Origin of the sequence: Sphingobacterium sp. MYb388, assembly GCF_037479535.1 — a bacterium.
GTDB classification, from domain to species: domain Bacteria; phylum Bacteroidota; class Bacteroidia; order Sphingobacteriales; family Sphingobacteriaceae; genus Sphingobacterium; species Sphingobacterium anhuiense.
Genome location: NZ_JBBGYV010000009.1, coordinates 230,686 through 285,859, shown reverse-complemented (window position 1 = coordinate 285,859; position 55,174 = coordinate 230,686). Strand labels below are relative to the sequence as shown.

The window sequence follows — 55,174 nt, the reverse complement described above, 5'->3', positions numbered from 1 at the left end:
TCGAAACGGTAAACAGCTTATAACCTGACCGATAAATTTACCTATGATCTGTTCTCGGGGCTGAGAAACGGACAATCCTGGCTTTAAACTATAAAAAGGGGTAGCGGGGGAACTGTTCGTCCTGAACCGTCTTTCATGGATGCAGTATGCTTTTAGGGAATAGCCAAATGGAAATTATATCTTTTTCAGTACAGCGGCATCATCGACACTATTACTATTACTATTACTATTACTGATAAGGTGATCCATGTCTCCTCATGCTTTCCGCAGGGCCGACATCTTTACTTTATACTATATAGTATATAGTATATACTACAAAAGGGATCCTGAGAAGTGCTGCTGTTTTGCAATAGCCAGCTATCCCCGTAAAGATACTCCGGAATAAGGCATATTATAACCTGCTCGGGAACTGAAAGGGAACTGATTATTACTTAAACTGGGATTTATAGAGAGATTACTGAGATTTTATAGGGGGTTAATAGAGCTTTACCTCTACTAACCCCCTATAAACCCCCTCTTATCCCTCTGTTATACCTCTATTATATTCGAACCAGGTACCCAGTTGCTTATAACATGGTATCACCCTGCTAACAACAATAATAGTAGGTTTCTCCAGATTCAATTGGTTTAAAGAGCTGCTTTATAATCACGCTCAAACAGCTAATCGAAAATCAATTTGCATCAAATACGTAATTTTTTCTTTCATAGATTTTAAAAATAAAATCTATGAACTATATTATAAAAGTCAGATTATGTAATAGTCGGTATCTCCAAACTTCCAAAAAAGAAGATATTGATTCTTACCATGCTGTAGACAAATTGATCAGAACTAGCGCTAAGCATTATCGTGATGTAAAATAAAAAACTATATTTACTGCTGGAATAGACGAAACATTAGATTAAGTGATCGGAAAATCATTTTTTAAATCAGGATCATAAAACGATAAAAAAGTATATTAAATACGAATCAACCTATACAACTAAGCGCCAAACCAATAGAATAAGCATAAATGACAGGACCTGATTATATATACTATACTGATTTAATGGGCACAATGCTTTTTGCCATTTCAGGAGCCATGGCAGCTAATCGGAGAAAAATTGATATTTTTGGTGCAACTTTTACAGGATTTGTTACAGCAATAGGGGGCGGTTCACTCCGGGATGTTTTTCTAAACCTTCGTCCCATTTGGGTTGACGATGGGAATTATTTAATTGCTATACTAATCGGGGCTTTTCTATCAGCAGTCCTTAACGACAAATTAGATAGATTCTCCCGAACTTTAACACTTTTTGATGCCATGGGGATCGCTTTCTTTACTATTGTTGGCTTACAGAAATCCATTACCTATGAAAGCTCTACAATTGCGGCTGTAATTCTAGGCATGTTTTCGGCTGTAATGGGAGGGGTCATCCGGGACACCCTTATGAATGAAACGCCACTAATTTTCAGAAAAGAAATTTACGCAACAGCTTGTTTATCAGGAGCTATACTTTACGTAACCTTACCTTATTTTGGACTTTCCGAGGGCATAAATGCTTTTTTAAGTGCATTGTTGATCTTTACAGTTCGGATCTTAGCCGTAAAATATAAATTCTCCCTTCCGATAGTGGGTGGATAAGGTGGAGAAATAATTAGAAAAGCGTTAATTATAACTAACGCTTTTTCTTTTGAAATGGAAATTTCATTTTATATCCAACACGGATCATCCCTTTAGAAATTGTATCCAGTTTTCCTTTCAACATTGTTTTTTTCAGTGTAGACAATTTATCAGTAAACAATTTCCCTTCGATATGATCATATTCATGTTGTACAACACGCGCTGCTAAACCGGATAAATCAATTTCGTGCTCCTCAAAGTTTTCATCCAGATAATTAATCTTAATATTCGGGTTCCTCAAAACATCCTCATTAATATCAGGAATACTTAAGCATCCTTCATTAAAGGCCCATTTCTCACCAGACTCTTCAACCATGATCGGATTAATGAAAACTTTCTTGAAAGCTGTCAACACTTCTTTTTCTTCTTCAATATCTTCAGCAAAAGGAGTTGCGTCGATTACAAAAAGACGAATTGGCAAACCAACTTGGGGGGCTGCTAACCCAACACCACTTGCTGCATACATCGTTTCAAACATATCTGCAATAAGTTGTTTCAAGTTTGGATAATCCTCATCTATTTCATCTGCTACCTTACGCAAAACTGGGTCTCCGTAAGCCACAATTGGAAGTTTCATACTTTATTTTTTTTTGAAGGACAAAGATACGTATTAAAATTCAATCGAAAACCACAGTTTGTTTCTAATAAATCATATTTTTGTTATTCGAAAATGACAGATTCATACCATCAAATAGTAGAACGCTTTTGTAATGCATTACGAAAGAGCTTCAATTCAGAGATTTTAGTCTCCGAAAAATCCCCCGTATTTACAGTAATAACGGGGGAGGAGCTTCCTTTTAAAATTCACCTTTACGGATCTAATATCACGAAGCGGGTTTCAGAAGAAAATCAAAAAATCGTACATATTGATGAAGATATATTATTTAGCAAATATGCTATCATTCTAAAAAGAATACTGGCAATCGCCTTACATCAGAAAAAAGCTTACGCTAGAAATACCGTTGTAGCTCGTGTCGATAAAAAAAATACAATCGCATTCTTGGAAGAAAACCACTTGCAGGGGGCAATGCCAGGAAAATATCGGTATGGTCTATTTTTAGAGGGTGAACTAGTTTCTCTTGCCGTATTTAGCGGAGGAAGAAAAATGCCTGAATTAAATATTGAAAACTATCGGTCATTTGAACTAATTAGATTTTGCAATAAACTTGGTTATAATGTAGTAGGGGGAATCAGCAAATTGCTTAAAGCATTTATCAACGATTTCAACCCCCAGGATATTATGACCTATACGGATAAGGATTGGAATCAAGATTCTTCATTAGAAAAAATTGGTTTTGTCAAAAAATCAGAACTCGAACCCCTTAAATTTTGGGTAAATGGAATATCAAGAGTGCTCATTAGAGATGAAGATCAATATAAGAACCTACAAAAAGAATTTCCTGATGGCTACTTAAAAGAAAACTTGGGCAGTCTTAAACTGATTCTATCTATAAAATAAAATCATTTTTTGTATCTTGTCGATTAATCTAAACAGTAAATAATAAAATATATCACATGAAGAGAAAACTACGAATGGGTATGGTCGGAGGGGGCAACGATGCTTTCATCGGAGCTGTACACCGTATCGCGGCAAATATGGATGGTAAAATCGAACTTGTATGTGGTTCATTCAGCATCAATCCTGAAATCAACAAACAGTCTGCTGAAGATCTATTCATTCCAGAAAATCGTTGCTATGCAAATTATGAGGAAATGATTTTAAAAGAAAGCCAGCTTCCCGAAGGAGAGCGCATGGATTTCTTAACGATTGTTACGCCCAATTTCATGCATTATCCTCCTGCAAAAATGGCTTTGGAAAATGGTTTCAATGTTGTCATTGAAAAACCGATGACCTTAACATTAGAAGAAGCAAAATCTTTAGAAGAAATAATAAAAAGCACGAATAAAACACTTTGCTTAACACATACTTACTCCGGTTATCCGATGGTAAAACAAGCGAAAGCAATGGTTAAAGCTGGTCACTTTGGTAAAATCCGTAAAGTTGTTGTCGAATATCCTCAGGGATGGTTGAGTAAATTGACTGAGCGTGAAGGAAATGCCGGTGCGGCGTGGCGTGCTGATCCTACTAAATCTGGAAAATCTTTAGCGATGGGCGATATCGGCGTACACGCAGCTCACCTAGCAGAATATATCACAGGATTAAAAATTACAGAATTATGTGCAGACTTAACGACTTTCGTTGAGGGAAGACATCTAGATGATGACGGTTCTGTTTTATTGCGTTTTGAAGAAGGAGCAAAAGGAATGCTTTGGGCTTCACAAGTAGCAGCCGGAGAAGAGAATGCTTTACGCATTCGTATTTATGGTGAAAATGGCGGGTTAGAATGGGCTAACGAAGATCCGAATAACTTAACAATCAAAATGTTAGGCGAACCTCGTCAAGTATTCCGTACCGGAAATGCGTACAATGCTCCAAATCAGTTAAGTTCATTTGCAACACACAATACGCGTATCCCATCTGGGCATCCAGAAGGTCTATTAGAGTCATTTGGTAATATTTACCGCAATTTTGCTCAAACTGTATCTGCGAAATTAGAAGGTAAGACACCAACGGCAGAAATGTTGGATTTCCCTCAAGTACACGAAGGTGTACGCGGCATGGCTTTTATAGAAAATGTTGTCAACAACAACAATGGTTCTGAAAAATGGACTAAATTTGTTGTGTGATAACTAAACAACAAACATTACTTTCTTCTTTGGCAATCTCATCTTTGCCAAGGGAGAAAGTCATCGTTATTTTAGGCCCTACAGCTTCTGGGAAAACAGCTCTAGCAGTCCAAATAGCAAAAGAAATCGGGGCCGAAATTATCAGTGCAGATTCCCGCCAGGTCTATCGTCAAATGGATATAGGTACTGGTAAAGATCTATCCGAATACGGCGATGTTCCTTATCATCTCATCAACATCTGTGATCCAGGAGAAAAATATCATCTAGGACAATTTATAGAAGATTTCCAACAAATCTATCAATCCCTATTGCTACAAAAAAAACGTATCATACTTTCCGGGGGCACTGGGCTCTACATTCAAAGTGTTATTCAAGGCAGTAAATATGTTAAAATTCCTAGCCAACCTGGTTTTAAAGAGGCTCTATATCAATTTGAAAAGGATGAACTTATCGATAGATTAGCCAAGTATAACAAACCCAATGATCTATTTATTGATTTATCCACTAAAAAGAGAATCATTCGCGGGATAGAAATTTTAGAATGGCTTAAGAATAATCCAGAAATGATACTTAGTAATGAAAGTTTAGATTCCTTTGTAATAGGCTTAAATCCTGATGTATCAACAAGAAGAAAAAAGATCTCCAAAAGACTGGATCAAAGAATAGAGGCAGGACTTATTTTGGAGGTACAGGCATTATTGGAATCTGGTGTTAGTCATACAGAACTGCAATATTATGGTCTGGAATATAAATATATATCTAAATACCTATTAGGCGAATTAAACTACGAAGAGTTCTATAAAAAATTGGAAACAGAAATTCATCGCTATGCAAAAAGGCAGATGACTTATTTCCGTAAGATGGAAAAAGATGGCATTGTCATCAATTGGTTGGATTAAAAGTATCAGAGTTTATAAACAGAAAAAGGGTTGACCAGATGGATCAACCCTTTTTAATTTCTTTCGATTATAACTTGATTTCCTCGTCTTTAGCATTAAAGAAATGGAATTCCGTTAAATAATATGAAGTAACCGGAACAACTTTGATCCATTTTTGAAACTTCAAAAACCATTTTATTCTTTTTGAAATAAAGCCAGATTTAATAAAAGCGGCTATATAAGGATGTACACATAGTGATATTCCTTTTTCATTTTGTTCTTGAAGAATAAAACTTAAATTATTTTCAATATCATCCATCAGGACAATACTTGACCGGATCTCACCAGTACCATCACAAGCGGGACATTTCTCATTTGTAACGATATTCATTTCTGGTCTAACACGTTGACGCGTAATCTGCACTAATCCAAATTTACTTGGAGGCAAGATTGTGTGTCTCGCACGATCCGTGGCCATACATTCTTTCAAGAAGCTGTACAGCTCTTTGCGATGAGTAGGTTTATGCATATCGATAAAATCGACAACAACGATCCCGCCCATATCTCTTAAGCGCAATTGACGCGCAATTTCTTTTGCTGCTTCCATATTAACCAGGAGCGCATTATCCTCTTGGTTCTCTTTATTAGCAGAACGATTACCACTATTAACATCAACGACGTGAAGTGCTTCAGTATGCTCGATTACGAGATAAGCACCACCTTGTAATGTAACAGTTTTTCCAAAAGCAGCTTTGATTTGTTTCTCAACCCCAAAATGGTCAAAAATTGGTTCTTTATGTTTATAAAGTTTTACAATTTTTTCTAGATCAGGAGAGATATCTTGGACATAAGATTTTGTCTCTTCATATATCACAGGATCATTTACATGAATATGTGTAAATTCATCTGTTAATAAATCGCGTAAGATGGTAGAAGCTCTATCCATTTCACCCAATACTTTTTGAGGAGGTTCTGCTGTCCGAAGTCGCTTGGTAAATATTTCCCACTTAGAGATTAGATCCAATAAATCCTTTTGTAGTTCGTCTACGCCTTTACCTTCAGACACCGTTCGGATAATAACTCCAAAATTAGGAGGTTTTATTCCTTCGACAATCTTCTTGAGACGTGTCCGCTCATTACTTCCTTTGATTCGTTTGGATATGGAAACCGCGCTTGAAAAAGGTACCAGTACGACAAATCTACCTGCAATAGATAGATCGGAGCTCAATCGAGGTCCTTTTGTTGATATTGGTTCTTTTGCGATTTGAACTGGTAAAAGCATATTTTTGCTTAAGATATCAGATATCTTACCGGCCTTATCGATGTCCTTTTCAAGTTTTAAACTATTTAGCAGTTTCTCTTGATAACTGCCATTCTTTACTATTCGAGTAAGTTTTAGCAAAGATTGAACCTGAGGACCTAAGTCCAAATAGTGGAGAAAAGCATCTTTTTCGTATCCCACGTCTACAAATGCTGCATTTAATCCCGGCATAATTTTTTTGATTCGCCCAAGATAAATATCTCCAACTGAAAAATTATTGTTAACCGTTTCCCTATTTAGTTCAACAAGCTGCTTATCCTGTAGCAAAGCAATAGTAACTCCTTTTTCAGGAGTAGAATCGATAATTAATTCCTTTACCAACAGCTACATATTTACGATACAAATTAGCATACCCTGCTAACTTTGTTGTATCTGATTAAACCTTAAAGAACGTTTTTTTATAAAAAAAAACAATCTACACGTAATAAATTACGTGTAGATCATCAAACTTCAATGCGATTATTGCGTTATTTTCATGTCTCAACAACCTATTGGAGTCTTATACAAGAAAGACTATTTTTTCTTGTGTCTATTTTTTCTTAAACGTTTTTTACGTTTGTGAGTAGCCATTTTGTGTCTTTTTCTTTTTTTTCCGCTTGGCATAGCTAATTTTTTTTAAATGATTATAAACTAAATTAATTACTTACTCAACTCAGCGATCTTGCGATCGATAAATTGTGAAAGGGAAGGGTCAGCAGCTAGTTGTTTACTTTGTTTAAAAGCAGCAACCGCCTCACTTTTCATCCCAATATTTTCATAGCCTGTGGCTAAATAAAAGTAAGATTCCGCATCTGGTTTCAATTCAATAACTGTTTTGAAACGATCAATCGCTTTATCAAACTGGCGAGATTGTAATGAAAACAATCCCAAAGTTTTGTTTGCTTCTACATTTTTTGGATCTGCTTGAACCACTTCACGAAGTAAAGCAATTCCTGCCATCGGGTTATTAGTACCCGAAACCATAGCAGCTCCTAATCCTGTTTTCGCTTCTAAACTAGCAGTATTTAATTTCAACGCAGCTTCGTAAGAACGAATTGCATTTTGTGTTAAAGCCTGAGCTAAAGTAGAGTCTTGTAAATTTGTGTAAGCAGTACGATAAGAGTTACCCGCTTTCAACCAGTATTCATATTTTGGAGAAATTTTAGCCATTTCTTCATAAATGAATCCTTGCGGAGCTGGCTTCGCCAAATCATCCCACTTTACAGCCAACTTTTGAAGTAAAGAAATCTTTTCTTCTCCAGATGCCTTTGCAATTTGGGTCTCAATATCGGAAATATCTTTGATTAAATTTGCATCTAATCCTTGTTTTGTCATTAACGATATGTTTTCCAAATTAATTTCGGAAGAAGATTGCTCCGTTTGAGCAGATTCTTCTTTCTCGTTCACCAAACCTTTGATAGGTTGTGCCAATAGTACCGCAACTAATGCTGCAACCACGCCTACTACTATAATTTGTTTGGTTTTTGCCATTTTTAATCTGTTTTTAAGATTATTTATTGCCGTTTTTTACTTTCTCAACAAATACTTTTGCCGGTTTGAAACTAGGAACGAAATGTTCAGGGATGATGATCGCTGTGTTTTTAGAAATGTTTCTAGCAGTTTTTTCAGCTCTTTTTTTAACAACAAAGCTACCAAAACCTCTTACGTATACATTTTCTCCACCCACCATTGCGTTTTTAACCACTTTGAAGAATGCCTCAACGGTCTCTTGAACATCTACCTTCTCTAAGCCTGTTTTGTTAGAGATTTCTGCAATAATTTCTGCTTTAGTCATATCAATTTTACTGTAATTATTTATTTCTCAACCTTTAACCAAATATACTTTGGGGTTGCAAAAGTATCTCTTTAAAATGACGTTTGGAAATAATTTAAACATTTTTTTTATTTTAAAATTATTCCAAAAGAGATCATTTACAACAGCTTAGCCATTTTGCATCGCTAAACTCATTTTTCAAAGAAGCACAAAAATACACTTTATTACTGAAAATCAAACCTTTAATTTTATTTTTATCATTTCACGTGAAACAAATGATAAGCCTATGACTTAAATTTTAATCACAAATTACCTGTGCTATTTTTTTTAAATCTTCGGCATTATGAAGACTGCTCAGCACAATTCTGTTTAATGGTGGATCTGTTTCCAAAGGATAAGGAAAACTTGAAATCAAAAATCCCTCTTTTACTAATTTTTGATAAAGTTCAGGGTTCGTGGAGCTGAAAACAGGAAAATTAGGAATATGACTTAGGTTATTGCCGATTAAATCGCTTAATAGCTTGATATTCTGTTGGAGTTTATTGAATTCATCCGAATATATTTCCTGTGAATTTGTAAAAGCGTACATGAAAGCGGGAGAAGCAGGGGAGGCTCCAGTAAAAAAAGATGACTTGCGAAACCTTTGAATCCACTTATTGGATGACAAGATGATACCCGCATCTGTTCCCATTCCTTTTGCCAAAGATGCAACCACTACGACATCAATTCCTGTATTATCAAACATAGACAATTCCGTAGAAACTTTATTTTTGCGAACCACCCCGATTCCGTGCGAGTCATCGACTAAAAGCACGATCCTTTTATTGGGATCTATTTTTAGTAATGGACTAAAATCGTAGTGCTGGGGTGTTAAATTATCCAGTGCATTACTCACAATTACGAAAGAATCTTCTTTAGAGGCATTGATATGCTTTACCACATCCTCCAGCCAAGAAGCCATAAGACCACTCACTCCTGGATTGACATCAAACCACAATGCTGGATGACTATTGGGAGCATATAGAAGTGTTCCTTGTAAAGCAAGTTCCCTCACAACCAATTGTGCCGCCAAATAACCACTTGAAACTATCATCGCATCTTCAAAGCCAAATCGTAAAGCTGCAGCCTCCTCAGCAATATCAAAAATACCAAGCTGAATATTATTATTACGGGAGGTTCCGTTATTCAGTCCATAAATAGAAATTCCTTGTTTATATACATCGATATAAGCCTCATTAACCAATAAGCCCAGATAGGAAGTTCCGCCAAAAAAGAGATACGTCCTTTCTTCATCACTGATCAGTCGACCTGTTGGCTGATGCAAATGGGTAAAATCTTTCATTATCAATATTACACTTTAAAATTACCGGGAAATAGACTCTGTTATAAATAATAGGTTGTTATCTCAAATAACAAAAACACTACATATTGAGTTTGTAGTTGAGCGGAATATTAAATCTGAGCGAAATCGTAAAACCCTTCAGTGGACGATAATCCTGCTTGTCAGCGATTGAAAATCCATATCCAAAATCCAAGTCCAAAAGAGTGGCCATTGTAACACCTACTTTTGGTGTAAAGGTATATGGAGTGAATTCTGTCCGTACAAAAGGAGCAACTACCCAGGATTCAGGATAGAAAGACAGCGCCAGCTCAGGAATTACTGCAAACTTTTTCTGTGTCCATGTAAAATTATGTGTCCATGTAAAATTAGCGGTAACATCTGTTTTTAAAATATTTTCACCGAGAAAAGCAAATGCAAAATACCCTCCTGTTTTTACAGCACTTCCTTTTTGATATTGATAACTAATTGTAGGACCATATAAGATCTCCTGAGCTTTTACCTGCATACTGAAGCTAAATAGCACAAGACAGATCAATTTAACAACAATACTTCTTCTCATAGAGTCTAATATAAATGAAAGTTTAAAGGAATATTGACTCCTAAGGATAAATTCACTCCTTTAATTTGTTTAAAATCTTTCTTGGTATTAATATCAAACCCATAACCTACTCCCAGATCAATGAGAGAGAAAAGACTGAGACCAACTTTTGGCGTTACCGTATAGGGGGTCAATTCGGCTTTGACAAAAGGTAATAGAACAAAATCATTGACATAATAAGTAAATCCCACCTCGGGAATTACGGTTGTTTTACCGCCCATCCAAGTGAAATTTGCACCAGCATCAATTTTCATATACTGCGACTCATTTGGTGCAAATAACCCCCAGGCAGATGCTTTCAAAAAACTTCCGCTCTGATATTGATAACCAATAGAAGGTCCAAATATCCAATTGTTATGTGCCGGTAATGGGTTCTTTTGCGCTGCCACACTTAGACAGGACAATACCCCAATAAGAATGAAAGCAAATCCTTTTATATTCATCTAGCTAAAATACAAAGTATAACCATTAATCAGTACCTCCAAAACAATTAATGTCTAAAATCGTTTGGTTTTATCATTAAAAAAGAATGGGAATCTGAGCTTAATTTTGCCTAGGTCCCCCTGATATTTCTTTTAAAAGCAATCTTCTAACAAACAACTCACCAATATATATGGTGCTGTTCAATGTCTTGTGTGTTTTTTACAATGCAATGAATGGTAAGATTTATCTCCAAATGTTTGCATCAATACTTTGTTTTTGCGTTGTATTTAAATCCGGGAACAAATTAAATCCTGTCACTTTCTCTAATTCGCTTACTGTCATTTGATACTTTTCAAACTTGTTAGAACTTGGTGTTTCATTGTCCATCTTATAGGCAATGGTATAATAATTCTTTCCCTTTTTCATTGCTAGCGCTTTAAAATAATACTTGGGTCTGGCGATTTCTATGTTTTTATTATCGATGATATATTCAATCGCTGTGTTAGATTTTGTATTTGGCATCGCTCCTGTTACCACATATAGCGTATCACATTGTGCCGTCCATGTCCGCACTTTATTTTCTAGGTTTGCCCAGACACCCTGATTCAGTTTAGATGCCTGTGCGGTCATATTTGAAAAGTAAAACGTAGTCTTATTCTGAGCATTATTAAAATTTCTGTCCGCACTTGGCAACTGATGCCCTCTATCGTAACCTGAAGTACCAAAACCTTTAAATAAAGTGGGCTGAAACTCCATTGCTATAGCCGGGTCGTATTGCCAGTCATCGGTACGTTTGGCATTACCGAGATAACTACTGTGCAACGGGTAGGCAACCCAATAGGCCATTTTTTTCACCTTATCGTACAGCATGGTGTAATTACGGCGTTTCGGATCATCAGGTAAAAAGTGCTGAATAAAAACCTCGTCCTTTTTCAACTTCGTTATTCCTGGAATTTCTAAGTAAGGTTGCGTTGCGACAATGCCTCCATCAGAAATACCGTTATCAATTTTTACATCAAAAGAATAATGATTCGCTCTTTTCAGTTTATTTACTTTTGGTAGCTTCCAAGTAAACTTCGTGTTGTCTGAAGTTAAAAACTGTATGGTTTTTCCAGTAATATTTTCTCCTGGAAAAAGGAAGAATTCGACAAAAGCAGTCCCATCATGGTTGTTTATGACTTTTCCCTCAATATCTTTCTGGCTGTCCTTTTTAACTGCTAACTTGCCTGTTACCAGATCAAAGGAGCCAAGCGTGTTTAGTTTCGGCATTACGACTTTCATCTCTTCATACCCGTGTTCATCTATATTGGCTACCGTTAATTTAATGGATATTTTTGATAATTGACGTTCAAATATAAGTGGAATATTATTGTTCCCTTTATTGATTGCCTTTGCATTTTTTGCGTACATGAGATCTATTTTCGCCTGATTAGACTGATCCGTTATATCAAGTACATATTGATAATCGCTAATTATTTTAAAAGGATAATAAGCAATAAAATCTACCGATTTTTCAGGTAAGAAAAGTTCATCTGTAGTTTGAAATATTGATCCGTTTATAAAAAAAATATGATTATTAGTACCGTTGACAATGGAACTAGTCGATAATGGCATTCCTGACTCGATCATAAATATACCGATCTCATCTCCTTTTTGCCATGTAGTACCTATTGCTCTATTTTGATTCTCTTCAACGATCGTTGCTGTAAAGTGTACAGCGTTCTGATCTATTCTGATCTGGTTTTTACGACATGCGTATACAACCAAAAATGTTATAATAAAATAAACTACCTTCTTTAAAAATTTGGTCTTTGTAGTTCTGGTTTTTTTAATCATCCTAAAATATAGTAAGTATTAATTTTAGGGCGAAAATGGCTAATAAATTTAGATTAATGAACATTTAGTAATGACTTTTAATCGATGAAACCACCAAAATTTTGTAGTTAATTGATTACTAGAGGTCTTAAATTAGCCGAAAAAACGATTTTAACAGGATGATTGATTCAATCACAAATGTCCAAGTTACATATGAATTGCAAAAAATGTAAAACAAATCATTTTGAGGATAAAAAAAACGAATCAATCTCAAGTATCAAAAGTCGCGAAGAATAAAAAAGCCACTTTTCATAAAGAAAAATGGCTTTTTTACAGGAGGTGACCTCGGAGGGGCTCGAACCCTCGACCCATTGATTAAGAGTCAATTGCTCTACCAGCTGAGCTACAAAGTCAAGTCTATACTCAAATGTAACTTAGATTTTTTTTATATCAAACATAAAAATGAAAAAACAAGATATATTAATATAATCTTTTTAAGACATTCATTATCAAATTGAAAATCCATAAATGAAGTATATGAATTCGATAACAAATATAGACATGAACTCAAACTGCCGTTTTTAATCGCGAGCCTCAATCAGCCAAATTACTCAGGAAGTATCAGCTTTGTGTGTTTTCTATATTTTATTCGTCTTTTTCTTATATAGCTTAAAATTTCCTTCTTTTCTATATTCTAACACATGCTCTTTACAATATCCCGTTAAATAAACGGAAAATTTATTGCTATCGTTTTTATCCAAATTCAATTCTGCCAATACCTCCGCCACACGTTTAGGTGTATTAAAAAAATCCGAGTGATAAACTAAATGATCCAACTTTTGTGTTGTTTCTATACGTCGTTTAGATTCAGGTTCGATTTTATATAGTGGCGTCAGATCCATGTTCTTCTCAAACAATGTTCTGGGCTGGATATTCAGTGCGCGGCAAATTAGCAAGAAGTTATACATAGTCGTACCTTTTCCCTTTTCTACCGCAGCAATGGTATTAATGGTAAGGTCAGTCATATGTGCAACGTCCCTTTGCGTAAAATCTAATTCATCTCGACGCTCTCGAAATTTTTGACCAATATTCAGGATAATATCTTCATTTATTCTTGACACGTAACAAATAGAGTAAATATTTGCGCAAAATAAATACAAATAAAAAGCTGATTTAATTTGCGCAATTCCTTTTATAATATTACTTTTGTGTATATAAGGGAGAAATTACCTTTCGTCCTATGGTATATGTAACCAATTATGATCGATATGAAATATTCATCAAAACCTAGGATTCTCAAAAATTAAATGTTCTAAGGTGATATCAGCACAGCGATATATTCACGTTTTTGTTCTTTGACTTATTGGTATTGATAAAAAAGAGGCTTCTTGTGAAGCCGTAAGGCAAGGGATAGTTCCACTCGCCAAATACACTGAAAACAACTTTGTATTTTTTCTTCATTAAAAAAAGATATTAATAATATGTTGCCAATTTCTGTTTTCCAAAGTCATACTTGGTTAATAGATGGTTAGGGATCTTCTCATATTTGGTCTTGTTTGTTGTCCCTAATTATTAAGTGATACACAACTATGTTTATGTTTATTTATCCTAAGGGTTCATTAAGATTAGAAATTAATTTTTCTTATTATTCCTTTTAAAGGGCACATTATAATTTAATAATAGATTTAGACAGATATCATAAGTTTACGTACCCATCATCTACCTTGGTAAACATTACGCTCACGACCTACACTCCTTTAGTAGCCCGAGAGAAGAGGTTCCTTGTGAAACCGCAAGATGAGAGCAAATGCTGCTCATTAAGTACATGGTCTACAAAAAACTTGCAATAACCTTTGTTCATCAACTTTGTAAACTGAATTGTACATACAGCAAAGGACTATAAAATTACATGCAAAAGCTCTTACTACAGTTGGATTACAATATGGAGAAAGCTGCTCTTTTTATTGCATACGAAGTATTTTAAAGATAAAAAATAAAAGTAGTACACAATTAGGTTCTTACTAAGATAAGGAGACTTAAAATCTATAGCTGTAAATAACCTTTATAAAAACAGCCCTATAGAAGCACTGCGAAATCACTTCCATAATAAAATAGATATTAAAGACAAAATGAGGCTTCTTGTAAAGCCGTAGGGTGAGGGTTTAAACTACTCACTAAATACTTTCCAATTTATTTTTTTCAAGCTTTACAATCTGTATCAACTGTAACTTGCTAGAACAATAATGGGTTAACAATCTTTATGGGTTACTCATCCGCTTTTTATAATGATTAACATCTTTTCTCTACCCACATATTGAGGTTAACTCAATCATTAGCTCCTGAACACAAGACTATTGGTTATGTATAAACAATAAGCTGGACTAACAAAATGAATAAATTACTACGTATATACAATCATGCACTATTTATAATTATGAGGTAAGAATATCAGCTTATAAGCAGGTTATATATACGAATCAGCTATTAAAATATTTATCGAGGCTGCTTGTACAGCCGTAGGGTGAGGACACTTGTCGCTCACTAAATACCTACCAAGAATTAAATTATTCAACGAAGATAAAGCTACATGTTGCTAGGGATATACAATTGAAGGTCTGCCATTACACTAAATTTGAACCGGTTTATTCATTAATATCTTCTTGGAGCGTTTATACAATATTGAATTTTGAGTTAAAACATCTTTTCACGAACGCTTTCAACATGATAAGGTCTTCACAAATTCTTTTAAGAAAATCGCAAAACGACTAAAACAAGATTACCGTCAATACCAATAAGTTCTATTCATAAATCTTTCAACTTAGGCAGCTTCATGGTTAAAATCGCCAGAAAAGAAACTGCACGAAGTTGTCTCAAAAGTTTACCCACTAAATAAAACGAAATATGAACAAACTTTACAGTCAAAAAAACACTAAAAAACAACTTATCCAACTCAACAAAGGGATTGAAGCAGGATTAAATTATTTCTATGAGAAGTTTTATCCGTATTTCTACCTCCGCTCTAACCGTGCGACACAAGACACCTGTATTGCAACTAGTATTACTCATGAAGCTTTCTTAAGGTTATGGCTATATCGGGAAAATATTCATTCTGAAGAAGATCTTTTGCATTTCCTAAAAATGCAAATTAAAAAGGCTATTCATATTTTTTATAGCAACCCCCGGAGCCGCTTTCACCGTAGCCTCCTTCAATTAGATTCTATAGAAAATTATCAGGAATTTCTTGCTGGATATGAAGAAGATGATGACGCTCATGAAGACTTAGTTTATCTTGATAAATTAGACAATGAAAAGCAGCATCAATTAGATAAACTCAACAAAGTACTGCCATTTTTAAACCTCGAACACCAACTATTCATCAGACTCAGTCTTCAGTACAGCTTCAATTATGAGCGTATTGCCTATTACTTAGGCGGAATATCGGACTATGAAGTGAGTTTAAAAGTAGAAAAGACGATTGAAGTTCTTCGTTCAATTTTAAATAGTTATGAAAAAATAAATAAGGCAATCTCAAATAAAAAGATTGTTGCACAAGTAGAACTTACAGACGAACAGGTAGAAATTTTCCGCATGCGCTATGAATTGCAATTCTCTTTTGAACAAATATCAAAGCAATTGCATTTAAACACTACAGCTGTCAAAAAAATATTTATCGAGGCACACAGTAAAATAAAACCCCGCAAGAAAACTGCTTAAAACCCCTTTGTTATGGAAAACAACACAACTATTTTAACCCGGAAAATACAGATTTATATCGATTGTGATGATAAAAAGAAAAGAGCCACATATTACGATAGGCTATTCGATTGGCAAAATATAATATTTAGAGCATCCAATATTGTACTCTCCCATCAATTTCTGCAGGATAGCTTAAAAGATCTCATTTATCTAACTACTGAAGTGAAAGTAAAATTAGCAGACCGTAATACCGATGAAGAAGGAATATTGAATACATCAAGAATGAATACTACCTATCGGCTTCTTTCAGCTTATTTTAAAGGCGAAATACCGACCGATATCTTATCTACGCTCAATACAACATTATACAAAAATTTTCAATCGGATCGTAAAGCTTACTGGAAGGGAGAGCGCTCGTTAAGAACTTACAAAAAAGATATTCCTATTCCTTTTTCTTCAAAATCTATGAAATTAAGTAATGATGAACAAGGGCGAGATTTTAAAATTTCTTTATTTAAACTTCCTTTTCGAACTTATCTTGGTAAAGATAGGTCTGATAAACGCATACTGTTACAAAGGGTACTGGTCGGGCAGATTAAGGCTTGTTCTAGCGCTATAAAGGTTATAAAAGGTAAAATATTTCTTCTATTATCATTAGAAATGCCCCAAAAAGACCATGTTCTGCAGGAGCATCTTATTGCAGAAGCATCGCTATCTATTGAACATCCTATTTCAGTGAGTATAGATAATGATTACTACCAAATCGGGACAAAAGAAGAGTTTTTATACCGTCGTATTGCTATTCAAGCGGCAAGACATAGACTACAAAGAGCCATAACTTATAATAGAGGTGGCAATGGCCGTAAAAGAAAACTCAAAAGTCTAGATCATTATAATCAGAAAGAAAAGAATTATGTTGATAGTAGACTACATCTCTATAGCAGAAGACTCATTGATATCTGTATCAAATCTCAGGCAGGAACACTTCTTCTAGTCAATCAATCCAACAAAGAGGAGATCGCCAAGGAGGATGAATTCTTACTCCGCAACTGGAGCTATTACGGCCTTATTGAAAAGATCAAATATAAAGCTAAAATGGCCGGTATTAATGTTATTATAGAATAGTTTACAGCCTACAGTACATTAAAAAAGAAAGAAAAATACAATCTAGAAATGTAAAAACTTACTGTGAAAACGCTACCGGACTAGGCAAAATATGAAAACTGGTACACGATGAGCTTCATGCGGGACAATACCTTTGTTTCAAAATTTAAAGCTATGGATATTCAAAATGTGCTTCGTTGTATAGTGCAGCAAGATGAACTGCATGCCAGATGGTTGAATACACTTTCTTTTATGGAAAACGCTGGCGCTAGGAAAATATCGCAATGTGAACATCCTACAGAAGTTAGTATCATACAGCTAAAACATGCGGCAGAGGAGCATAGGCATGCTTATTACCTGAAAAAACAGATCGGTAAACTTGGAACAGCCATCTGCTCGACCTATGAGGATAAATATTTAATCGCTCCAGTATACACAAAACAATACCTGCATCAATTGGATATTAAATCTTGTCGCTACCTCAAAGAAACTTTTAATCTAAGCGGCGCAGCTCTTAAGCATGCCGCTTACCTATTTGTTACTTACGCCATTGAGGTCCGTGCCGACGAGCTATATCCCATATACCAGCATACGCTTGATACAATGAAAAGCAAGGTTATGGTCAAATCTATAATTCTTGAAGAGGAAGGGCATCTGGAGGAAATGATTGATCAACTGGCGCAGTTTTCTCCTCAATGGGAGCAGTATGCCAACAATGTACAGACTATAGAGCGGGCCTTACATACGGAATGGATCAGCGCAATAGAAAGTCAATTAAACTAATGTCCGGCGATGTACAGTACATGGGATAAACTGCTATTGCAAAGAAAAGAGTCCGCATCACTTCGAAAGCTCAGCATAAATGCCAGTGAGACCGATTTCCTGAGCAATGACTATTTGGGCATGGCCAGGAATAAAGTTTTTCATAAGATGATGCTAGAAACCATACAGTCAGACCCCAAAATACTTGCGGGTAGCACTGGTTCAAGACTCATTAGCGGTCACTCGGCAGAGGTGCATGAAACAGAATTCATTCTTGCACAAAAGCATCGTACCGAATCAGCTTTACTATTCGCATCGGGATATGCGGCCAACCTCACTTTATTCTCTTGTCTACCGCAGCGGCAAGACACCATTATTGTAGATGAGTATATACACCGTTCTGTACACGACGGCTGTGTTATGTCTAAAGCTATAAAATGGAAATTTAGACATAATAATCTTGAAGATCTAGAAGCCAAGTTAAAAAGAGCCAGGGGACTGTGCTTTGTGGCCGTTGAAAGCCTATATTCTATGGAAGGAGATTTTGCCCCTTTAACAGAAATCGCCAAATTGACCGATAAATATGGAGCATCTCTCATCGTCGATGAAGCACATGCATTTGGTGTATTTGGCTATGGCCTTGTCCATCAATTGGGTTTACAAAACAGCGTATTTGCAACTTTGATCACTTATGGTAAGGCTATGGGATTACATGGGGCAGCACTACTCTGCAGTAAACCTATCAAAACTTACCTCATCAATTTTGGCTCTCCCTTTATATACAGTACAGCCCTTCCAGATCTTATCTGGAGACAGATTCGTATAGGATATGAATTTCTTGACAATCACCCTGCCTTAGCTTCAAATTTAAGGCACAACATTCGCCTATTCCGAACACAGCAGGTACCCACAATATCAGGCACAGATAGTCCGATACAATCGCTTATAGTTCCTGACAACAAACAGTTGTTGAACTTAAAGAACTCCCTATCTGAAAAGGGATTACAAACCTATGCTGTTTTTTCACCAACAGTAAAATTAGGAACAGAACGTTTACGTATTTGCCTACACACATTTAATCAGAAAAACGATATTCTCTTGCTAACACAAAGCATAAAATCGAGTCTTGACTTATAGAGAAAGAAACATATCAAAATACTCGTTTTGAGTCCCAAACCAGATAGAATTAAAATAAAAAACAATATGAAAGAACAGATTTTTGTAACGGGAATTGGAACAGAAATTGGCAAAACCGTCTGTTCCGCTATATTAACTCAATATCTAAAAGCGGATTATTGGAAACCTGTCCAATCTGGAGATTTACATGCCACAGACAGCATGCGCATATATGATCTCCTTCAAGGTGATGTCCGTATCCATCCCGAACGATATAAGTTACAACTTGCTGCATCTCCACATAAGTCCGCTTTATTAGAAAACACATCGATATCGCTCGAAGATTTTAAAATTCCTGAGACGACAAATAATCTTGTTATAGAAGGTGCTGGTGGCTTATTTGTCCCACTCAGTGACACCTGTTATATCATTGATTTAATACAAGCCTTAACAATTCCAGTCGCGCTGGTTATCAAAGATTATTTAGGGTGCATTAATCATAGTTTACTATCAATAAATGCCATAAAGCAAAGAAATATAGATTTAAAATACTTGATATTTAATGGTGGTATCGATACCGATACCGAAAGGGTGATCTCCCTCCAAATACCTGAACATACACAAATTATTCATATCCCGCAGCTAGAAACTGTAACGGCAGAAGCTGTACGAAAAATAACCGATCCATTTAACTCTTAAAGCAATTTAATAACAGATGAAAACTACAATCCGAAATAACTGGACCAAGGAAGAAATTCAACAGATCTATGACCAACCTCTTATGGAGCTCATTTATCACGCCGCTTCGGTTCACCGCGAATATCATAATGCCGCTGAAGTACAGGTGTGCACCTTACTATCTGTAAAGACAGGCGGATGTCCAGAAGATTGTTCATACTGTGGCCAGGCCGCACGCTATCACACCGATATAAAAGTACAGGCCCTCTTACCCACACAAACCGTGATCGAGCATGCTCAAAAGGCAAAAAATAATGGTTCTACCCGATTTTGTATGGCGGCCGCTTGGAGAGAAGTTCGTGACAATCGTGATTTTGACCGTATTATAGACATGGTAAAAGGCGTAAATGATCTAGGTCTTGAGGTCTGCTGTACATTGGGAATGCTAACGGAACAGCAGGCTATTCGGCTTCAGGAGGCAGGTCTACATGCCTATAATCATAACCTAGATACCTCTGAACAGTATTATGATGAGATCATCTCTACCCGCACGTTTGATAACCGCATCAATACCATCAACCATGTGCGTAAGGCTGGAATAACCGTTTGTTCAGGGGGTATCATAGGTCTAGGTGAGTCACACATAGACCGGATAGCGATGCTTTTAACATTGGCGACTATGCCCAAGCATCCTGAATCTGTACCGGTCAATGCACTCGCACGTGTTAAGGGAACCCCATTGGAAAACAATGCCAAAGTTTATATCTGGGATATGGTCAGAATGATCGCTACAGCCCGTATAGTGATGCCAAAATCAATGGTTAGGTTAAGTGCCGGCCGTATAGAGATGAATGAAACAGAACAAGCCTGGTGTTTTATGGCGGGTGCCAATTCCATTTTTACAGGTGAGCGAGAGACATTACTGGTGACTCCAAATCCAGGAGTATCTGAGGACATGAAAATGTTCCAGACACTGGGATTAAAACCGATGGTCAAACACATGAAGGACGAAGCATGCACAGCACATTAAAAGAACGGGACAAGAACGTTAACTGGCATCCTTACACGCAAATGAAGGGTGCATCGGACATCATCCCTATCATTCGGGGCGAAGGGACATATCTATATGATGATCTAGGTAACCGATATATCGATGCTGTATCGTCCTGGTGGGTAACTTTACATGGGCATGCCCACCCCTATATTGCAGCCCGTGTTTCTAAACAGTTAAATACGCTGGAGCAGGTTATATTTGCAGGATTTACACATGAACCAGCTATTCAATTAGCTGAAAACTTACTAAAACTACTTCCTAATAATCAACAAAAAGTATTCTATACCGATAATGGATCTACTGCTGTCGAGGTTGCCTTAAAGATGTGCATACAGTACCATGCAAACAAAGGTCAAAAGAAATCAAAAATTCTAGCCTTCCGCAATGCTTACCATGGTGATACTTTTGGAGCGATGTCAGTGAGTGCCAGAGGGGTATGGACAGAGCCATTCGGACATCTGCTTTTTGATGTTATTTTTATAGACATTCCCACAAATAAAAATATTGAATTCCTACGTCAGGAAATTGATAAACACGCGACAGAGGTCGCTTGCTTCATCTACGAACCGCTGGTACAGGGGGCAGCAGGAATGTTGATGCATGAACCAGAAGACTTGAGTACATTAATGAACTATTGCCGTTCTAAGGGAATCTTAATGATTCAAGATGAAATTTTTGTCGGTTTTGGCCGCACAGGAAAACTGTTTGCGGCAGATTATCTGTCTGAATCACCAGATATCATGTGTTTTTCCAAAGGTTTAACAGGTGGAACTATGCCATTGGGCATGACAACTTGCTCCAATACGATCTATGAAGCTTTCTATTCGGATGAAAAACAACGGGCCTTATTTCACGGCCATTCTTTTACCGCCAGCCCTTTAGCTTGTACAGCGGCACTGGCAAGCATGGAGTTATTATTAAATAAAGAAACTTTAGCCCGTATTGCAAACATCACAAGGAAACACAGCATCTTTCTTTCTAAGATCAAAAATGAGCCTAAGATCAAGCATGTCAGACAAACGGGAACAATAATGGCGATCGAATTACAACAGCGTGAAGAAACATCTTATTTTAGTAATATAAATGAAATTGTATATCCCTATTTCTTACAGCGAGGTATATTAATAAGACCATTAGGCAATATTATTTACCTTGTTCCTCCTTACTGCATTAGCGACGCGGATCTTGATTATATTTATGAAGTCATTACCGATGCTTTATCTTTATAAATCAGATATTAAAAGCGAAAAGAACGAATTGCAATCTTTTTACTTTTGAGTCACTTATTTCCCAATATGTCCAAATTTTGATAAATAAGAAGGTGAAAATTTTCACCTTCTTATACAAATATAACCCCAATTTGTCCTTCTGTCTCCAGTAAAAGCCAATTAATATTGGAATAGTATCGTCAAGTAAATCTTACGAATATGGCATATAAGGCCCTTCTAATAGCTCTATTCGCTCTGATCATATACCGATAATACACAGATCGTATCAATTCATTCTTAGTCTGCACAAGAAATAATTCCATGCGATGCACTGCTAACTATGGTATGAATAACCGATGCTTTTGTCAGCTAATTCATTGATGAGGTCTAATTTTCAAAAAATAAGTTATAATATTTCATACTATTATAAACTTAAAATTGTATGTTTGCACGCATAAAAAAAGGCGATAGTATGAGTATATCATCTATCCCCTAACAAAAGCATAAACAACCCAAACAGCATGTCCATTACATACAACGAACGTTTCTTTCTCTTGTTTGAGGATCTAAAGAAAAAAGGTGAATTAAAAACATACGTAGAACTTGGTAAATTAATCAATGAATCGAAAGTTGGAATCAATGATTTAAAAACCGAACGAAAAAAAGTGAGTATTCAGCATATTCATGATATGAAAATATCATACAATTATATCAATACAGACTACCTGATCGGAGCAAGTAATCAGCTATATTTATCGGCTAACGAAACCTCGCAATTAACCTCAGCGACAATTCCTGACAACTCTGGACAGCAAGAAACTATTCTAGCGCTCAAAGAAACGATCGAAGCAAAAAATGAAACGATCGCGGTTCTTAAAGCATTGCTCGCACAGAAAAAATAGATTCCTATTTTTTTTAGCAAACAAGTAAAAAAGATAAGAGCTTTTTTATTTTGGAAAAAAGCTCTTTTAAGTTTTTCATCGTTTCTTAAAAATATTTGTGCATTGGCAAAAAATACAGATACCTTTTTCAATTGTTGCCAATAGTGTTTTATAAAAATTCAAGCAATTAAGTAATTTTATTGCTACTTCATGATAGTTAAGAACAGTAAATTCGAATTTTATTTGTAAACTTAGTCCATCAATTTAAATCAACAATATGCGTGTAGGATTATTTATTCCTTGTTATATCGATGCGATCTATCCCGAAGTAGGAATTGCAACACTAGAACTGTTGGAGCGCCTCGGAGTGGAAGTAGTAGTGCCATTAAATCAAACCTGTTGCGGCCAGCCGATGGGCAATGAAGGTGATCAAAAAAATGCGGCTTCATCAGAGCAGCTTTTCTGCGATAATTTTGAAGGTTTTGATTACATCGTTGGTCCGGCAGGAAGCTGTGTAAAACACGTACGCATGCACTTCGATGCTATTCCACAAACCGAAAAAGTAAAGCATGTACGCAAAACAACTTACGAGCTTGTTGAGTTTCTAACAGATATATTAAAGGTTAAAGAGTTCCCTTGGGCTTCTTACAAACATAAAGTGGCCATTCATAATAGTTGCAGCGCTATACGGGGTTTACATATACAATCTCGCTCTGAGTGGCAAGAACCCTACTTTAATAAAACGGAGCAGCTATTAACGATGGTAGAGGGGGTGACCATTAAACAGATTACCCGCCCGGATGAGTGCTGTGGATTTGGGGGCACATTTTGTGTTACTGATGAAGCTGTCAGTGTCAAAATGGGGCAGGATAAAGTTGCTGATTACCTGAATCACGAAGTAGATTGTATCGTCTCACCTGATATGTCTTGCTTGATGCATCAGGAAGGGATTGCTAAACGCGGAAAAGCACCTTTAAAATTTGTACACATCGCTCAAGTTTTAAATAATGGTCCTTTTTAAAAGAAAATCAAAATGAGTAAAGTTAGAGTTGACCAAAATGCGGCAGATTTCATCTATATGGATGACATCCACCAGCCTACACACGATAAAAACTTATGGAATGCCCGCATGAAACGGGATCTTGCCGCATCTGGAATTCCTGAATGGGAGCAGATGCGTGATCTTGCCTCACAAATAAAAGAGCATACACTAACCCATCTGGACCAATATGTAGAACAGTTTGTGGCCGAAGCGACCAAACGTGGTGTAATTGTACATTTTGCGAAAGACGATATAGAACATAATCAAACCGTATACGACATATTAAAAAGTCACAATGCCACCAAAGTAGTCAAAAGTAAATCGATGCTCCAGGAGGAATGTGAAATGGGCGCTTTTCTTGAGGCTAGAGGTATCGAAATGATCGAAACTGATCTTGGCGAAAGGATACAACAACTTTCTGGGGAAATGCCAAGCCATATTGTCATGCCCGCTATTCATAAAACGACGGCAGATGTGGCTGAACTTTTTGCAAGAACAATCGGTACGAATCCAGATGAGGATGATCCTACACAATTAACAGAAGCTATGCGAAACAATGCTCGTCCTAAATTTTTGGAAGCGCATGCAGGTTTAACGGGAGCAAATTTTGCTATCGCAGAAACAGGTGCTTTTGTAGTCTGTACAAACGAAGGTAATGCCGACCTTACAGCAAGTATACCACCGTTACACATTGCCAGTATTGGAATTGAAAAAATTCTTCCCAAAACGAGAGATCTTGCCCTATTTATCCGTTTACTGTCACGCAGTGCTCTAGGCACTCCAGCCACTCGATACACTTCTCATTTTATGGGACCTAGAGAAACAGGAACCGAAATGCATATTGTACTAACGGACAATGGAAGAAGCCGTCGTTTAGGAATGGAGGATTTCTGGAGATCCTTGAAATGTATTCGTTGTGGAGCATGTATGAATACCTGTCCGGTATACCGTAGAAGTGGGGGATTAGCATATGGAGCCACTTATTCGGGGCCGATCGGTATCATTATCGATCCGACTTTTGATGAATCAAAATTCAGTGAGCTTCCTTTCCACTCATCACTTTGCGGTTCTTGCTCTGAGGTTTGTCCAGTTCGGATTAATATTGCTGAGCAAATTGGGCTATGGAGACAGCGCATGGTCAATATCAATGAATCTTCCAAAGCACTTCACTATGCGTTTGGAGCGGTAGAAAAAGTATTTGCTAATCCCAAATTATTCCGATTGGCAGAGAAGGCGGCATACTATGGTATGAAACTTACACCAAATTGGTTATTATATAACACCAAATTAAATGCTTGGGGTAAACACCGCGAATTGCCGGAAATTAAAAAAGAGACTTTCCGCGATTGGTATATTAAAAATAGATTGAAAAAATGAGTTCACTAGACGAAATATTAGCGGCTATCCGTCAAAATCTTCCTGCTCAAAAGGTTGCTTATCCTGAGTTGCCATCTTTTGAGAAACAGGGAACTAATCTGAAAGATCAATTTAAAGTAAACCTTGGGCTTGCCGGAGGAGAAAGCTATGACGTAGAAAGTATTGCAGAAGCGCAAGAAATCATGCTCAAAAACCTTCCTGATACACGGGTTAGTTGTTCTGCAGCCCCAGAATGGGAGGGTACCAAATCGCTTAATGCTATTGCACATCCTCGAGATCTAGACGACGTAGATTTAGGAATTATAAGAGCAGAATTTGGAGTGGCAGAAATGGGGATGATATGGCTTACTGAAAATTCATTGAAGGTAAACTCTCTGGGATTTCTATCACAGCATCTTGCTATATTACTTGATCCAGATGCGATTACAGAAAATATGCATACAGCATACAGCGATATTGATTTTCAAGCCTCTACTTATGGTTGTTTTGTTATGGGCCCTTCAGCTACCGCAGATATTGGAGCTTACTTGGTACGCGGCGCACAGGGAGCACGAAGTTTGACTGTTTTCTTTATAAAAGAAACGAAATAGTCATTATTTTATCCTACTCTAATCTTGATTTCTAATGTTTATCATTAAAGAATAATTGAATAAAAATCAAGGTACTGTTCAAAAATAATAAACCAGATTCATCTCTGAATCTGGTTTATTATTAAAAATTTCTTATTTCAAGTCTTTCAATATTTCTTGCACTGCGCGTTCCAGTTGCGGGTCTTTATCATTCGTACGATCTGCGATTGTGTTTTTAACCACAATATCCGGTGCTACACCTGATAACTCTAAATCTTGACCAGCTAAAGTATAACATCCCCAGGCTGGCACGCGATAACTAGATCCGTCTACTAAACCTTTTGCTGATGTAAAGATAATCCAACGATAGGTTTCATTTCCAATAATCTTACCTAATTTCAATTCCTTAAACCCTGCTGCGGTCATTTCTGCATCGCTCAGAGATTGTTCATTTATCAAAAGTACAATAGGTTTCGATGCTGGTGCAAAATTACTTTGCGGAGCCCGCTGACCGCCACGATACTGCCACTTCAAATAAGGTCTTTGTGACAGAAAACGTAACACCTCATCGTGCACATTACCTCCTGTATTGTATCGCAGGTCCAAAATAATACCATCTTTATTATTCTCTTGCTCGGCCATATCGATCAAAAAGCGTTGCAACTCCGGCCCTCCCATATTTTTCATATGTGAATATGCAATTTTGCCATTACTCCATTGATCAACTTTCCCTCGATTGCCTTTCATCCATTCGTCATAAATCAGGTCCTTAAAAGCGGTACTGGTTAAGGGCCGAATAAAAACTGAAATTTCTTTACCGCCACGTAGTATAGTCAACTGTATTTCCTCTGCAAGGGACGGCCATGTAAAATACTGATCCCGATCTTCTTTAGGATTTACTTTATTTCCATTAACAGCCATGATCTCATCGCCTTCTTTCAGATCTACTCCTTTACGGGAAGCTGGACTGTTGTCTATAATCTGTGCTATTTGATAAGGATTATCCTGATTGAATAAAACACCAATTTCATTAGTTACGTCCCCAAATGGTTTGCGCTCTTCTGCTCCCATCGAACTAAAGCCCAAATGTGAAGAGTTTAGCTCTCCTAACATATCATTTAATAATATCCGTAAATCACTACGGTCATTAATACCAGAAAGATACAGTTCATACTTCTTCTTCATTGCCGTCCAATCGATACCGTGGAAAGTACTATCGTAATAGTTTTCTTCTAGCCCAGCCCAAGTCTCATAGAACATCTGCTTGAACTCATTTTCCAGATCACGGTTAAATCTAAAATTGATTGTTACTGCATCAATTTTATTTTGGTCAAGGTTATATTTTTGAATTACTCCTCTATTAAGGATAAAATACTTACCTCCAGATTCGATAAACTGGTTAATTCCGTTGTCAACAACTTTTTCGGTTTTAATAACTTCAAAAGGTTCATAGATCGTTCTGTATAATCCGTACTTTCCTTCGTGATTGGATGAAAAGAAAACATAGTTTTTTTCTCCTTTTTGGATAGCAATGGGATCTGATTGCGTTCCAAAAGCAGGGCTTACTTGTTCAATACGGTCACGTAACCCTTTAACATCTATTGTAACCAGCACTTTTTTGTCGGTAGAAGAACTTGTTGCTTTTTCTTCTTTCTTATCCTTCGCCTTTGTTTTATTGTCATTCTTATTGTCCGTAATGGTATCTTTCTTTACAGGCTGACTAAAGAGCTCATTGAATTTGCTAATGCGATAAGGTTCGTCAAAATTCTCCAATGCCATTCTAAAAATACTGGAGTTCTGCATGCCGGTAGGAAAGGACGGCTTTGTGCGGTTACTGGCAAAATAAATATATTTTCCATCTGGTGACCACGATGGGGAGGCTTCAGTGACACCAGTATTGGTCAGATTTGTTGTTTGACCTGAACCGATATGATGAACAAAAATATCTTGCTCAAAATTTCGAATAGCAGTAAAAAGAATATATTTCCCGTCTGGAGAAAAAGAGGGAGAAGAATTTTGAAATGCCCACAGTTCATCCTTAACAACAGTTTTACTATTTAAAGTTGTCAAATCTAAAAGACGTACTTCATCTCGCCCACTTAAATAAACAGCATGTGATTTATCAGCGTTGAAAGTTAACTCTCTATTATTGCGAAGATCTTGTGTCAACTGCTTTGGTTCGCCCAATCCGTCTGCGCTACGGGTGTACCAGTTCAGGTAACCTTGATGGGTCTGACTGTAAAGTAATGTTTTGTTATCCTTTAACCATTTCACCTCCATAACGCGCTGTCCCTGACTAGGCATCTGACGGATAAATTTACCTTCGCTATCGGAAACGAAGAGCTCGCCTCTCGATACAAATGCCATCTTTTTACCGTCAAGTGCTACATCAAAATAGCTGATGTTACCATTTACATTAAATTCCTTGCTCTTGCCTAATACCTGATTTCTGCTCAATGCGATAGTTGGCTGTGTAACCTTCTTTGATGCAACGTCATATAAAAACAATTGATATCCTTTTTCAAAAACAATCTTTTTCCCGTTGGCAGCTACAGCAGGTCTCTTGATAGATTCCTTAAATGAAGTCAAAGCCACGGGTTTATCACCGCTCATCTGATACAGGTTATATTCGGCATTTCCTTGATCAGATACGAAATAGATCACACCATTTTGATCAACAGTAGGCCAGAAATCTTTACCATTGTAATCGGTATATTGCTTAAATGTTTTTGTTTTAGGATTATAAGATTTTATATCCGGATTGAATGCTCCTTTATATCGCTTACGGTTAGTTGAACTATATCCTTCCCAACTATCATTGAACAATAGTTCTCCAGATGGTGTGGTTACAACTTGACTTATATAATTGAAATAATGTGGAAATAGTCGCTTTGCAGTCCCCCCTGTAGCATCAACTTGATAACTACTCATCCGATTGTAGCGGGTTGATGTAAAATATAACGTTTTACTGTCCCAGCTCCAACTGTCCACTTCATCAGCACCATCGTGATGTGTAATTTGACGGATATCACCACCAGCTAAAGGCATGATATATACATCCATATTTCCATTCTGATTTGCTGAGAATGCAAGCTGTTTGCCGTCAGGCGATATCCGTGGATTGATTTCATTGCCCTCCATACCTGTTAATCTCACTGCAACCCCACCTTCACTTTCAACTTTCCACAGATCACCTTCAAAACTAAAAACAAGGACTTTTCCATCAGGACTTAAAGTCGGATGGGATAAAAATGTGGGTTGTTGCTGCGCAAAAGCATGCATGGTTCCACCTAAGGCAAGACAAGTGCCCAATAACAATTTTCTAATCATACTTTTCAAGGAGGCTAATCGATTAAATACCTGTATGCCAAAGTTAATCAGCTACTCGTTAGAAAACAATGAAATAATCAATCGTTATTAAAAAAACCTACCCCAGCATTAAAAACAGTTTTCAATATCACGTGTTCTTTATCAATGTGCACCCATTAATTTTAATATTTTTTGCATAAATACCAAAAGATGAAACATCATCACTGTCATTATTAATTTCTTACATGTACCTTTGCTGACACATCATTACAACAATGAACGCATCCTTAACCTACTCTGAAGAAGAGCTTTACCAAAACCGTAATCGCATTCGGATTGCTGTATCCTTATTTTATTTTTGCCAGGGCCTGGCATTTGCTTCTTGGGCAAGCCGTATTCCAATTATCAAAGAACGTCTGAATCTTACAGAAGGTCAATTAGGCACAATTTTATTGATGCTTCCTGTCGGTCAACTGGTCACCATGGCGTTATCCGGGAAACTGGTTACCACTTACGGCAGTGCTAGAGTACTACGAATAGTCGCGATTATTTATGCCCTTATTTTATGTTTAATAGGTTTTGCACAAAACGCATGGGAATTAGGAGCAATCTTATTTTTCTTTGGGGTAATTGGAAACATGTGCAACATAGCTGTCAATACACAGGGGGTTGCTGCAGAAAAGATTTTCAAAAAATCAATCATGTCATCTTTTCATGGAGCCTGGAGCATCGCCGGATTTACTGGTGCCCTCATCGGGTTACTCACTATGAATATAGCTGTAGACACCATTCCTCATTTTATCATTATTTTTGTTCTCATTGTGATTAATACGACCATCAACTACCGTTACTTGATTCCTGGTGTCGCTACAGAGGCTAAAAAAACATCATTTTTTTCCAAACCGGAAAGCAGTTTAGTACAATTGGGTATCATCGGCTTTTTCAGCATGGCCACCGAGGGTGCTATGTTTGACTGGAGCGGCGTTTATTTTAAGGAAATAGTTCACGCTCCAGAACAATTTATTATTGTTGGTTATGCGTCTTTCATGGTCATGATGGCGCTGGGAAGATTTATTGGGGATGCGGTCATCAGTAGGCTCGGTAGAAAAAGAACCTTACAAATTAGCGGTATATTGATGTTTGTCGGCATGATGACCTCTGTTATATTCCCTCTTTTTTACATTAGCACATTGGCTTTTATGATGGTGGGTATCGGTGTTGCGTGCAATGTCCCGACGGTATATAGTGTTGCTGGCCAGAACAAAAAGGTTACTCCAGGGGTAGCCTTGGCGATGGTATCTAGCATTAGCTTTCTGGGCTTCTTAATGGGACCTCCTTTAATCGGCTATATTGCAGAGCTGACAAGTTTACGATATTCTTACGGTGTATTTGCTTTCTTCGGTGTCCTCATGTTTATTATGGTAAGTAAACTGAAAGTTTTCAAGGAGGGATAACAGGTAAAAGAAAGATTATTCATTAACCATATGGCAGATGTGATAAAAAAAGAAAATGCGAGACTATTTAACAGTCTCGCATTTTTTGTTGTAGCCCCAAGCAGAATCGAACTGCTATCTAATGTTTAGGAAACATCTATTCTATCCGTTGAACTACAGGGCCGACAAAGCGTATGCAAATATTTCAAATATATTGCTTAATCCCAAACTTATTTATTAAAATGTTACTGAAAAAAGAGGAGAGAAAAAATACTGTGGGGGGAGAAGGATTCGAACCTTCGAAACCGAAGTAACGGATTTACAGTCCGTCCCATTTGACCGCTCTGGAACCCCCCCAGTATAATTTGTTGACTTCTAAAGAATTAAGATTTATTGTATCTCAATTTCCTTGTGGAACGCTACAAAGGTAGAATTTTGTCTGATAAATGCAAAATTTATTTAAAATAAACCTATCGAGAAAACTTATTGTACCCTTAATGTAAAAATAGATTTTAACGATAGCTCATTGAAAAAATCAATACTTTTTTAACCTTATTTGAGGTATCTTTGTATCAACAAAAAAAGAAAGATATTATTATGAGTTTCACAGGTAAAAGTTTTCCAAGCATCACAGTAGATGCAATCGATTATTTAGGCGATAATTTACAAATTAACGTTTTCGAAAAAGCAGTTCAAGAAGGTAAAAAAGTAGTATTGTTTTGGTACCCAAAAGATTTCACTTTTGTTTGCCCAACAGAATTACATGCTTTCCAAGAAGCTTTACCAGAATTTGAAAAACGTAATACAATCGTTATCGGTGCATCTTGTGATACAAACGAAGTTCACTTCGCTTGGTTAAATACAGCAAAAGATAACGGTGGTATCGAAGGCGTAACTTACCCAATTTTAGCAGATACTACACGTAACCTATCTTCTGTATTAGGTATTTTAGACATTAAAGAAGTAGAGCACCCTGAGTACGGTACTTTAGTTGAAGGTTCTGCAGTTTCTTACAGAGCTACTTATTTGATCGATGAAACAGGTCGCGTATTCCACGAATCTGTAAACGATATGCCATTAGGTCGTAACGTAAAAGAATATTTACGTTTAATCGATGCTTATGCTCACGTTCAGAATTTTGGTGAAGTATGTCCTGCTAACTGGGAAGAAGGAAAAGAAGCAATGCACGCAACTCGTGACGGTGTAGCTAGCTATTTAGCTGGTAACTAAAAACAATACTGAAAAGACTACATTGGTCTTTTTACAAAGGGGGTAATCCCTTGCCCCCTTTGTTTATTCATCTTTCTCAATAAATAAACAAAAAAATCATGGTACAGGAATTAGAAAACGATAATTTACAAGAAATTGTAAACAGTAATGATATTGTAATGGTTCAATACGCAGCTACTTGGTGTGGTAACTGCAAAATTATGAAACCGAAATTCAAAAAATTGGCGACTGAAAATGAAAATGTAACTTTCGTAATCGCTGATGCAGAAAAATTTCCGGAATCTAGAAAACTAGCAAATGTCAATAACTTGCCTACTTTTGCGGCTTTCAAGAATGGAAAATTGGTAAATCAAGTACAAACAAATAAATTTGACGCCTTAATCGACTTATTCAATGAAGCTTCCAGTAATTAAACATATCACCGAGTTTATCGAACAGAACGATGTTGACTATGTATTAGAGACCATCGAGACATTAGAATCCTTGGTAGAAGCTCCTTTAAAAGATGAAGAGCTTGATGTAATCGGTGAATTGATTTCAAATCTTTATGGTGCTGTTGAGGTTGATAAACTAATTAAAGAAGGAAATAGTAAAAAGGACGCTATGAACATGTTTATGAAACGTGTTTTAGGTTCAATTGATAAATAAATCTTTTAGCCTTTAGCAATAGCAATTACTGCAACAAGAACTTCATTTTTAATATGAATGTGTATAATCCGCTTTTTGTGGAAAACTTGTTCTCATTTAATGCTAAAGTCCAATAAAGATTGTACTATCTTTAGCGGTAATAAAGGTTACCACTTAAAGAATTTGCTATCCTGATGAACAAACTATAAAAGGGTAGATTTTAAGATAATATTTTAATTGTTAGAAACGGAAATTCTCCCTACAGAATTTCCGTTTTTTATTTAACCACAATATTAATTACCTTTAATCTATGTTAAAATCAATCCTATTTACCAACATATTCATTTGTTTAACCTTTCTGCCACAGGCTCAAGCTCAAAAGGCAACAAATAGCTGGAACAGTGCTGACATAAAATCAAAATTAGAAAAATTAAATGTTCTAGGGTCTGTTCTATATTTTGCAGCCCATCCGGATGACGAGAACACTAAATTAATAGCATGGTTAGCTCAGGAAAAACATTATAAAACGGGATATCTGTCCCTAACAAGGGGAGACGGGGGACAAAACTTAATCGGTACGGAACAGGGAATAGAACTTGGTCTGATTAGGACACAGGAACTTTTAGCAGCAAGAAGAATCGATCAAGGAGAGCAGTTCTTTACTTCTGCTTTTGATTTTGGATTTTCAAAAACTTCGGAAGAGACCTTTAATTTTTGGGATAAAGAACAAGTACTTCGAGAAGCGGTGTGGATCATTCGAAAATTCCGACCTGATGTCATTATAACCCGATTTCCACCTGATGCGAGAGGGGGACATGGTCATCATCAAGCTTCTGCAATATTAGCAAAAGAAGCATTTGTTGCCGCTGCAGACCCAACACGGTTTCCAGAACAGTTGAAACAGGTCAAGCCATGGAAAGCAACTCGTTTGCTATGGAATACGTACAATTTTGGCAATCAAAATACAATTAGTGATGATCAAATACAGATTGAAATAGGCCAATACAATCCCTTGATAGGCAAATCCTATGGAGAAGTTGCTGCCGAAAGTAGGTCATCGCATAAAAGTCAGGGATTTGGAAGTGCTGCTCAGGTTGGAAAGTCTACAGAATATTTTGAATACATAGCAGGAGAAGCAACGAATAAAGATCTTTTCGAAAATATTGACGATACCTGGTCAAGAATCCCTCATACCGCTGCTATCAGTACGAAAATAAAACAGATTAATGCTTCCTTTCAGCTCGACCACCCGGAAAAATCAATTCCTGACCTATTCGAAGCTCTGACACTGGTCAAGGCGATAGCGGATAACTACTGGAAAGAAATAAAAACAAATGAAATCAATGATTTAATCCTTGCCTGTGCTGGAGTAAGAATAGAAAGCATCGCAGCAAAGCCGCATTATGCTATTGAAGACACGATAAAGGTTACAAATCAACTGATTGTAAGAGCTGATGTTCCTGCGATACAGGTTGCTAAGATCAATGGAAAAAATATCAATCAAAATCTCGAAAATAATACCCTAACAAGTTTTACTAGTTCTTACCCTGCGCGGTTTAGTACACAACCATACTGGTTGGATGCTCCAAATCTTATAGGTCGATTCCAATTCGCAGACTTTAATAAAACTGGAGCCCCTGAAAATCCAGACTATCCAGCTGTTGACTATGAACTGGTCATCAATGGAAAGGCGCTTAACTATAAAAAACCCATCCAATATAAATTTACAGATCCTGTTAGGGGAGAAATCTACAATCCTATCGTGATTTCACCAGCCATAACCGCATCTACGGACCAGACGATCGTACTAAGTCAAAATAACACTCCACAAAAGGTAAGGGTAACATTTGTAAATGAAGGCAGTACAAAAAATAGAACAGAAAATGTTTCTCCTGTTGTCAACAAAAATTGGATCGTAACTCCAAATCTGGTTAAGCTCGAATATTCAGAAAACCAGCAACAAATAAGTCAGGAATTTACCGTTCAGGCACAGACCAAAGATACACGCCTAGATACACTTTCCTTCCGTTATGGCTCAAATGAAAAAGTCAAAATAAACCGCGATATACATTATGACCATATACCAGCCATCACGTGGTTTCCTGATCTTACAGTAAAAGTCAGCAATCTGCAACTTCAAGTTCCTATCAAAAAAGTTGGATATCTGGTTGGAGCGGGAGATTTAATTCCTGAGTCTTTAAGAGCAATTGGTATTTCTGTAGATCTTCTAAATGAAACACAGGCTCTGCATCAAAATCTCGCACAATATGATGCCGTCATAGTAGGAATAAGGGCTTTTAACGTCTTAAAATCGATGAATCAGATTAGTGCTAAACTAAATGAATATGTTAAAAATGGCGGTACAGTTTTGGAACAGTATAATGTAAACAACAAGTTGCTCTCTAATCAATTTGGTCCATATCCATTCCGTTTAGGCAACAGCAGGGTGACGGAAGAACTTGCTGTAGTAAAATTTGATGAACAAAATCAAATTTTTAACTATCCAAATAAAATCATCAAATCTGATTTCGACAACTGGGTACAAGAACGGGGTCTGTATTTTGCGGAAGATATCGACAGTCGTTATCAAACACCTATACAGATGCAGGATAAAAATGAACCGCTTCACAATGGATCGCTATTGATTACTAACTATGGAAGTGGTAGATTTGTCTATACATCATTGTCATTTTTCAGACAATTGCCTGCAGGAGTTCCTGGAGCTTACAGATTATTTGTAAATTTGTTATCAAAATCAAAATAAAACATACAATTCAATGGAAAATCAAGTTGAAAACAACGCATGCGCACCTAATCCAAAAGGATTAATCGTATTAATCGGTGTGATATTTGGAGCTTTAATTTCATTCACTGCAAACGAGACTTTTTTAAGTATCATAGGTGGAGCTGTTGTTGGTTTAATTATCGCAGCTTTCTTCAATAGCTTCCTTTACGCTCAAACACCGCATGACAGATAGGGGAAATAACCCCTTAACACAAAAATGGAAGCGCTTTTATATTTTAGTAGCGTGTAGCCTGCTTGTGGTCATACTATTCCTTTATCTATTCACGAGCTATTTTTCATGAGTACGATTGATTGGATAGTTCTTATTCTGACTCTTTTGATTATTGTGCTGTATGGCATGTACAAAAGTAGAGGAATCAAAAATATTGATGGGTATTTACTTGGTAATCAATCCTTACCTTGGTACCATGTCGGACTTTCGGTGATGGCCACTCAGGCGAGTGCCATCACCTTTCTTTCTGCGCCAGGCCTGGCTTACAGTTCAGGAATGAGCTTCGTCCAGTTCTATTTCGGTCTTCCTTTGGCCATGATTGTACTCTGTATCACCTTTGTACCAATCTTTCATAAACTTCGCGTTTTTACAGCTTACGAATTTCTAGAGAAACGGTTTGATATTCGGACCCGTGGATTAACGGCTTTCTTGTTTTTGATCCAGCGCGGTATATCAACAGGCATCAGTATTTTTGCTCCGGCACTTATTATAGCCAGCATTTTACATATTAACCTTCCTCTCACCACGCTTTTAATCGGCAGTATCGTGGTAATCTATACGACATATGGTGGTACTAAAGCAGTTTCACACACGCAAATGCTCCAGATGAGCATCATATTTGGAGTGTTGCTTGTCGCCGGAATACTTGTTGTCAAACTCTTACCTACAGACATTGGTTTATATAAAGCGCTTCATATTGCTGGTAAATCTGGAAAAACAAATGCGATCGACTTTACATTTGACCTGAATAACCAGTATACTGTTTGGACAGGTATTATTGGTGGTTTCTTCCTACAGCTATCCTATTTTGGTACGGATCAAAGTCAGGTAGGCCGTTATCTAACGGGTTCATCTATAAAAGAAAGTAGACTTGGTCTACTAATGAATGGCTTACTCAAAATACCTATGCAATTTTGTATTCTGCTCATAGGCGTTCTTGTTTTTGTTTATTATCAATATCACACACCGCCAATCTTTTTCAACCAGGTTGAAGTAGATAAGTTAAAACAAAGTGAATATAACAGCACTTATACGGTTCTGGAAAAGCAACAGGCTTTTATTAGTAATAAAAAGAAGGAAACAATCAATCGTTTAACTAAAGCCATTGATGATGAGGATCAATCTACAATAGACGAAGCAAGGCTTACACTCAAGAATTCAAATGAAAAACTAAACGATATCCGTACAGAAGTTGTCGCATTAATAAAGAAGAATAATCCCGCTGCCGAAACAAATGACAATAACTACATCTTTCTATCTTTTGTAAATAATACTTTCCCTAAGGGCTTAATAGGTCTGCTTATCGCTGTTATCTTTCTTGCATCTATGGGATCTACAGCAAGTGCGATCAATTCTTTGGCTTCTACAAGCACCGTTGATATTTACAAGCGATTTATAAACCAAAATTCTAGCGATAAACAGGATCTATTCTGGTCACGTATATTCACGCTTTTCTGGGGTGTATTTTCTATCGCTGTTGCCTTATATGCGAGTAGACTGGGCAATCTCCTAGAGGCGGTTAATATCCTAGGTTCATTATTTTATGGTACTATTTTGGGCATTTTTATTGTCGCCTTCTATATGAAGAGTATAGGAGGGAAAGCCGTGTTTTATGCTGCAATAATAACTGAAGTGATTATTTTTACGATCTGGAAAATAGATGTCATAGCCTTTTTATGGCTCAATGTCATTGGCTGTATCTCGGTCATGTTCATCGCCTACTTATTAGAAAACTTGATACCAAAAAAAAGCCATTCAATCGAATAGCTTAATAATTTTGATATAGATTATAAAGAATACTTTTATCATAAATCGTGAGTTCTGGGCTCACATCGTTGACAACAAACTTCCTTTTAAATGCAATAATTGCCGCTTTCAAATTGCGTGTATCGTAACCAATGATTCTCAAGGCATCAATTGGGTTGAAGGTTTCTGGGGCTGTTACCAATTCTGCAGGATTATACCATATACCAAAACCGCGATCTGCCAATTTTTTCCAAGGAAAAAATACACTTGGATCATTTTTACGAGCTGGAGCAATATCAGCATGACCAATGAAATTTGCTGCGGGAATGCCGTAATTAGCTTTTAATGTATCCAAGACAACCATTAACGCTTCAATCTGGGCATCTGGAAATGCTTCCTTTCCATTATTATCCAGTTCTATTCCAATGGAGATCGAATTCATATCTGTGATCGTTCCCCACTTGGAAAGTCCCGCATGCCAACCTCTTACATAATCATTGAGCATCTGAACGATTACACCATTACGGCTAATCACATAATGTGAACTTACCTTTGTGTGCTCTACCTGAAATGTTCTGATGGTTTGATCCAGACTATTTTGTGCTGTATGATGGATAATAACGTAGTTTGGTTTGCGCACATCATAGTGTATGGCCGTTTCCTGACGTATATTAGCATGTATGCCGGCCTTTCCCAATGTCCATACTTTGTGCTCTCCCAAGCTTAATTTGGGAACGGTATCGTGCACGATCACCTTTTGGATGATCGTATCTATCTTTATAGGTACAATTTGCTCTATAGATCCCTTTTTAGCCATGCCTGACTTACTCTTACATCCAATAATGGATAGAGCAAAACAAAGTATAAACGGAATCCAAAGATTTTTTTTTTCAAACATTATCGAGGTAACCTATAAACCAATCCTAATGCCAATGATTCACTTAACTGAACTTTTGAGATCACATCCGTATCATAAACTAAAATTCCGTTTAAGTTTACATTGATCGCTCGCGATACTTTAGCTGTCACTGTGACATCCAAACGATGTGAAGGGTCCGTTACTTTTTTATAATTCGCAAATAAATTATAACGTGCTTTCACATTCAATTTATCTGTAAAATTTTTATCCATATTTCCGGTGATCTGAAAAGCGAGGTCATTTTGAACAGTTTTACCTCCTTCAACACCATACCTTACTTGATCTTTATCAATTGGTGCACGATCTGGATATTTCTGACTATATTGCTCAACCGTTAGGGGTTTAATACGGTTATCCAAAATCAGAGTTTGGCGTGCAGTACCTGTACCAAAACGAATCGAATAAGAAGCGCTTGGCTTGTATTCAAAACCCAGCGATTCGGTTATGTACGCAGGAGCCATAAATGCATTCTCGATATAATCAATGGTATCTTTACCGTCAACTTGTTTATATTTATATCCTGCATCAAATTGAGATTCAAAGGTTAATGAAGTATAAAGTGCCCATTTAGCAGACAATTTATAAGACAATTTATTATCCCAAAAAATACGGTCGTTATTTTTCTTCGCGATTTGCTTATTATTTTTAATCTTACCATATCGCAAATCGATCTCAGTTACAAAATTGAAATTGTCTCTGGTATAATCTGATTTATGATTTGCAATTAATCCGACGGCTGTTGATCCAACTCCACCACCTTTCCAGTCGCCATTAAAGGCTGCCTGATTAATATTTACTCCAAAACTGGTCCAATGCTTCCAATAATCAACTTGTAATTCTAATTTTGGTACTACTGGACGAATATTTTTTAAGGAGATATTTTCTTGTTTATTCTCCGAAATAACTGAATCTGGCTTTACTCTAAGGTCTTTCAAATTAACCTGAGCGCTAACCGTACCACACGATAAGCCAATAATTAATAAGGCAAATAAGGATTGTAACTTCATATCAAGCAACTCTTTTTTTTCTTTTCTTAATTTAAGGTACTAAAATAGGATTTATTGTTGGTAATGGCTCAATAAAATATCGAGAAGGATTTTTTTGATACTTTTCATAACATTCTTTGATATAATTTGTCAGTTCATACTGTGTACAGCTAATGATGAAAAAGTAACTTGGTTTAAAGATCCGTCTAAATTTATTAAGCTCTTCTCCTTCTAAACCTGTTGTACGACTCACCAGTTGTTCTGAAAACTTATACTCGATAACATTATCTTTATAATCACTCTCAATCAATTTCTTTAATCTTTTTGCATTTTTAGCTTCTCTGCTAAACAGACTATAGATGGAGTTGATACTGAGCCCTGCACCATTATGCCCTACTGAAAACAGATCTCCTGGATCAGAAAGCCGAAAGGCTTTCTCATAATCATTTCTTGCCTTTTTTAAAATCTCATCTGGATCTTTCTTTGCAACTACAGAAACTTCATCAATATAAATCGATTCACGCTTCAAATGGAACAGTATAACAGGAGAGGTATTTACAATGACGGTATCAGGATAGTATTCCCGAGAAGTCGCGATCAATGCATCTCCTTTGTCGGCCATAATAGAAAATTCTCCCTTACTATTGTTAAAGACTTCTTCGTTGGTCCTAGTGTTGCGGATTGTTACTTTTGATATACGTTGTTTGGTATTAAAATCAGAAACAATACCCTCTATACGCTTTTGTGCAAAAGCATCGGGTGCTAGTGCAACCAAAAGAATGAGTATTACGATATTTTGCAGAGTCTTCACTCTCGTAAAACTACGTTTTAGCTTATCAAAATAGAAATATTTAACATCTTTTGATGATTTACTTTGAAATTACCAATAGCTGCCCGATGGCTAAGTTTGTGTCAGTCAAGCCATTTAACTCTTTTATTTGATCAACAGTGATACCGTATTGTTTACTCAACGAGTATAATGTGTCTTTCCCTTGTACTTCATGAATACGCATTGCTACAGGACTCTTGATTTGCTCTGTTTGTACCACAGGAGCTTCGACTGCATTGTGTACAATCTCTCGCTCAACAACAACTTCTCTTTTCTCCTTCTCAACACGAGTTTCCACGCGGTCATATTGGTAGAGTTCATACCGTTCAATCATATCGATCAATAAATCTGGATATCGCGGGTTGGTGGCATAGCCTGCGGCTTTCAAACCTTTGGCCCAGCCTTTATAATCGTTCTTATTGAGCAAGAATAAATCGGAATAACGTTTACGCAACAAGAATTCAGAATGATCTCTAAAAGACTGTTCCGGACTTTCATAAACGCGAAAGCAGTCATTGATATTATCATCTGGGCGATTAATGGATTTTCCCTTCCATACACCTCCACATTTGATTCCAAAGTGATTATTGGCTTCGGTAGCGAGGTAGCTATTGCCATTTCCAGATTCTAATAATGCTTGTGCCAATTTGATACTCGCAGGAATACCGTACTTATTCATTTCTGAAATAGCAATATCTTTATATTTCTCAACATAAGCATTTCCTGAAACAGCTGGTCTTAACTTACTAGGACGATTGGAAGAGGTAGAGCCTTGATGATTTTTGCTTTTATAGACGGTGTTTTTTTTGGATGAGCATGAACTAAAAAAAACAGTAAGGGCAAGTAGGATAAAAGCAATTTTTTTCATTGGATGAGTAGCATTACTTAGAAGCGGTGAGTTTCCTAGATATTGTGGTCGGATTTTTATCAAAACTATCTAAATCATACATTTCAATTGTTTTGATAACCTTCGCAGACCAATCTTTAGTTCTTGAATATCCTGCTTTTGCTAAAGCACCTACCCAAGCTTTGTAGTTTTGTCCTCGATTTTCCTCAAATAAGGGAGTCGTGGTTTTCTTTCTTTTAACCAACGATATAAAGTCATTATAAGAATCAAGTACTGATTTATAACCTTTATATGCTGAATTAATCACTTTGCTATTATTTTTTCCTTTAATACCGAAGTGATTATTTAAATTTTTTGCAATCTTACTATTTCCATGTGCACTTTCATGCATTGCAATAGCTAAAATTACTGATGCTGGAACACCATGTTCTTGCATCATCTCTTGTGCTACGGGGCTGTATTTATCAATATAAAATTGATTGCTTTGAGCGGATGCAGTAGCATAACTACTGACGATCAAAATTAATACAGCAACATAGTTTTTTAATGTTTTAAAATTCATAAAGAATCATTTAGTCCACTAATTACTTTTTGCGTAATACAAAAAGTCCATCTCGAATCGGCAATAAAACCTTTTCGATGCGCTGGTCCTGAGCTAATTGTTCATTCAAATCTATGATTTGCTTTGTTTGATTGTCTGGATTTTCATCTAATACTTTGCCTTTCCACAAGACATTATCGATTAAAATCAGTCCTCCAGACGGGACTCTATCTAAAATTAATTCGTAATAGTAATGATTACGTTTTTTATCAGCATCTATAAAAACCAGATCAAAACTACCTTCGATCTTCGGAATTACTTCTGCAGCATCACCAATATGGTATTTAATTTGAGACGCATATTCAGATCTGTCAAAATATCCCTGTACACGCTCCTCCTGTTCTGCATTAACATCTACCGTATGTAAAATCCCCTTTTTAGACAAGCCTTCTGCAAGGCATAAAGTAGCATATCCAGTAAACGTACCGATTTCCAAAATAGTATTTGGAGCAGCTAATTTACTAAGCATAGCAAGCACCCTTCCTTGGTAATGTCCGGATAACATATGAGGCATTGTTTCCTTCAAATAGGTCTCCCTATTGACGCTTTTTAGCAACGGATTTTCTTCGTCACATGTGCGCTCTAAGTAAGATTCTAAATGCTCATTACAAATGTCCATAACAACAAAATTACTGAACATGATTTATAATCAGAAAAAATAAAATACAAACCGCTGATAATTAGGTAATTAATATTTGGTCAGATGTTACATAAAAAATCGCATCCGCCTTTATGAAGCATAATGACACTTTTAAAAAATCGTGATTTTTTAAATTCTTTGAATTTTCAAAGAAAAAAAAGTCCAATCATCATAGGAAGATTGGACTTTAAATTTTGTTATTTTTTTATTGAATTACGTCAAATTTGCAGTAATTAGTTTTAAGAATTCCGAACGCGTTACATCGTTTTGAAAAGCTCCTGTAAATGCTGATGTTGTAGTGACAGAATTTTGCTTCTGAATGCCTCGCATAGCCATACACATATGCTTACATTCGATCACCACAGCCACACCCTTTGCTCCTAAGGTTTCTTGAATACAGTCACGGATTTCATTGGTAAGACGTTCTTGAACTTGTAGTCGACGTGCAAAGATATCTACAACGCGTGGAATTTTGCTCAATCCAACGATATGACCATTAGGAATATAAGCAATATGCGCTTTACCAAAGAATGGCAACATATGGTGTTCGCACATCGAATACACTTCAATATCCTTCACCACAACCATCTGGCTATAGTCTTCCTCAAACATAGCACCTTGTAATACTTTAGCAGGATCAATATCATATCCATGAGTTAAAAACTGCAAAGCTTTTGCTACACGTTCTGGTGTTTTCAATAATCCCTCACGATTCGGATCTTCTCCTAGAGATTCTAAAATATCTGTATAATGAGCGGCAATACGACCAACTTTTTCTTGATTATATTGATCAATTTTCACGTAGCCGTCTAACTCTTCTTCTTCAAATGAGTGATTACTCATAGTAATTAAATAAATTAGTGTATAAGATTAGTCGCCAAAATATTCGACGTAATTATTTTCTGTTTCATGAAGGCGAATGCTGTGCAACTGCACTTTTTGTTCTTCAAATAATGGTTTCAATACCTCAAATATAGCAATTGCTATATTTTCTGTAGAAGCCATCTTATCTTTCATAAAATCAACATCAAGGTTAATATTTTTGTGATCGACTTTATTTACGATATTTTCCAAAATAATGGTTTTCATCAATTTTAAGTCAATCAGAAAACCTGTTGTTGGATTTACGTCACCTTTGACCGTCACAAACAAATCATAATTATGACCATGCCAATTAACATTTGAACAGTTTCCGAAAACATTTTCGTTTTTCTCAATACTCCAATCTTCGCGGTAAAGCTTATGTGCAGCGCAAAAGCGCTCACGACGAGTGATATATACCATAATACCACAAAGATACGTGTTTGCAACCAAAATATCGCTTTCAACGAAATGATTACCATCACATTTGCGTAAATATTGATTAATATTGTACAAAGGTTATCCCACATGAAAACACTTATAGTAGCAGCAACTCGATTCGAAATTCAACCCTTCCTTGATCGTATTGCTGCATATCCGAATACCGACTATTTAATAACGGAAGTAGGTATGGTACAAACAGCTTATCGGCTTGGAAAACATCTTGCAAATAATCAATATGATCTTATCATTAATATCGGTATTGGTGGCTGCTTTAATCGATCATTACCAATAGGGGCGGTCGTTTCAATCGATCGCGAGATCTTCTCAGAATTAGGAGCAGAAGATGATGAGAGATTCATTCCGATTGATGAACTTGGATTTGGTAACGCTCATTATGTGGCCACACAAAATAAGACAACTAAGGAACTGGTGCATGCATTACCAACAGGGCTAGGTGTAACAGTTAATAAGGTGCATGGAAATGAATTAGAAATTTCGAAATTACTGATACAAATACCCAATGCTCTGATTGAATCCATGGAAGGAGGATCTGTTTTTTTAGTTGCATCTGAAGCAAAAATTCAAACCATACAGATCCGTGGAATATCTAATTATGTAGAGAAGCGAAATCGTGCCACGTGGAACGTACCGCTCGCTATCCACAATAGCAATGCGGTTCTTTTCGAAATTTTGTGTAAAATAGATAAAGTTTAATTTTTGAATTTTATTACTGTTTTCGCCATCCTGTTATTAAAAAATGACATAAAAGCAGATATTTAGCGATGAATAACCTTCAAAATATCAATAATAAATAGTAGATTTGTAATCTAAAATTTGACACTATTTTACAACTGATGAGAGAGATACAATTCAGAGAAGCACTTCGTGAAGCGATGAACGAGGAAATGCGTAAAGACGAAACAATATTTTTATTAGGAGAAGAAGTTGCAGAATACAATGGTGCTTATAAAGTGAGCCAAGGTATGCTGGATGAATTCGGAGCTAAACGCGTGATAGATACACCTATTGCAGAATTAGGTTTTGCAGGTATAGCAGTCGGTGCTGCGATGAACGGTTTAAAACCAATCGTTGAATTCATGACTTTCAACTTTTCTTTAGTTGCGATTGACCAAATTATCAATGCTGCTGCAAAGATTCGTTCCATGAGTGGAGGTCAATTCTCTATTCCAATAGTATTCCGTGGTCCAACTGGTAATGCAGGGCAATTGGGAGCACAGCACTCTCAAAATTTTGAGAACTGGTATGCAAATACTCCAGGATTAAAAGTTGTTGTTCCTTCAAATCCTTATGATGCGAAAGGTTTATTAAAATCTGCTATGATTGATCCAGATCCAGTTATTTTTATGGAATCTGAGGTTATGTATGGTGATAAAGGTCACGTGCCTGAAGAAGAATATTACTTACCAATAGGTAAAGCAAATGTTGTTAAAGAAGGTACTGATGTAACCATCGTATCTTTCGGTAAAATGGTTCCACGTGTTGTATTACCTGCTGTTGAAGAATTGACAAAAGAAGGTATCAATGTGGAAGTAATTGACTTACGTTCTGTTCGTCCAATAGATTACCCAACTATTATCGAGTCTGTTAAGAAAACAAACCGTTTGGTAATTGTGGAAGAAGCTTGGCCATTAGCGTCTATTTCATCTGAAATAACATATTCTGTACAACGTAATGCATTTGATTATTTAGATGCTCCAATCGTTCGTATTACAGCAGCAGATGTTCCTCTTCCATATGCAGCTACATTAATTGAAGCAGCTCTTCCAAGTGTTGCTAAAGTTGTAAAAGCTGTAAAAGAAGTTGCTTACATCAAAAAATAAAAGCATCTAATTGCTTAAATCAAAAAAGACCTTTGGTAATACCAAAGGTCTTTTTTAATTTAGGGGATATTTTACTAACTAATCTTAAATGATCAAGACCCTATCGCTCGCTTTTTTGTCGTTCTTTATTATTACGACATTAATTGCTCAAGACAAAGTTTTATTAAAGCTGAAACCCGATCTTAATAATCCCTTTTCACAAAAAATGCACATGACTATAGATGTCAATGCTGGTGCTCAAAGTACTATGATCGATGCAACCATGTTGTGCGAGACAACAAACACCAATGCTACAGACAGTACATTGACCTATGCAACGAAATATACAGCAATGATCATGGCAATGGATGCAGGAATGATGACCGTCAACTATGATTCCAAGAATCCGGAAGCCAATGAACTTTCCAAACAGATCCATGAAAAAGTTAAAACTTTGCTGGAGACCCCTATCGTGGCTGTGATGGGTTTAAATGGAAAAATAAAAGATGTCGAAGATTTACCTGATGATAATGATCTGTTTGATGCCAATATGCTCAAAGAAGCAGCGTTTGAATACCCAAATAGAGAATTAAAAGTTGGAGAACAATGGAAAGCAACAGCAAATAATAAGTCTCTAGGCCCAATAGAACAAACATACACCCTAAAAAGTATCTCAGCAGAGGGTATATCGATTACTTCAGAAGGAAGTATAACGGCAGAAGGCCAAACTGTCGGATCAATCACTGGCCAATACCTATTAAATCCTAAAACTCATTATTTAAAAGCGCTTACGCTCGAAACAAAAGTAAAAAATGAAGAGGTTGAAGTCACCAGCAAAATAGAAATCCTATAAACCACAAAAGAGCTGTCAATGACAGCTCTTTTGTGGTTTTATTGAACGTAAATGTTAAAATTACGCGTTAATTTCTTCTTTATATTGATCAGCAGTTAATAAAGCATCAACGTCAGCTACATCATTTAATTTGATACGAATAATCCAACCCTCTCCATAAGGATCTGAGTTTACTAATTCTGGTGATGCATCGATTGCCTCGTTAACAGCTAACACTGTTGCTGTAACAGGAATGAATAAATCAGAAACCGTTTTTACTGCCTCGATTGTTCCAAAGATTTCGTTTGCAGCCACTTCTTCACCAATTGTGTTGATGTCTACAAATACGATATCACCTAACTCACGTTGTGCGAAATCAGTAATACCAATAACGGCCTCATCACCTTCAACACGAATCCATTCGTGATCTTTAGTGTATTTTAATTCTGCTGGAAAATTCATTTTACTTTTTTTTAATCTTCTATTTAATTACGCCATGAAGTTACAAAATATATTTATATCACAAAAATCTTGTGTACTCTATCATATTTTGTTCCTACTTTTAAGGTATGAACTCAATGATTGAAAAGCTTTACAAAATCGCAAAAAAAGATAGTCGTTTTATAATAGGACTTATGTCAGGGACTTCATTGGATGGTCTTGATATTGCACTTTGTAGAATAAGTAATAGTGGTAAGTCTACACAAATTAGCGTGGATAATTTTATTACAATGGACTATCAGGATGAGTTTAGAAAATACGTAAGAGGTGTTTTTGCAAAGCGTACAATTGATCAACAGCTGCTCTGCGGACTTCATGCTTACGTCGGAAATGTACATGCAGCACTGATTAATCAGGCTCTTGAAAAATGGGGGATTCCACATTCAGAAATTGATTGTATTGCTAGCCATGGGCAGACAGTATACCACGCTCCACAAAGCCTTACAGATGATCAATTAATGCCCAACAGCACTCTTCAAATCGGGGATGGCGATCATATTGCTGTAAAAACTGGTATTATTACACTATCAGATTTTAGACAAAAACACATCGCTGCAGGTGGTGAAGGTGCACCTCTGGCGGCCTACGGCGATTACTTACTGTTTTCGGATAGGAAAGAAAATCGATTTTTATTGAATATCGGTGGCATTGCTAATTATACATTTATACCTAGCCAAGAAAGTGATTTGAAAGCTTTTGCAACAGATATTGGCCCCGGAAATACCATTATGAATCAGTTTGCAAAAGAAAAATTTGATATAGAGATGGATAAGGATGCAAACATCGCTACACAAGGAACTATCAATGAGGGACTTTTAAATGAGCTTTTAAAAGAACCATTTCTACAAGATGAATTCCCTAAAACAACTGGTCCGGAGCTCTTTAATTTGGATTATCTAAAAAAATGTCAGATAGCATCCAATAATCTTTATATGATTCCTGAAGATATCATGGCCACTTTAAATCAATTTACTGCAACATGCATCATTGACGCAATCCATAAGCTATCAAAAACATTAAGCAATGTACATATCTACATCAGTGGGGGAGGTTTACACAATCCGCTATTGGTCGCTAAAATCAAAGCAGGATTGCCTCATCATAAAGTCTCCTCATTTGGAATACTAGGCATTGATCCCGACGCTAAAGAAGCTGTGTTATTTGCCCTACTGGCTAATGAAACATTGGTTGGCGACCGAGACAATGTAAGTCAAATAAAAGATTCTCCTGCAGTCTGTATGGGTAAAATTAGCTTACCTCAATAACAACTAATCATTATCAATAGCTTCGTGTAGATACTGCTTCAAAGGAAGCATTGTTTTATATAATGCAATGATATTATTCAAAGCATTTTTATCAGTCAGAGCGCTATTGGATAAGCTTTTGTGTGCAACAAAGCTCTTTAATTTTAAAAATTCAATTGAAGGATGTGTTGCCTCATAACCAGCAGGGGGGCGTTTTAGTTTGTCTTCTTCTTCTAAAGTAAGACCACTTTTTTTCTGTAAATCTGCTATAATTGCATTAAATTTCTCTTCGTTATAATCTATTTCCTGACGAATAGCATCTAAATGTTTTTTTTCTGGTCTCCAGTAACCACAGGCAATAAATGAATTATCTGGAGAGATGTGGATATAATATTCTGGTCCGTCCAATTTACGGCCATCTTTGGAAATACCTGCACCGAACCAATTTTTATAGGGTGTTTTGTCTTTTGAAAAACGCGTATCACGATAGATACGAAACAAACATTTATTAGCCTGAATATCGGTCGTAATATGAGGATCAAATTGAGACAGGCTATTAATCAAATCAGCCACAAACAAACGAACATCAGCTAAAGCCGCTTCATAACGTTCTATCTCTTCTGCAAACCATTCACGGGTATTGTTATTTTGTAAATCTTTTAAAAATTTAAACGTATTTTGATTAATATGTCCCATAAATATGATCTTAATTTACTAAAAACAAAAATAAATATACCAAAGGTCCAGCGATTAATAAACCGTCGAATCGATCTAATAAACCTCCGTGTCCAGGTAATATATGTCCAGAATCTTTCACATTTAAGCTTCTTTTAAGCATCGATTCTACCAAATCACCCAATGTACCAAATACAGCAATTATCATTGCTACAATAATCCATTGCCATTGCGGTATTGTTTCAAAATAATGTGCTAAACATAAAGATACAAGAACTGCCAATACAATACCACCAATAAAACCTTCCCAGGTTTTCTTTGGAGAAATTCGCTCAAAAAGTTTATGTTTTCCCAAGGATCTCCCAGCTAAATAAGCCCCTGTATCACTCGTCCAAAGTAAAATCATAAAACCCAAAGGTAAAAAATGATTAAATGAGCCACCTATATAGCCTAATCTTGTAAAACAATAAAAAGGAAATCCAACATACAGAATACCTAAAATGGTAAAGCCGATATCATTAAAGGGGAAATCACGCTTTTGATAAAGAGCTTGTATATAGATCGCTAAAAGAAAAGGGATGCATAACAAAATATACTTCGCCTCAAAAATGCCTAAACTATATAACGCTGTTGTACTAAATAAAACAACTGTAGTCAATATACCTAAAGCTTTACTTGGTCTACGATCTTCTGAGCTAACAATACCATAAAACTCATACAGACACCAGGCGCTTAATAAAGAAAAAAATCCAAGGAAAACTGCGTCGCCCAGCAGCATAGCCCCAACCATGACGATGATAAAGAAAAATCCTGTAATAGCTCTAGTTTTCATACTAATCTTCGCTTTCTGTCGTAGATTCGATTAAAACTAATGCCTGTTGCTCATCTTGTTGATTCACATAAAGCTCAATCTTACCAAATACAAGGTATGATGAGTCCTGCTTATTTAATACAATAGCAGGTATCCCGCTTTCTTCTAACATTTGTTTAACGATCTCAGCTTCTATTGCATTAGTATAAACTTTAATCTTCTTCCAGCCTTGCTCCATATGGGATTTTTTTAGTTGAACGATAATATAATACTACAAAAATAACAGTAAATATTAAGCTTGCAAGGTAAACCCAAATTGGTTCTTGTTCAAAGTTATTCATTTCTTCGAAAGGTATCCCTTTTCTTGTATAATAAAACGCTGTAATGGTGGCACTTGCATTATTAATAAAATGGCCAAAAATAGGCAAATATATGTTTCTACTCCAAACATAGAGATATCCAAAAAAGGCACCAAGAAGCATTCTAGGAATAAATCCAAAGAACTGCATATGAAATGCACTAAAGATTATTGCTACTAACCAAATGACCACGTGCTTATTCCATATCCAACGACCAAAAATGTTTTGTAGACAGCCTCTAAAAACCATTTCTTCACCTACGGCTGGCACCACTGCTAAAATGATCAGATTGATCAATAAACCGCCCCAAGTTGACTCCTCTACAATTTGTTTAGTCATTACAGCGGCACTATCTTCACTAGCACGCATCCACTGCTGTACACCTCGAAGACTATCGGGCAATTGCATAGATTCATTCCAATACGCAAGCAATGACATCATAGGAATGAAACATAGCATGGCCGCAAAGACAAAAAGATATTGTAATGATGAAACCTTATTTATTCTTTCAAAATAGGGATGAATGCCTGATTCGCTACGATATAAGATCCAAGCTGGTAAAATAAATGTTGTAACACTACTGATCAACAACATCCCTTTGAGTGCCACTGTATTTTCTTGAAAAAAAGATAAACTGAACGGGCTCTCGGGAGACAAAATCTTCATAACCAATAGTGATAATCCCATCAATACCAATTGAATACTTACACCCAAAACGATCATGTAAAGCAATAATCTAAATAAAGATTTTCCGGGATTTATCTTTGTCACTAATTCTTCCATGTAGTACTTTTAATTTATTTCATAAATATATTACAATTAAAATTTATTACCTCAAAATCTTCTAAAAGATCTACTTTAAGCTATCATGCTGCATCTAGAACAACGTCTATCTGGATATAGAAACCTGTAAACCAAAAAAATCCCGTTTCATTTAAAATGAAACGGGATTTCCATATTTTTCAATTAATTAACCCGAATTGGATCAGCCGGTTTTTTCATGTTCTTGTAGGGATAATTTTTCATTTCTTCCAACAAGATCTGAACCGTTTTTTCCAATTGTGGATCACGACCTTCTATCAAATCCTTAGGTGTTTGCTCGACGAAAATATCTGGAGCAACACCTTCATTTTCGATGATATAATTGCCTTTCAAATCGTATACACCAAAGTTTGGTGAAGTGATTCTTCCTCCATCCAATAAAGGAGGATAACCGCTGATACCAACTAAAATACCCATAGTGGTACGGCCTACCAATTTTCCTAATCCTTTGTGGCGGAACATATAAGGCATCATATCTCCTCCGGAACCCGCATTTTCATTAATAATCATTGCTTTTGGCCCATAAATTCCATTACCTGGCGTATTGAATCCCTTTCCGTCACGTATTCCCCATCCAGCGATTAAATCACGGGATAATAAATCGATAACGTAATCGGCCACCCAACCGCCACCATTATTACGCTCATCAATTAATACCGCTTTTTTATCCATCTGAGAGAAATAATAGCGATTGAAAGCAGTGTATCCTTCTCCACCTGTATTAGGCATATAAATATACGCGATCTGACCCTTGCTTAATTCTTCCACACGTTTTCTGTTCCGCTCCATCCACTCGGTGCTTCTTAAACTCATCTCATCAGAAAATGATATTGGTTTAACCACATATTCTTTAGCTCCAACTAAACTAGGTTTTGTATTGACTTTAATACTTACCTGTTTACCAACAGTATTATCAAATAAACTGTACAAGTCCATATCGGCAGTAACTGCTGTACCATTTACTGCTACTAAGTACATTCCCGATTTGATATTTAATCCCGGTTCAGACAAAGGCGCTTTAAATGATGGATTCCAATCTAAGCGTGTAAAAATCTTATCAAGCTTATAAAAACCTTTATCAATAGAATAATCAGCTCCTAAAACACCCACACTAACCGAAGGACCACTAGGTTGATCACCTGGATAAATATAATTATGTCCAACAACCATTTCGCCCATCATTTCGTTCAATAAATAACCTAAATCAGAACGGTGACTTACATAAGGCAAGAACTTCTCATATTTCGTTTTTACAGCATTCCAATCTGCTCCATGCATATTTTCAACGTAGAAATAATCTTTCTGCATTGCCCATACTTCATCGAATATTTGTTTCCACTCAGCAACAGGATCAACTAATTGTTTGATATTATCCAATTTCAATACACCAGTTGTAGGACTTGCCACTTTTTGACCTGCTGTTACAATATTAATACCTGCACTGGTCTGAATAATCATTTTCTTACCGTCGGCACTGATAGCATATGAGCGGATACCTGCGACAAGATCTTTTTCTTTGAAATCTGTAAAATCATAAGCATAGAGTGTCCCATTCTTGACATATGTCAATTGATTGACGACAGATCCATTGATACCATAAATACCATCACCTAATGGAAGCGCAACAATTCGATTATTGATATGATCAAAATCTATTTCTGTAGGCTGTACCGCAGGTTTTGAAGGTTCTTTGTTTGGTTCTTCTTTCTTCTCGTCTTTTTTCTTTTTATTAGCCTTTGCTGTTTCTTTAGGCTTTTCCGACTCCTCTTTCTCTTCTTTTATCGTTTCTTCATCACTTTCATTTTTGAAAATAGAAGGTGTTTTACTGGATAAAATGAATGCATATGCTTCATAATTAGCACGACGCTCTGTTGCTGACATATGCAGTCCAGAATTTGTTAGTCCTACATTTGTACTTGCTGTGAAAAAAAGATACTTACCATCTCGACTAAATGAAGTCGATCGAACCGCACTCATACCATCGGTAATCTGTGTGCTTTTTTTACTGTCAAGATGATATAAAAATACTGCCGAAACGGAATTTGGAAGTGTTTTAATGTAAGAAATCCACTTCGAATCAGGTGACCAACTTGGTTGGAAATGATTAAAAACACGTCCAGTCTGAGCACTTTCTGTATCCGAATCTACCTTGACTATCTTTTTACTATCGATATCAATGTAAAATAAATTCAAGTGAGAATCGTTATAAAACAATTTCTTAGAATCAGGAGACCAGGTAGGTTCAAAATAAAAATTAGATTCACCTAAAGTATACATTAGAGGTTCATCTTTTCCAAATTGATCGCGTAATTGAAGTACATATTTCCCTTTTTCACTCGAAATATAGGAAATCCATTTCCCGTTCGGAGACCAGCTTGGAAAGCGGTCATGTGCGCCTGGAGAATTTGAAATATTGCGCGCTTCGCCTTTTTCTTTAGGTACAGAGAATATTTCTCCTCTCGCTTCTATAAGAGCACGTTGCCCGGTAGGGGAAATGTTCAAAGTGCGAATATCATCACGCATATTATCATAATGTGGTCTTTTATACAACGCATCATTACTCACATTAATTTTTAATGCTGTAGAAGACTTTGAATTGATATTGTAAATGTGTACTCTTCCTTCTTGTTCAAAGGTCAATTCCGATCCGTTGCCCGTCAATGTTCTGACGTCATAGTCAGTAAAATTGGTAATTTTATCGATTTTTTTTGATTTGACATCGTACGAGAAAATATTGACAATTTTATCTCTATCTGAAAGGAAGTAAACCTTATTATCCAACCATACCGGCTTAACGTCATTGCAGCGCTCTCCAGGGATTATTTCGATTTGATTACTCTTTGTGTCGAAAATCCAAATGGATGGCATACCACCGCCTCTATAGCGCTTAAAAGCAACACGGTCACGTTCCGTAGGATCTGTATTTTTTATATAAGCCCAATAGCGTCCATCTTTAGAAGGGCTACCCTGATAAGCCTCTGGCATAGGAAGCGATTTGTCCAATGTCAATCCAGTAACAGATGAAGAATATAAACGTGGACTTAATGCATAATTGTATTCGCGGGTTGTGGTATAATATACTTCATTATTATTTAGCCAGCCTCGCAGCACATCAGATGCGGGATGAAAAGTAATACGTTTAGGTTCACCACCTTCAATCGGCATGACATAAACGTCTGTATTACCATCATAATTACCCGTAAAAGCAATCTGTTTTCCATCCGGTGAGAAGATGGGGCTTTGTTCAACACCAGGATTTGTCGTTAATCTTCTTGGATTTGCTCCAGATTTATCCGAAATCCAAATATCACCTCCATATACGAAAGCAATATTTTCGGCGCTAATACTAGGACTTCTCAATAACAAAGTTTCTTGTGCTTCTACTGAAAAAGCACCCGATAAAGCCATTACTAATCCTAAAAATCGAAGTTTAGGTTTTAACATATATTTAAAGATAAAATAGGGTTTTTATTGTGCTGTAAAAATAACCAATAATTTATCAATAAATTATGTATATCAATTAAGTTGCAATAAAAAAGCCCCAATTAAAAAATTGGGGCTTAAATATCAATATAAGGCTGTTTTTTAGAAACCGTAGTCTTGTTCTATTTCTAAAACAACACCTTCGTCTACTAAAACACGTCCACAGTGTTCACAGATAATAATTTTCTTACGTTGACGAATCTCAGATTGTAGTTGTGCAGGAATTTTATTATGACATCCTGAACAGCTATCACGGTCAATTGAAACAACTGCAAGACCATTCTTGAATGAATTACGTAAACGGTAATAAACTTTATTTAAGCGTTCATCAATGTTAGCTTCCGCTTTTTCAGCTTTAGCCAACAAATCATCTTCATCTTTTTGAGTTTCAGAAGTAATTGTTTCCAATTCTTTCTTTTTACCTTCTAACTCACCTTTACTATACTCTAAATTAGATACTGTCGTATCGTAGTTTTCTGTTTTATTGCGAATTTCGAATTCGAATTCTTTAATTCTTTTTTCACAAACTTGGATTTCTAATCCTTGAATTTCAATTTCTTTCGAAATAGCATCATATTCACGATTATTTTTTACTTCGTTCAGTTGACTTTCATATTTTTTGATAGCCAATTGAGCGTCTTTAATCATGTTCTTACGCTTAACGATCGAATCTTCTAACTCATCTAAGTCTGTTCTGATCTTTTCGATACGTGTTTCTAAACCCGCAATTTCATCTTCAAGATCTGCAACCTCGATAGGTAATTCTCCTCTAATTTGGCGAATTTTATCTACTTTAGTATGTATGGCCTGTAATAACCATAATGCTTTCAATTTTTGTTCTACGGTTTGTTCCATCAACAATAGTGTTTTATAGGATTTGTATCTACTTCTGTTATTAGGACTGCAAAGTTAGGAAATTTTTCTGTAATTATATCGAACAATAATTCTTGCGTAAATTGTTCGCTTTCATAATGACCGATATCTGCAATCACAATTTGATTTTCTGCATCAAAAAATTCATGATATTTATAATCGGCTGTAACAAAAAAATCCGCTCCAGACCGCTTTGCGGTATTTAATAAAAATCCACCGGCACCACCACATACGGCAACCCTTGACACAGGTTTACCCTGTAGAGCAGTATGTCTAATAACCTGCAGGTTTAAATTATT

The 55,174-nt window shown here is 36.4% G+C and carries 53 protein-coding genes and 3 tRNA genes (1 of these 56 cut by a window edge); 27 read left to right on the top strand and 29 right to left on the bottom strand.

Going from position 1 to position 55,174, the window contains the following annotated elements; all coding sequences use genetic code 11:
* The first annotated feature begins 726 nt into the window (after nucleotides 1-726).
* Together WH188_RS22980 and WH188_RS22975 are read left to right on the top strand one after the other, a co-directional pair.
* Nucleotides 727-861 (top strand): hypothetical protein, encoded by a 135-nt coding sequence (locus tag WH188_RS22980; RefSeq protein ID WP_259194733.1) that lies wholly within the window; start codon nucleotides 727-729, stop codon nucleotides 859-861.
* A 149-nt stretch (nucleotides 862-1,010) separates the two neighbouring features.
* Nucleotides 1,011-1,622 (top strand): trimeric intracellular cation channel family protein, encoded by a 612-nt coding sequence (locus WH188_RS22975; RefSeq protein ID WP_168128016.1) that lies wholly within the window; start codon nucleotides 1,011-1,013, stop codon nucleotides 1,620-1,622.
* 34 nt (nucleotides 1,623-1,656) lie between these two features.
* On the opposite strand, the gene def is transcribed toward WH188_RS22975, so the two are convergent.
* Nucleotides 1,657-2,238 carry a peptide deformylase gene (def, locus tag WH188_RS22970; protein ID WP_132771789.1) on the bottom strand — a complete coding sequence of 194 codons (582 nt, stop codon included), beginning with the start codon at nucleotides 2,236-2,238 and terminating at the stop codon, nucleotides 1,657-1,659.
* A 93-nt stretch (nucleotides 2,239-2,331) separates the two neighbouring features.
* On the opposite strand from def, the gene WH188_RS22965 reads away from it, so the two are divergent.
* From WH188_RS22965 to miaA, 3 genes are read left to right on the top strand one after another with little or no spacing between them, the layout of a single operon-like run.
* Nucleotides 2,332-3,120 carry a hypothetical protein gene (locus tag WH188_RS22965; protein ID WP_132771788.1) on the top strand — a complete coding sequence of 263 codons (789 nt, stop codon included), beginning with the start codon at nucleotides 2,332-2,334 and terminating at the stop codon, nucleotides 3,118-3,120.
* 56 nt (nucleotides 3,121-3,176) lie between these two features.
* The gene (locus WH188_RS22960; RefSeq protein WP_132771787.1) at nucleotides 3,177-4,349 is read left to right on the top strand and encodes a Gfo/Idh/MocA family protein; all 1,173 of its coding nucleotides are present in this window, start codon (nucleotides 3,177-3,179) and stop codon (nucleotides 4,347-4,349) included.
* The gene (miaA, locus tag WH188_RS22955; protein ID WP_317166851.1) at nucleotides 4,346-5,248 is read left to right on the top strand and encodes a tRNA (adenosine(37)-N6)-dimethylallyltransferase MiaA; all 903 of its coding nucleotides are present in this window, start codon (nucleotides 4,346-4,348) and stop codon (nucleotides 5,246-5,248) included. Before WH188_RS22960 ends, miaA begins: the two co-directional genes overlap by 4 nt.
* Before the next feature lie 67 nt (nucleotides 5,249-5,315).
* On the opposite strand, the gene WH188_RS22950 is transcribed toward miaA, so the two are convergent.
* From WH188_RS22950 to WH188_RS22910, 9 genes are all read right to left on the bottom strand, one after another.
* Nucleotides 5,316-6,869 carry an Rne/Rng family ribonuclease gene (locus WH188_RS22950; RefSeq protein ID WP_021189239.1) on the bottom strand — a complete coding sequence of 518 codons (1,554 nt, stop codon included), beginning with the start codon at nucleotides 6,867-6,869 and terminating at the stop codon, nucleotides 5,316-5,318.
* 318 nt (nucleotides 6,870-7,187) lie between these two features.
* Nucleotides 7,188-8,018 carry a tetratricopeptide repeat protein gene (locus WH188_RS22945; RefSeq protein ID WP_021189240.1) on the bottom strand — a complete coding sequence of 277 codons (831 nt, stop codon included), beginning with the start codon at nucleotides 8,016-8,018 and terminating at the stop codon, nucleotides 7,188-7,190.
* Nucleotides 8,019-8,037: 19 nt separating this feature from the next.
* Nucleotides 8,038-8,322, bottom strand: coding sequence for an HU family DNA-binding protein (locus WH188_RS22940; RefSeq protein WP_021189241.1), 285 nt, complete (start codon nucleotides 8,320-8,322; stop codon nucleotides 8,038-8,040).
* 277 nt (nucleotides 8,323-8,599) lie between these two features.
* Nucleotides 8,600-9,643 (bottom strand): aminotransferase class I/II-fold pyridoxal phosphate-dependent enzyme, encoded by a 1,044-nt coding sequence (locus tag WH188_RS22935; protein ID WP_021189242.1) that lies wholly within the window; start codon nucleotides 9,641-9,643, stop codon nucleotides 8,600-8,602.
* Between the two features lie 79 nt (nucleotides 9,644-9,722).
* Nucleotides 9,723-10,202: a hypothetical protein gene (locus WH188_RS22930; protein ID WP_168128015.1), complete on the bottom strand. Its 480-nt coding sequence runs from the start codon at nucleotides 10,200-10,202 to the stop codon at nucleotides 9,723-9,725.
* A 5-nt stretch (nucleotides 10,203-10,207) separates the two neighbouring features.
* A complete protein-coding gene (locus WH188_RS22925; protein WP_021189244.1) occupies nucleotides 10,208-10,684 on the bottom strand; it encodes a hypothetical protein in 477 nt (158 codons plus the stop codon).
* Nucleotides 10,685-10,907: 223 nt separating this feature from the next.
* Nucleotides 10,908-12,500, bottom strand: coding sequence for a DNA/RNA non-specific endonuclease (locus WH188_RS22920; protein WP_132771782.1), 1,593 nt, complete (start codon nucleotides 12,498-12,500; stop codon nucleotides 10,908-10,910).
* 319 nt (nucleotides 12,501-12,819) lie between these two features.
* Nucleotides 12,820-12,892: transfer RNA gene (locus tag WH188_RS22915), tRNA-Lys, on the bottom strand.
* A gap of 225 nt (nucleotides 12,893-13,117) precedes the next feature.
* On the bottom strand, nucleotides 13,118-13,600 hold the full coding sequence (locus WH188_RS22910) for a helix-turn-helix domain-containing protein (RefSeq protein WP_165902487.1): 483 nt from the start codon (nucleotides 13,598-13,600) through the stop codon (nucleotides 13,118-13,120).
* A gap of 1,780 nt (nucleotides 13,601-15,380) precedes the next feature.
* Between WH188_RS22910 and WH188_RS22905 the strand changes: the two genes are divergently transcribed.
* The 11 genes from WH188_RS22905 (at nucleotide 15,381) to WH188_RS22855 (ending at nucleotide 25,987) form a co-directional block, all read left to right on the top strand.
* The gene (locus tag WH188_RS22905) at nucleotides 15,381-16,193 is read left to right on the top strand and encodes a hypothetical protein (protein WP_132771780.1); all 813 of its coding nucleotides are present in this window, start codon (nucleotides 15,381-15,383) and stop codon (nucleotides 16,191-16,193) included.
* A 12-nt stretch (nucleotides 16,194-16,205) separates the two neighbouring features.
* A complete protein-coding gene (locus tag WH188_RS22900) occupies nucleotides 16,206-17,300 on the top strand; it encodes a hypothetical protein (RefSeq protein ID WP_339424687.1) in 1,095 nt (364 codons plus the stop codon).
* Nucleotides 17,301-17,453: 153 nt separating this feature from the next.
* Nucleotides 17,454-18,062, top strand: a complete 609-nt coding sequence (locus WH188_RS22895; RefSeq protein WP_206368619.1) for a hypothetical protein — start codon at nucleotides 17,454-17,456, stop codon at nucleotides 18,060-18,062.
* Between the two features lie 9 nt (nucleotides 18,063-18,071).
* Nucleotides 18,072-19,178 (top strand): aminotransferase class I/II-fold pyridoxal phosphate-dependent enzyme, encoded by a 1,107-nt coding sequence (locus WH188_RS22890; RefSeq protein WP_339424686.1) that lies wholly within the window; start codon nucleotides 18,072-18,074, stop codon nucleotides 19,176-19,178.
* A gap of 66 nt (nucleotides 19,179-19,244) precedes the next feature.
* On the top strand, nucleotides 19,245-19,856 hold the full coding sequence (gene bioD / locus WH188_RS22885) for a dethiobiotin synthase (protein ID WP_021189254.1): 612 nt from the start codon (nucleotides 19,245-19,247) through the stop codon (nucleotides 19,854-19,856).
* Nucleotides 19,857-19,872: 16 nt separating this feature from the next.
* Nucleotides 19,873-20,865 (top strand): biotin synthase BioB, encoded by a 993-nt coding sequence (bioB, locus tag WH188_RS22880; RefSeq protein ID WP_132771776.1) that lies wholly within the window; start codon nucleotides 19,873-19,875, stop codon nucleotides 20,863-20,865.
* Nucleotides 20,850-22,118: an adenosylmethionine--8-amino-7-oxononanoate transaminase gene (gene bioA / locus WH188_RS22875; protein ID WP_168128002.1), complete on the top strand. Its 1,269-nt coding sequence runs from the start codon at nucleotides 20,850-20,852 to the stop codon at nucleotides 22,116-22,118. Before bioB ends, bioA begins: the two co-directional genes overlap by 16 nt.
* Before the next feature lie 500 nt (nucleotides 22,119-22,618).
* The gene (locus WH188_RS22870; RefSeq protein ID WP_156169509.1) at nucleotides 22,619-22,999 is read left to right on the top strand and encodes a hypothetical protein; all 381 of its coding nucleotides are present in this window, start codon (nucleotides 22,619-22,621) and stop codon (nucleotides 22,997-22,999) included.
* A 256-nt stretch (nucleotides 23,000-23,255) separates the two neighbouring features.
* Complete coding sequence (locus tag WH188_RS22865) at nucleotides 23,256-23,999, top strand: (Fe-S)-binding protein (RefSeq protein WP_132771773.1); 744 nt, start codon at nucleotides 23,256-23,258, stop codon at nucleotides 23,997-23,999.
* Between the two features lie 12 nt (nucleotides 24,000-24,011).
* Complete coding sequence (locus tag WH188_RS22860) at nucleotides 24,012-25,397, top strand: lactate utilization protein B (RefSeq protein ID WP_168128001.1); 1,386 nt, start codon at nucleotides 24,012-24,014, stop codon at nucleotides 25,395-25,397.
* Nucleotides 25,394-25,987: a LutC/YkgG family protein gene (locus tag WH188_RS22855; RefSeq protein ID WP_132771771.1), complete on the top strand. Its 594-nt coding sequence runs from the start codon at nucleotides 25,394-25,396 to the stop codon at nucleotides 25,985-25,987. Before WH188_RS22860 ends, WH188_RS22855 begins: the two co-directional genes overlap by 4 nt.
* Nucleotides 25,988-26,119: 132 nt before the next feature.
* Here WH188_RS22855 and WH188_RS22850 read toward each other — a convergent pair whose 3' ends face one another.
* Nucleotides 26,120-29,296, bottom strand: coding sequence for a S41 family peptidase (locus tag WH188_RS22850; RefSeq protein ID WP_168128000.1), 3,177 nt, complete (start codon nucleotides 29,294-29,296; stop codon nucleotides 26,120-26,122).
* A 254-nt stretch (nucleotides 29,297-29,550) separates the two neighbouring features.
* On the opposite strand from WH188_RS22850, the gene WH188_RS22845 reads away from it, so the two are divergent.
* Nucleotides 29,551-30,729: an MFS transporter gene (locus WH188_RS22845; RefSeq protein WP_132771769.1), complete on the top strand. Its 1,179-nt coding sequence runs from the start codon at nucleotides 29,551-29,553 to the stop codon at nucleotides 30,727-30,729.
* A 91-nt stretch (nucleotides 30,730-30,820) separates the two neighbouring features.
* Here WH188_RS22845 and WH188_RS22840 read toward each other — a convergent pair.
* A tRNA-Arg gene (locus WH188_RS22840) sits at nucleotides 30,821-30,892 on the bottom strand.
* A 92-nt stretch (nucleotides 30,893-30,984) separates the two neighbouring features.
* Nucleotides 30,985-31,065 (bottom strand) — tRNA-Tyr (locus WH188_RS22835).
* 240 nt (nucleotides 31,066-31,305) lie between these two features.
* Between WH188_RS22835 and WH188_RS22830 the strand changes: the two genes are divergently transcribed.
* The 6 genes from WH188_RS22830 to WH188_RS22805 all read left to right on the top strand — a co-directional run bounded on the left by WH188_RS22830 (nucleotide 31,306) and on the right by WH188_RS22805 (nucleotide 37,349).
* A complete protein-coding gene (locus tag WH188_RS22830) occupies nucleotides 31,306-31,938 on the top strand; it encodes a peroxiredoxin (protein ID WP_021189264.1) in 633 nt (210 codons plus the stop codon).
* 98 nt (nucleotides 31,939-32,036) lie between these two features.
* On the top strand, nucleotides 32,037-32,351 hold the full coding sequence (locus WH188_RS22825) for a thioredoxin family protein (RefSeq protein WP_021189265.1): 315 nt from the start codon (nucleotides 32,037-32,039) through the stop codon (nucleotides 32,349-32,351).
* Nucleotides 32,332-32,586 carry a DUF6952 family protein gene (locus tag WH188_RS22820; RefSeq protein WP_021189266.1) on the top strand — a complete coding sequence of 85 codons (255 nt, stop codon included), beginning with the start codon at nucleotides 32,332-32,334 and terminating at the stop codon, nucleotides 32,584-32,586. Before WH188_RS22825 ends, WH188_RS22820 begins: the two co-directional genes overlap by 20 nt.
* Before the next feature lie 289 nt (nucleotides 32,587-32,875).
* Complete coding sequence (locus WH188_RS22815) at nucleotides 32,876-35,329, top strand: PIG-L family deacetylase (RefSeq protein WP_168127999.1); 2,454 nt, start codon at nucleotides 32,876-32,878, stop codon at nucleotides 35,327-35,329.
* Between the two features lie 13 nt (nucleotides 35,330-35,342).
* Nucleotides 35,343-35,543, top strand: a complete 201-nt coding sequence (locus tag WH188_RS22810) for a hypothetical protein (protein WP_021189267.1) — start codon at nucleotides 35,343-35,345, stop codon at nucleotides 35,541-35,543.
* Nucleotides 35,544-35,648: 105 nt separating this feature from the next.
* Nucleotides 35,649-37,349 carry a sodium:solute symporter gene (locus WH188_RS22805; protein WP_339424685.1) on the top strand — a complete coding sequence of 567 codons (1,701 nt, stop codon included), beginning with the start codon at nucleotides 35,649-35,651 and terminating at the stop codon, nucleotides 37,347-37,349.
* 1 nt (nucleotide 37,350) lies between these two features.
* On the opposite strand, the gene WH188_RS22800 is transcribed toward WH188_RS22805, so the two are convergent.
* From WH188_RS22800 to WH188_RS22765, 8 genes are all read right to left on the bottom strand, one after another.
* A complete protein-coding gene (locus tag WH188_RS22800; RefSeq protein ID WP_206368617.1) occupies nucleotides 37,351-38,145 on the bottom strand; it encodes an N-acetylmuramoyl-L-alanine amidase in 795 nt (264 codons plus the stop codon).
* Between the two features lie 80 nt (nucleotides 38,146-38,225).
* The gene (locus WH188_RS22795; RefSeq protein ID WP_021189270.1) at nucleotides 38,226-39,254 is read right to left on the bottom strand and encodes a DUF3078 domain-containing protein; all 1,029 of its coding nucleotides are present in this window, start codon (nucleotides 39,252-39,254) and stop codon (nucleotides 38,226-38,228) included.
* A gap of 31 nt (nucleotides 39,255-39,285) precedes the next feature.
* Entirely contained in the window at nucleotides 39,286-40,044 is a 759-nt protein-coding gene (locus WH188_RS22790) for a hypothetical protein (RefSeq protein ID WP_168127997.1), read from the bottom strand.
* A 58-nt stretch (nucleotides 40,045-40,102) separates the two neighbouring features.
* On the bottom strand, nucleotides 40,103-40,930 hold the full coding sequence (locus tag WH188_RS22785; RefSeq protein WP_132844985.1) for a glucosaminidase domain-containing protein: 828 nt from the start codon (nucleotides 40,928-40,930) through the stop codon (nucleotides 40,103-40,105).
* A 13-nt stretch (nucleotides 40,931-40,943) separates the two neighbouring features.
* On the bottom strand, nucleotides 40,944-41,471 hold the full coding sequence (locus WH188_RS22780; protein WP_021189273.1) for a glucosaminidase domain-containing protein: 528 nt from the start codon (nucleotides 41,469-41,471) through the stop codon (nucleotides 40,944-40,946).
* Nucleotides 41,472-41,493: 22 nt separating this feature from the next.
* Complete coding sequence (locus WH188_RS22775) at nucleotides 41,494-42,129, bottom strand: O-methyltransferase (RefSeq protein WP_132771812.1); 636 nt, start codon at nucleotides 42,127-42,129, stop codon at nucleotides 41,494-41,496.
* A 234-nt stretch (nucleotides 42,130-42,363) separates the two neighbouring features.
* Entirely contained in the window at nucleotides 42,364-42,993 is a 630-nt protein-coding gene (folE, locus tag WH188_RS22770) for a GTP cyclohydrolase I FolE (protein ID WP_132771763.1), read from the bottom strand.
* Nucleotides 42,994-43,020: 27 nt separating this feature from the next.
* Nucleotides 43,021-43,434: a 6-pyruvoyl trahydropterin synthase family protein gene (locus WH188_RS22765; protein WP_031287841.1), complete on the bottom strand. Its 414-nt coding sequence runs from the start codon at nucleotides 43,432-43,434 to the stop codon at nucleotides 43,021-43,023.
* 105 nt (nucleotides 43,435-43,539) lie between these two features.
* Here WH188_RS22765 and mqnB point away from each other — a divergent pair, with 105 nt between their 5' ends.
* The 3 genes from mqnB to WH188_RS22750 all read left to right on the top strand — a co-directional run bounded on the left by mqnB (nucleotide 43,540) and on the right by WH188_RS22750 (nucleotide 46,128).
* Nucleotides 43,540-44,169, top strand: a complete 630-nt coding sequence (gene mqnB / locus WH188_RS22760) for a futalosine hydrolase (RefSeq protein WP_132771762.1) — start codon at nucleotides 43,540-43,542, stop codon at nucleotides 44,167-44,169.
* A gap of 140 nt (nucleotides 44,170-44,309) precedes the next feature.
* Entirely contained in the window at nucleotides 44,310-45,296 is a 987-nt protein-coding gene (locus tag WH188_RS22755; RefSeq protein WP_021189278.1) for a pyruvate dehydrogenase complex E1 component subunit beta, read from the top strand.
* 88 nt (nucleotides 45,297-45,384) lie between these two features.
* Entirely contained in the window at nucleotides 45,385-46,128 is a 744-nt protein-coding gene (locus WH188_RS22750) for a DUF6263 family protein (RefSeq protein ID WP_132771761.1), read from the top strand.
* A 60-nt stretch (nucleotides 46,129-46,188) separates the two neighbouring features.
* On the opposite strand, the gene gcvH is transcribed toward WH188_RS22750, so the two are convergent.
* Nucleotides 46,189-46,569 carry a glycine cleavage system protein GcvH gene (gene gcvH, locus WH188_RS22745; RefSeq protein ID WP_021189281.1) on the bottom strand — a complete coding sequence of 127 codons (381 nt, stop codon included), beginning with the start codon at nucleotides 46,567-46,569 and terminating at the stop codon, nucleotides 46,189-46,191.
* 116 nt (nucleotides 46,570-46,685) lie between these two features.
* On the opposite strand from gcvH, the gene WH188_RS22740 reads away from it, so the two are divergent.
* Nucleotides 46,686-47,873: an anhydro-N-acetylmuramic acid kinase gene (locus tag WH188_RS22740; RefSeq protein WP_317166849.1), complete on the top strand. Its 1,188-nt coding sequence runs from the start codon at nucleotides 46,686-46,688 to the stop codon at nucleotides 47,871-47,873.
* A gap of 3 nt (nucleotides 47,874-47,876) precedes the next feature.
* Here the strand turns inward: WH188_RS22740 and WH188_RS22735 are convergent, their stop codons facing one another.
* The 7 genes from WH188_RS22735 to WH188_RS22705 all read right to left on the bottom strand — a co-directional run.
* Complete coding sequence (locus WH188_RS22735; RefSeq protein WP_339424684.1) at nucleotides 47,877-48,548, bottom strand: DUF2461 domain-containing protein; 672 nt, start codon at nucleotides 48,546-48,548, stop codon at nucleotides 47,877-47,879.
* Nucleotides 48,549-48,558: 10 nt separating this feature from the next.
* The gene (locus WH188_RS22730) at nucleotides 48,559-49,359 is read right to left on the bottom strand and encodes a phosphatidate cytidylyltransferase (RefSeq protein ID WP_132771758.1); all 801 of its coding nucleotides are present in this window, start codon (nucleotides 49,357-49,359) and stop codon (nucleotides 48,559-48,561) included.
* Between the two features lies 1 nt (nucleotide 49,360).
* Nucleotides 49,361-49,576 carry a putative signal transducing protein gene (locus tag WH188_RS22725; protein ID WP_021189284.1) on the bottom strand — a complete coding sequence of 72 codons (216 nt, stop codon included), beginning with the start codon at nucleotides 49,574-49,576 and terminating at the stop codon, nucleotides 49,361-49,363.
* Nucleotides 49,551-50,480 carry a CPBP family intramembrane glutamic endopeptidase gene (locus WH188_RS22720; protein ID WP_132844973.1) on the bottom strand — a complete coding sequence of 310 codons (930 nt, stop codon included), beginning with the start codon at nucleotides 50,478-50,480 and terminating at the stop codon, nucleotides 49,551-49,553. The genes WH188_RS22725 and WH188_RS22720 overlap by 26 nt, the downstream gene beginning before the upstream one ends.
* A 183-nt stretch (nucleotides 50,481-50,663) precedes the next feature.
* Nucleotides 50,664-53,963: a S41 family peptidase gene (locus tag WH188_RS22715; RefSeq protein ID WP_339424683.1), complete on the bottom strand. Its 3,300-nt coding sequence runs from the start codon at nucleotides 53,961-53,963 to the stop codon at nucleotides 50,664-50,666.
* 141 nt (nucleotides 53,964-54,104) lie between these two features.
* The gene (locus WH188_RS22710) at nucleotides 54,105-54,857 is read right to left on the bottom strand and encodes a zinc ribbon domain-containing protein (RefSeq protein WP_021189289.1); all 753 of its coding nucleotides are present in this window, start codon (nucleotides 54,855-54,857) and stop codon (nucleotides 54,105-54,107) included.
* A protein-coding gene (locus WH188_RS22705; RefSeq protein WP_168127995.1) for a Nif3-like dinuclear metal center hexameric protein crosses the window boundary here: on the bottom strand, nucleotides 54,857-55,174 show its 3' portion. Its footprint extends 783 nt past the window's final position; the window shows 318 of its 1,101 coding nt (coding positions 784-1,101); its start codon lies beyond the right edge, outside the window; the stop codon is at nucleotides 54,857-54,859. Before WH188_RS22705 ends, WH188_RS22710 begins: the two co-directional genes overlap by 1 nt.

Bases quoted from the DNA above. Each gene is read 5' to 3' on its own strand.
- gcvH (WP_021189281.1), bottom strand. From the start codon at position 46,569: ATGAATTTTCCAGCAGAATTAAAATACACTAAAGATCACGAATGGATT.
- WH188_RS22785 (WP_132844985.1), bottom strand. From the start codon at position 40,930: ATGAAAAAAATTGCTTTTATCCTACTTGCCCTTACTGTTTTTTTTAGT.
- WH188_RS22725 (WP_021189284.1), bottom strand. From the start codon at position 49,576: ATGGAGCAAGGCTGGAAGAAGATTAAAGTTTATACTAATGCAATAGAA.
- WH188_RS22855 (WP_132771771.1), top strand. From the start codon at position 25,394: ATGAGTTCACTAGACGAAATATTAGCGGCTATCCGTCAAAATCTTCCT.
- WH188_RS22895 (WP_206368619.1), top strand. From the start codon at position 17,454: ATGGATATTCAAAATGTGCTTCGTTGTATAGTGCAGCAAGATGAACTG.
- WH188_RS22710 (WP_021189289.1), bottom strand. From the start codon at position 54,857: ATGGAACAAACCGTAGAACAAAAATTGAAAGCATTATGGTTATTACAG.
- WH188_RS22740 (WP_317166849.1), top strand. From the start codon at position 46,686: ATGATTGAAAAGCTTTACAAAATCGCAAAAAAAGATAGTCGTTTTATA.
- WH188_RS22720 (WP_132844973.1), bottom strand. From the start codon at position 50,480: ATGGAAGAATTAGTGACAAAGATAAATCCCGGAAAATCTTTATTTAGA.
- WH188_RS22735 (WP_339424684.1), bottom strand. From the start codon at position 48,548: ATGGGACATATTAATCAAAATACGTTTAAATTTTTAAAAGATTTACAA.
- WH188_RS22960 (WP_132771787.1), top strand. From the start codon at position 3,177: ATGAAGAGAAAACTACGAATGGGTATGGTCGGAGGGGGCAACGATGCT.
- WH188_RS22780 (WP_021189273.1), bottom strand. From the start codon at position 41,471: ATGAATTTTAAAACATTAAAAAACTATGTTGCTGTATTAATTTTGATC.
- WH188_RS22890 (WP_339424686.1), top strand. From the start codon at position 18,072: ATGTACAGTACATGGGATAAACTGCTATTGCAAAGAAAAGAGTCCGCA.
- bioA (WP_168128002.1), top strand. From the start codon at position 20,850: ATGCACAGCACATTAAAAGAACGGGACAAGAACGTTAACTGGCATCCT.
- WH188_RS22870 (WP_156169509.1), top strand. From the start codon at position 22,619: ATGTCCATTACATACAACGAACGTTTCTTTCTCTTGTTTGAGGATCTA.
- WH188_RS22930 (WP_168128015.1), bottom strand. From the start codon at position 10,202: ATGAGAAGAAGTATTGTTGTTAAATTGATCTGTCTTGTGCTATTTAGC.
- WH188_RS22820 (WP_021189266.1), top strand. From the start codon at position 32,332: ATGAAGCTTCCAGTAATTAAACATATCACCGAGTTTATCGAACAGAAC.
- WH188_RS22755 (WP_021189278.1), top strand. From the start codon at position 44,310: ATGAGAGAGATACAATTCAGAGAAGCACTTCGTGAAGCGATGAACGAG.
- WH188_RS22825 (WP_021189265.1), top strand. From the start codon at position 32,037: ATGGTACAGGAATTAGAAAACGATAATTTACAAGAAATTGTAAACAGT.
- WH188_RS22850 (WP_168128000.1), bottom strand. From the start codon at position 29,296: ATGATTAGAAAATTGTTATTGGGCACTTGTCTTGCCTTAGGTGGAACC.
- bioD (WP_021189254.1), top strand. From the start codon at position 19,245: ATGAAAGAACAGATTTTTGTAACGGGAATTGGAACAGAAATTGGCAAA.
- WH188_RS22925 (WP_021189244.1), bottom strand. From the start codon at position 10,684: ATGAATATAAAAGGATTTGCTTTCATTCTTATTGGGGTATTGTCCTGT.
- WH188_RS22965 (WP_132771788.1), top strand. From the start codon at position 2,332: ATGACAGATTCATACCATCAAATAGTAGAACGCTTTTGTAATGCATTA.
- WH188_RS22715 (WP_339424683.1), bottom strand. From the start codon at position 53,963: ATGTTAAAACCTAAACTTCGATTTTTAGGATTAGTAATGGCTTTATCG.
- WH188_RS22845 (WP_132771769.1), top strand. From the start codon at position 29,551: ATGAACGCATCCTTAACCTACTCTGAAGAAGAGCTTTACCAAAACCGT.
- WH188_RS22980 (WP_259194733.1), top strand. From the start codon at position 727: ATGAACTATATTATAAAAGTCAGATTATGTAATAGTCGGTATCTCCAA.
- WH188_RS22900 (WP_339424687.1), top strand. From the start codon at position 16,206: ATGGAAAACAACACAACTATTTTAACCCGGAAAATACAGATTTATATC.
- folE (WP_132771763.1), bottom strand. From the start codon at position 42,993: ATGAGTAATCACTCATTTGAAGAAGAAGAGTTAGACGGCTACGTGAAA.
- WH188_RS22815 (WP_168127999.1), top strand. From the start codon at position 32,876: ATGTTAAAATCAATCCTATTTACCAACATATTCATTTGTTTAACCTTT.
- WH188_RS22865 (WP_132771773.1), top strand. From the start codon at position 23,256: ATGCGTGTAGGATTATTTATTCCTTGTTATATCGATGCGATCTATCCC.
- mqnB (WP_132771762.1), top strand. From the start codon at position 43,540: ATGAAAACACTTATAGTAGCAGCAACTCGATTCGAAATTCAACCCTTC.
- WH188_RS22935 (WP_021189242.1), bottom strand. From the start codon at position 9,643: ATGAAAGATTTTACCCATTTGCATCAGCCAACAGGTCGACTGATCAGT.
- WH188_RS22945 (WP_021189240.1), bottom strand. From the start codon at position 8,018: ATGGCAAAAACCAAACAAATTATAGTAGTAGGCGTGGTTGCAGCATTA.
- WH188_RS22765 (WP_031287841.1), bottom strand. From the start codon at position 43,434: ATGGTATATATCACTCGTCGTGAGCGCTTTTGCGCTGCACATAAGCTT.
- WH188_RS22795 (WP_021189270.1), bottom strand. From the start codon at position 39,254: ATGAAGTTACAATCCTTATTTGCCTTATTAATTATTGGCTTATCGTGT.
- WH188_RS22940 (WP_021189241.1), bottom strand. From the start codon at position 8,322: ATGACTAAAGCAGAAATTATTGCAGAAATCTCTAACAAAACAGGCTTA.
- WH188_RS22830 (WP_021189264.1), top strand. From the start codon at position 31,306: ATGAGTTTCACAGGTAAAAGTTTTCCAAGCATCACAGTAGATGCAATC.
- WH188_RS22805 (WP_339424685.1), top strand. From the start codon at position 35,649: ATGAGTACGATTGATTGGATAGTTCTTATTCTGACTCTTTTGATTATT.
- WH188_RS22860 (WP_168128001.1), top strand. From the start codon at position 24,012: ATGAGTAAAGTTAGAGTTGACCAAAATGCGGCAGATTTCATCTATATG.
- WH188_RS22730 (WP_132771758.1), bottom strand. From the start codon at position 49,359: ATGAAAACTAGAGCTATTACAGGATTTTTCTTTATCATCGTCATGGTT.
- bioB (WP_132771776.1), top strand. From the start codon at position 19,873: ATGAAAACTACAATCCGAAATAACTGGACCAAGGAAGAAATTCAACAG.
- WH188_RS22750 (WP_132771761.1), top strand. From the start codon at position 45,385: ATGATCAAGACCCTATCGCTCGCTTTTTTGTCGTTCTTTATTATTACG.
- WH188_RS22905 (WP_132771780.1), top strand. From the start codon at position 15,381: ATGAACAAACTTTACAGTCAAAAAAACACTAAAAAACAACTTATCCAA.
- WH188_RS22800 (WP_206368617.1), bottom strand. From the start codon at position 38,145: ATGGCTAAAAAGGGATCTATAGAGCAAATTGTACCTATAAAGATAGAT.
- WH188_RS22975 (WP_168128016.1), top strand. From the start codon at position 1,011: ATGACAGGACCTGATTATATATACTATACTGATTTAATGGGCACAATG.
- WH188_RS22810 (WP_021189267.1), top strand. From the start codon at position 35,343: ATGGAAAATCAAGTTGAAAACAACGCATGCGCACCTAATCCAAAAGGA.
- WH188_RS22775 (WP_132771812.1), bottom strand. From the start codon at position 42,129: ATGGACATTTGTAATGAGCATTTAGAATCTTACTTAGAGCGCACATGT.
- WH188_RS22920 (WP_132771782.1), bottom strand. From the start codon at position 12,500: ATGATTAAAAAAACCAGAACTACAAAGACCAAATTTTTAAAGAAGGTA.
- def (WP_132771789.1), bottom strand. From the start codon at position 2,238: ATGAAACTTCCAATTGTGGCTTACGGAGACCCAGTTTTGCGTAAGGTA.